This is a genomic window from Asanoa sp. NPDC049573, assembly GCF_040676615.1.
In the GTDB taxonomy this organism is placed as follows: domain Bacteria; phylum Actinomycetota; class Actinomycetes; order Mycobacteriales; family Micromonosporaceae; genus Asanoa.
The window spans coordinates 1-44278 of record NZ_JBFAPI010000034.1; the positions used below are offsets into that span (position 1 = coordinate 1).

A 44278-nucleotide genomic window follows, 5' to 3' on the forward strand; every position below is an offset into this window, starting at 1 on the left:
TGCTGCGGGTGGACCGGCCCGTGGTCGTCGGCGAAGTCGAGTGAAACCTCGTTGGCGACCTGTACGACCAGGAACGGGCCGAACGGCTTGGGCTCAGCCAGCCCCAGGATCTCGGCGACGAACGTCGCCGACTGCCGCTTGTCGCGGACCCGCACGATGGTGTGATTCAGCTGGACAACCATCCCTCAAGTCTGGCGCAGTTGTGCGATCGCGGGGGGCCGCGCCTAACGCGCACGATGCTCCAGTGTGTCCTTCAGGACCTCGATCCCCCGGTCCATCATCTGGCCAACCGGTGTGGCCGCCTCGTGCGGCAATACGTCGGCGATCCAAACGAACCGCGTGGCGCCGCCTGCTTCGGTGAACACCTGCGCAGAGGCGTTGTGATGGGTGAGCCCGAGTGCGCTTTCGGTAACCGACCAGACCAACCGGCGCTGCTGTTCGTCATGGTCGACGAACGCCTCCCGCGCCACCGCACCGTTGAAGAACGTGACGATACGATCGTCGCCGTCGAGGCGGCACTCGACCACGAACCCGGGGACCAGTCGCCGGTGCGGGGCGCCGAAGTCGGCGACGGCCGCCCAGACGTCCTCAGGCCTGGCCTCGATCAGGATCTCTCTACGTACGGATGCCATCCACCCAGCCTGGCAGGCGCCCGACACAACGTCTTGAAGATCCTTGCGGATCCGATCGAACCCCTCGGGGTAACGTCCGCAGCATGCTCACCGCAGTCAGCCTCGTCCGCCAGCCGGCGTTCGCGATCTCGGCGGTAACCTGCCACGACGACCACACCGGCTGGTCCAAGGCCGAACTACGTGACCGGCACGGAGTCGTTCTCGTCCGCAGCGGCCGGTTTCGTCGACTCACCCGCGGAGCGGTCACCGAGATTGACCCCACCGTGGGGTACACCACCACACCCGGCGCGGAGGAGCAGTTCGCCCATCCGTGCGGCGGCGACGAAAGCACCTGGCTGACCCTGACCCCACAACTGTGGAGCGGTATCACCACGTCGACCTTCTATGTCGATGCGCGGCTGGATCTGGCGCACCGCCAGGTGCTCACCGCGACCCGTGCCGCCGACATGGACTACGCCCTGGTCGAGCGACTGCTCGTCCTGCTGGCCAACGCGTTCGGACCGCCCGTCGGGACAGCGACGGTCGATCGGGAGTACGTGGCGGCGGCTCGGGAGGCGATCACAGCCGGCCACCCCGCCGCCACCGGACTGGTACCGCTGGCCCACCACCTGGGCGTGTCTCCGTACCGGCTCAGCCGGGCCTTCCCGCGGGAGCTGGGCGTATCGCTGACCCGGTTTCGCAACCGAGTCAGAGTAGGACACGCGATGCAACGCATCGAAGCGGGCGATCCCCACCTGGGCCGTCTGGCCGCCGACCTGGGCTTCGCCGACCAGGCTCACCTCACCCGAACCGTCCACGCCCACCTCGGCCACACCCCCACCGCCTTGCGCGTAGCCCTCAAGGAACCAGCCTTGTCCGCCCGGGAGTTGCAATCGGGTTGTCCCCGGACGGCGGACTAGCCAGCGGTTACCCGAGGCTGCGTTCACTCGTCCGGGTAGCTCGCGCCGGCAACCTGTGCGGGAGAAGAATTCGGTCATTGCCGGCGGGTGGAGAGCGACGGTGGGTCGCGCCAAGCATGGGAACGGGATTCGATCACCGCGGACCTGGTGATCGTGACCGCGTCATGGCGCTTGCCCAGCGAGCCGCGCCAGCTCACACCCCTCGGGCCGTGGTAGGTCCGAGGGCCCCTTGTTGGCTACTCGCGGGATGGTGCTGTGACCTGGGACATATTCCTGACCCCCGCTGTTGGTTGCAGAGTTGTCGACTTCTTCAATTGCGAATATGCAGCCGCCTCTTTACGAACGGAAGGCCGAGTTCTTCAGGATTCTCGGGCATCCGGTCCGCATCCGCGTTCTCGAGCTTCTCGGCGATGGACCGCGCCAGGTGCGGGAGCTGCTCGATGAGATCGCTGTTGAGCCGTCGAACCTGTCCCATCAGCTCGGTGTACTCCGTCGGGCGGGCATCGTCGTATCGACCCGGGACGGAACGGCTGTCGTGTACGCCCTCGCAGGACCCGACGTGGCTGATTTGATGCGAGCGGCCCGCCGAATTCTGACTGAGATGATCAAGGGACAGTCTTCGCTGCTCGACGCGTTGCGCCAGCCGACCGGTGACGAGCCCGTCGCCGTATGACGTCAGCATTGGCCTTGCTCCGCCGTACGCGAGCCGCCGTTCGCGGCGTCCATCCACGTTGGACGGACTTGACGGCGATGGGACGCGACAAGGGAGCCAACCTGACCGCCGGTCTTACCGTCGCGGTCGTCGCATTGCCGCTGGCTCTCGGGTTCGGGGTGGCGTCGGGGCTTGGCGCGTCGGCCGGGCTTGTGACCGCGGTCGTCGCCGGCGCCTTGGCGGCCGTGTTCGGCGGGTCGAACCTGCAGGTCAGCGGACCGACTGGGGCGATGACTGTCGTGCTGGTGCCGATTGTTGCCCAGTACGGGACTTCTGGCGTCCTGACCGTCGGGCTGCTGGCCGGAGTCTTGCTCATTGTCCTGGCCCTCGCCCGCGCCGGACAGTACGCGCGGTTGGTGCCGGTGCCGGTCGTCGAGGGGTTCACCGTCGGCATCGCAGCGGTGATCTTCATCCAGCAGGTTCCTGGCGCGCTCGGAATCACCGCTCATGGGGACGGAGTTGTGCCGACCGCGATGAGCGCGGTGCGACAGTTCGCGTCAACTCCACATTGGACCGAAATGCTAGTAGCCGGCGGGGTCGCGGTAATGGTCCTGGTCGGGTTGGCTTGGCGCCCTAGGGTCCCGTTCTCGCTTGTCGCCGTAGCCGTCACGACGCTGTTCGCGTCGCTGCTGCACCTGCCCATCGATCGGATCGGTGCGCTCCCGGCGGGGTTGCCCGCGCCCACGTTGGCATTCCTCGATGTCGGCGCGATACGCCATCTGGCGACGGCGGCCATCGCCGTGGCCGCGTTAGCGGCGTTGGAGTCGTTGTTGTGTGCCAGCATCGCGGACTCGATGCGCGCCGCTGCACATCCTGCCGCCGTCGAGCGACACGACCCGGACAAAGAGCTGTTCGGCCAGGGCATCGCGAACCTGGTGGCACCGTTGTTCGGCGGGCTGCCAGCAACGGCGGCGATCGCCCGTACCGCTGTCTCTGTCAAGGCGGGGGCAACCACCCGACTGGCCGCGCTCAGCCACGCGGTCATCCTGGCGGCCATCGTCCTCGCGATCGCGCCGCTCGTATCGCTCATCCCGATCGCCGCACTCGCCGGTGTCCTGTTCGCCACTGCGGTCCGCATGGTTCACCTGGCCGTGCTGTCCCGGTTGTTCCGAGCCAGCCGGTCCGATGCTGCGGTGCTCGTGTTGACGGCCTCGGCGACTCTCGCGTTCGACTTGGTCACCGCCGTACTCGCCGGTCTCGGTGTGGCGGTGATCTTGACACTGAGAAAGGTCATCAAGGCAGTGCACGTTGAAAGGATGGCCGAGGCCGGACCAGAGGGGCTCGTGGTGTTGCGACCGGTCGGGCCGCTCTTCTGGGCGGGCGCACACAGCCTGGAGAAGCAGCTAAGCGCCGTGGACGAAGCGGGCAGTGTCCTGATCCGCATGTCACGTGTCAGCGCGATCGACGCCTCCGGGGCGCAGATCCTGCGCGAGGCGATTGCAGGGCTCCATCGCCGCGGCATCACGGTGTACCTATCCGGTCTGGACGTGACCCACCACCGGCCCCTCGATGCTCTTGGCGTCCTCGACCAACTCGCCGGTCACATTTACGAAGACGCCGCTGAGGCGTTGAAAGCCGCGCGCCAACGGCACACAGCCCAGCTCAAGCCCGCGGCGGCATGACACGGCAGCGAAACAGAACGTCTGGCAGCGTTGAGGATGTCGGCGGTACCTCAGGATGGGCTGGATCCAACTCGTCCGCTCTACCGACAACCGCAGCCACGGTGAGCAGTTCGAAATGGATCCCCCCGAGATCGTTCGTTAGGTACAGGTTGCGCGACGAGCGCACCTTTCCTGAGGGCCGTTGAGGAACAGAGCCGACCGGGCCGGCATCCTTACGAAGCTGCTACGTCCGCGGCCGACCGTTCGTCTTAGCCGGACGCCCTGCGTACCGTTGCGGTATGGACGGCGTCCTCTCGGGTCGGCCCGACCCCTCCATCGAAATGCCCGCTGACGGTGTGCGGATCGAGCCGTACAACGGTTCCCGGGAGAACCTGCGGCCATTGTTCGAGCTGGCCGAGGATTCGCCTGCCCAGCTCGGCTCGTACCTGGACGCCGGTTGCGTCCTGGTCGCCGTGCTGGGCGACGAGGTGATCGGTCATCTCCAGATGGTCGACGGCGACCGCCCTGGGGTGGTGGAGATCAAGAACATGGCGGTGCGGGAAAGTTGGCAAGGCCGCCGCGTCGGCGCGCGGTTGGTGCGGGCGGCCATCGATCTGCTCAGCGACGACGGGGGCTCGACGCTAGAGGTCGCTACCGCCAGCGCCGATATCGGGAATCTTCGTTTCTATCAGAGGCAGGGCTTTCGGATGCGCTCGGTCGAACGGCACGCCTTCACCGCAGCGACTGGCTATCCAGCGGGACTGACCATCGACGGCATCGCGCTGCGTGACCGGGTCTGGTTGGACTATCAGGTCGACACATCGCAGCGGCCTGGCCGATGAAGAACGATCGGCTCCCGCTGTTCTGCGATATCGCGCTGGCCGAGCGCATCGAACGGGCCGAGGCGCAACTGATCGCCGGGGCCAGCCAAGCCGCCGGGACTCGCGAGGCGGGTCGGGGCTTCGTGATCCCTTTCGCCGGCGGAGTGGCCAGCTATGCCGAACAGGACTCGCCGTTCAACAAGGTCGCCGGGCTGGGCTTCACCGGCGTGCCGAGTGCGGACGCCCTCGACGAGGTGGAACGCGCGTTCGCCGCCCACAACGCCCCGGTACAAGTCGAGCTGGCCAACCTCGCCGATCCCGCGATCGGTGTCCTGCTGACCGAACGGGACTACCGGCTCGTCTCGTTCGAGAACGTGCTCGGCCGCACCCTGACCGGTGAACCCGAGCGGGACATGCCACCCGGGGTGCAGGTACGACATATCGGCGACGACGAGCTCGACACCTGGCTTGCCGTCGTGGTGGAAGCCGTCATGCACCCGGATGCCGAGGGACTGCCCCAACATGAACAGTTCCCGCGCGGGGCTCTCGAGCAGGCCGAACGTGATCTTGTGTCCGTGCCTGGCGCCATCTGCTATCTCGCACTGCTCGACGGTGCCGTCGCCGGGGCCGCCAGCATGCGCATGGCCGAGGGTGTCGCACAGTTCGGTGCGGCGACCCTACCCGCATACCGCCGCCGGGGAATCCAAACCGCGCTGCTGTCGGCGCGGGTCGCCGACGCAGCGGCAGCCGGCTGCGACATCGCCGTGGTCACCACCCAGCCCGGCTCCACCTCTCAGCACAACGTGCAGCGCCGCGGCTTCGACCTGCTGTACACCCGCGCCGTTCTGGTCAAGCAACCCTGAACCCAGCAGACCGACCGCGACGTCGTACGCCGCTCCGCCCATCAGGCAACTGGCGGTCGGCAGGTCGAGGATCACGGTATTGGCCGACGTGCCCTGGTTCAGGCCCTCACTCTCCAACGCAAAAGTTCGAGGCTTCGAATGGCAACGCGTACGCGTGGGGCGGCCTAGCGGACAGCCTGCGGCTCGGGTGCCGGCTGCGACTATTTCAGGCCTGACGCCGCATCCGATAGTGCAGCCGAACCGCGGGGATGTTCCAGAACTTGAGGCTGTGGTCGGCCCGCACGTCACCGTCCTCGTCGACGTACAGATGGAAGTGTTCGTTCAGCGGGAGATGTCGTGCGCTGAGCGTGTCGTCATACCGCTCCAGCACGAGATATGCGCCGTTGCCGCCGAACTCTTCGATCGGGGAGTGTAGATGGAAACTGCCGTCCGGGCCCGCGGAGGGTTCGAGGAAGACCTGCAACGAGCCCAGCGGGAGGGGAAACACGACGCGGACGCTGGGCTGCCTGCGACCGGGAAGGGTCCTGACGCCATAAAGCCCGCTGTAGGTCACGTGGCCGGTCTTGCGCATGTTGCGAAGCCAAGCCGCGCCGACGACCTCGCCGTGCGCGTCATGGACGTGAACCACCTTGCTGGTCATCCCAAACGACGCATCGAGCGGCCGCATCGGCAAACAGGCCTGCTGCAGCCGTTCGCTGAGCAGGGCCGTGACAATCCGGCCGAATGGCCAAGCAGCGGTGGACCACTCCGACCATAGATCCAGGTGCCACCGGGAGGCGCGCTCGTAGAAGTCCGCGATCCGCGGGTCTACGTCGGCGGGATCGAAACCCTCGCCGGCGAGCGCGGCGAATGAGGTCAGCAGTCCGTGATCGGGACCCGTGCTCAGCGAGCCGCCGAGATCGGTGGCCGTTCGTTCCACCCACTCGTGCCCGACGATGTCGCGCCCGGCGCTCGGGCCGATCAGCCAGCTGACCGAGTCTCGCGGGAAGCGCCGGCTGGAGACACGCATCAGAGCGCGGCCGAGGAGGTCGATCGGATGCCGGCGCGACACAGGATGAGTCAGCGGCGGCTGCGTCTCCTGAAGGGCGCTCACGAGCAGAAGGTACACGGCAGCCACGAATCGCCCTCACGCCCGGACACGGCGGCGCGCCAAGATCGAATGCTCAGTTCTCAGAAGGAAGGGACGCGCGTGACTTGAGGCCCGCACATCAGAACCCGGCCTGGAGAGCAGACGGTCACGGCGCGGGCCGTGGACACCGCCGGCAACCGCTCGGCGCCGAGCAACGCCAACGTGGTCACCGCGTACGGCTGTCGAGCGAGCTCAGGCGGTGTCTCGACGAAGCCCCAGCCGTGGCACCAGCAGGACCACGGTCCCACCACGGCCCTCGACGTCACCATCCAGCTACGCGAGAGCCTCGCGGCCGCTGGTGGACCACGGGGGCCGTGCGGTGCGGGTGGAACGGCATCTCACCTGCGCTTTTGTCCGGCTAGATCATCGCCTGGTCTAGTCGAATTCCGTTCATGGTCTAGCCCAGCGGCGTCCGGCGGCACTAGCGTCCCACCCACGCGAACAGAGATCGGCTCGCGAAAATGCGACCGGCGTCGGTGTGGGAGGTGAGCGCGATGGTGCTGGACGGCTCCGACCGTGCGTCCGAAGCCCGGGCCCGCCTGCTGCACCTGATCGACTCGCTTTCGGTCGGGGCGCGGATACCCGCCGAGCGCGAGCTCGCGCAGCGCTGGTCGGTGGCGCGGATGACCCTCCGCAAGGCGATCGACGGGCTGGTGCTCGACGGTCTGCTGGAGCGTCATGAACGCCAGGGCACCTACACGAGCCGGCCGCGGGTGCCACGGCACCTGACGATCGCGTCGTTCACCGAGGAGATGACCCGCCGCGGCGTCAAGGCCAGCAGCCGGACGCTGGACATCCGCCGGATGCGGGCGACCACCCAGGTCGCACGCCAGTTGCGGATACCCGAGGGCGACCCGGTGATCCGGTTCATCCGGCTACGGTTCGGCGACGATGAACCGATAGCCGTCGAGACCAACATCGTCCCGGCCCGGTTGTTCCCGGACCTGGGCGCCGAAGACCTCGACGGCTCCTGGTACGCGCTGATGGAAGAGCGCTACGGCATCGACATCATCTCCGGCACCGCGCAGGTGGAGCCGGCGCTGCCGGACGCCCGTACCGCCGAACTGCTCTGCATCTCCGACACGCAGCCGTGCTTCCGCATCCGGACGCTGGTCCGGGACCGGCACGGCCGGATCGTCGAGTGCGGCGAGTCCGTCTATCGCGGCGACTACTACACGATCACCGTCGAGCTGAAGCCGACGAAAGCAAACCGACCTCTCGAACCCCAGCGGTAGCGCACCCTTTCATGGAGGCACCACGGTGAGAACGCGCATGCATAGAAGACGTTTTATGGCGATTGTGGCGGCATTCGCCGTCGTGGCGACCGGCTCGGTCGGTTGTGGCGGGGGCGACGACGGCGCCGGCGACGGGAACGTGACGCTCACGTTCTGGACGCACACGCACCCGCCGATGATCGAGCTGAACAAGAAGCTGATCGCCGAGTACGAGAGCAAGAACCCGAACGTCAAGATCGAGTATCAGACGATCCCCAACACCGAGTTCAACACCAAGATGCTGACCTCGTTGTCGACCGGCGCCGGGCCCGACGTCATCAACATGGACGACAACGCTCTGCGCGGCGAGTACCTGCCCAAGCGGCTGCTTGCCGAGATCGACCCGAAGGCGTTCGGCAAGTCGTCGGTCGACGAGGTCGAGGCCGACTATGTGCCGGGCACGCTCGACGGCGCCAAGGACGCCGAGGGCAAGCTGTACGGCGTGCCTAGCGAGTTCAACGGCACCGCGTTCGCCATCAACACCGCCCACTTCAAGGACGCCGGCCTCGACCCGGCGAAGCCGCCGAAGACCTGGCAGGAGGTCATCGACTACGGCAAGAAGCTCAACGCCGCCGGTCACAAGCAGGCCTTCAACTTCCTCTACCTGCACTCCGGCTGGTACAGCCAGTGGTTCCAGACGCTGACCAACCAGACGGGCGGCTCGATCGTCTCCGCCGACGGCAAGACGGCGACGCTGGAGTCCGAAGGCACCAAGGAGGCGCTGCGCCTGTGGGTCGAGTTGGCCCGCACCTCGGGGATCTCCGACCCGAAGACCTCCTCGCGCGACGCGACCGTGCCGTACCAGGACCTGGCCAGCGGCACCCAGTCGATGGCGATCGTCTACCCGTGGTCGATGGACCAGATCAAGGAGTCGAACCCCGACACCTACAAGAACCTGGCCGTCGTGCCGCTCCCCCAGCCCACCGCGACCTCGACACCGGTCAACCGTGTCTACGGATACTTCTGGGCGGTCAACAACGCCAGCAAGCAGAAGACCGAGGCGTGGAAGTTCATCTCCTACCTCGCCAGCCAGAAGGAGCGGTGGCTGACCGACGTCAGCTTCGTCCAGCCGGTCAAGGGCTGGGAGACCAGCGCGCCGGCCAAGGCCCTGCCGTTCATCGACGTGATCGCGCAGTCCTACAGCACCGGCAAGTACGACCAGGTCGGGCCGCACTGGGCCGAGGTGCAGGACACCATCCGCAGCGCGGTCGACGCGGCGGTCTTCGACGGCAAGCCGGTCGACGAGGCGCTGCGTGAGGCGAACGAGGCCGTACAGCGGAGCATCGGTTAGCCGTGACCGCCCCCTCCCAAGCATCCCCACCCGCGACCACAGGTTCCCCCGCCGGTGAGCGCCCCTCCGGCGCCGGCCACCGCCGGCGCCGGAGGGTCCACGGCCGCGACCTGCTCGGCGCGCTGCTCTCGGTGCCCGCGCTGGTGCTGTTCGCGCTGTTCGCCATCTATCCCGGGCTGCGGGTGTTCTACCTGAGCCTGTTCGACTACAGCCTCACCTCGCCGCCGGAGTTCGTCGGGCTGGACAACTTCCGGTTCCTGGCCACCGACCCGCGATTCCGCGAGACGGTGCTGAACTCGATCTTCTACACGGTCGGCACGTACGTGCCCGCGCTCGTCCTAGCGCTGCTGCTCGCGATCGTGCTGCGCCGCATGACCGCCGGCCTCGGTTGGGTGCGGTTGCTCTACTTCCTGCCGGTCGCGACCAGTTGGGTGGCGATCTCCGTGGTCTGGCGGCTTGTCCTGCACCCCGACGGCCTGCTCAACCAGACGCTCGGGCTCGACGTGACCTGGCTGAGCAGCTCGTCGAGCGCCCGGTGGGCGCTGGTCATCATGGGCGTCTGGAAGGAGACCGGCTTCTTCCTGATCCTCTTCCTGGCCGGGCTCGCCCGGCTGCCGGCCGAGGTCCACGAGGCCGCGCTGGTCGACGGCGCCAACGCCTGGCAACGCTTCTGGCGCGTCACGTTCCCGCTCCTCAAGCCCATCACCGCGATCTGCACGATCATCGCGGTCATCCGCGGCTTCCAGTCGTTCAGCCCGCAGGTCGTGCTCACCAACGGTGCGTTCGGCACCGAGGTGGTCAACCAGTTCGTCTACAAGACCGCGTTCGAGAGTGCCCGCATGGGCCGCGCCAGCGCGGTCGCCGTCCTCATGTTCGCGCTGCTGATCGCCGTGACCATGGTGCAGCTGCGGGTGTTCCGCCGGGAGGACTCATGAAGACCACACCGGTGCGCCGCACCGCCCGCGTCGGCGTCCAGCTGGTCGTCGCGGCCGGCGGCGTCATGTTCGCGGCGGTGCTCGCGTACGCCTTCCTCTCCGCGCTCAAGCCCGGCGGTGAGGTGCTCGCGGTGCCGCTGCACTGGTGGCCGAGCAGCTTCGAGTGGCACAACTTCGCACGGCCGTTCACGAAGGCCGCGTTCAGCCGCTACTACCTCAACAGCGTGGTCGTCGGCGTCACGGTCACGCTGCTCAACATCGTCACCTGCACGCTGGCCGGGTACAGCTTCTCGAAGTTCTCGTACCCCGGCCGCAACGCCGCGTTCGTGATCGTGCTCGCGACGCTGATGGTGCCACTCGAGGTCATCTACGTCCCGCTGTACGCGCTCGTATTCGACCTCGGCTGGGTCAACAGCTTCGCCGGCCTGATCATCCCGGCCGGCACGAGCGCCTTCGGCATCTTCCTGATGCGCCAGAGCATCGACTCCGTCCCCGACGAACTGCTCGAGGCCGCGCGGCTGGACGGCGCCGGCGTCGTGCGCACTCTCGTCACCATCATCGGCCCGCTGGTCCGCGGTCCGATCGCGGCGCTGGCGCTGTTCATCTTCCTGATGAACTGGGACAGTCACCTCTGGCCGCTGCTGGTCGCCTCCGACGACGAGCACCGGACGCTGCCGGTCGGCCTCGCCGCGATGCAGGCCAACAACCTCGGCGCGAGCAGCGTGCCGATGATGATGGCCGCCGCGGTGCTCGCGCTGCTGCCGACGATCGCGCTGTTCCTGAGCCTGCAGAAGCGGTTCGTCGAGGGCGTGGCGATGAGCGCGGGGCTGCGATGAGCGGCCTGCGCGTCGGTGTCGACGGTGGACAGTCGCGGCTGCGACTCGCCATCGTCGGCGACGACCGGGTGCACGAGGCGTCCGGATTCAGCTACCACGCAGGTGACCCGATCACCGCCACCATCGACGCGGTCGAGCAGGCGTGGGGGTCCGCGGGCGCGGCCGGCCGCGTCGAACGGGTCGTGCTCGGGCTGACCGGACTGCCGACCAGCGCCAACCGGCGCGACGCGCTCTCGGCCGGCGTCGCGCGCGTGCTGCGAGCGCGGGAGGTCGTGCTCGGCGCGGACAACGTGACCGCGCACGCGGGCGCGCTGCCCGAGGCGTACGGCGTCGCGCTGACCGTCGGCACCGGCGTCGGCTGCCTGGCCGTCGACCCGGCCGCCCGGACGATCCGCCGGCTCGACGGCTGGGGCCACCTGCTCGGCGACGACGGCAGCGCGTTCGCGATCGGCCGCGCCGGCGTCGCGGCCGTGCTGCGGGCGCACGACGGGCGGGGCCCGGCAACCGCGCTCGACGCGGTCGCACAGGCCCGCTACGGTCCCGTCCGACAGCTGACCGAACGGATCTACACCTCGCCGCGGATGGTCGACGACATCGCCCGGTTCGCGCCGGACGTGGTCGCGACCGCCGCCGCCGGCGACCCCGTATCGGTCCACATCGTCCGGTCGGCGGCCGGCGAGCTCGCGCACACCGCGGCGAGCGCCGTCGCCTTCGTCGCCGGGACAAACAGGGTGCCGGTGGCACTCGTCGGCCGGTTGGTTGCCGCCGGAGGCCCGCTCGTCGACGCGTTCCACGAGGCGCTGGCCGCCGGATGCCCGCGCGCCCTGCCCGTACCGCCGGCCGGCGGCGCCCTCGACGGGGCGCGCCGCCTCGCACGGCTCGACCACTGTGGCCCGTACCAGGACCACCTGCACGTCTACCGAGGATCCTGATGCACATTCCGTTCCCGTCCCGCGCATTGATCGTGTCCTGCCAGGCACAACCCGACAGCGCCCTGCACGGCCCCGACGCCATGGCCCGGATGGCCCGGGAGGCGCTGCGCGGCGGCGCACAGGGCATCCGCGCCAACGGCGTCGCCGACGTCGCCGCCATCCGCGCCGTCGTCGACGTACCCATCATCGGCATCAACAAGCTCGGCGACCGCGACGGCGTGTTCATCACGCCCTCCGCAGCCGCCGCCGGCGCGGTGATCGACGCCGGCGCCGACCTCGTCGCCATCGACGGCACGCGCCGGGCCCGGCCCGACGGCACATCGCTGTCCGCGCAGATCGACGCCATCCACCAGCGGTACGGCGTGCCGGTGATGGCGGACGTGGACGACTACGAGGCTGGGCTGGCCGCGGCGGACGCGGGTGCCGACCTGGTCGCGACCACGCTGTCCGGCTACACGGGCCAGGCCGTGCCGAACGGCCCCGACCTCGAGCTGGTCGCCCGGCTCGCGGCCGCGATCGCCGTGCCGATCGTCGCCGAAGGCCGGATCTGGACGCCGGACGAGGCCCGCGCGGCGTTCGACGCCGGCGCGCACGCGGTGGTGGTGGGCACCGCGATCACCAACCCGTCGGCGATCACCGCTCGTTTCCGGCGGGCCGCGGCATGAAGGCTGGTCACGCGGCCGTGCCGCTGGACGTCCCGGTCGGCACACCGCTCGGCGGGTACGCGGGCCGTGCCGGCCCGTCGACGGGCACGCTCGACGCGCTCACGGTCGCCGCGGTGTCGATCGAGAGCGGCGGTACCCGGTTCGTCTGGGTCGTCGCCGACCTGCCGTACGTCCACGAGGATCTCGCGACCGAGGTCGCCGCGACCATGCCGGATGCCGTCGTCTGGGTGTCGGCGTCGCACACGCACGCCGGTCCCGAGACCAGTTGCCTGCCGTCAGCTCCCATCACGCCGGCGCCATGGCGCAAGGCGGTCACGGAAGCCGCCACGCGTGCGATGGCGGCCGCCGTCTCGGCCGAACGTGACGCGCTGCTGGAACTGCGGCGGTGCCGGCTGACCGGCGTCGGCGGGCAGCGGTCGGGCGCCCGACCGCGGCGCACCGTGCCCGTCGACACGCTCAGCTTCACCGACCGGTCGGGGGCGTTGCTCGGGGCCGTCGTCGTGCTGCCCGTCCACCCGACCGTGCTCGGCGCCGACAACCTGTGTGTGAGTGCCGACCTGACCGGCGCTACCCGGCGTGCGTGGAGCGACATCGAGCCGGGCGCCTGGGTGGTCGTCGCCACCGGCGCGGCCGGCGACGTCAGCACGCGGGCGCACCGGCTCGCGCAGACGCCGGCGGAGTGCGATCGGCTCGGCACGATCGTGGCCGAGACCGTCGTCCGCGGCCTGCGGCGACCTGCCCGGGCGCTGGTGACCGCGCAGGCCGCCATCGGCGAGCGCAGGCTGCGAGTCCCGCTCGAGGCCAAGCCGCCGCCGGCGTCGCCGGCGCTGATCGGCGAGTTGGAGTCCCGGCTCGCACGCGCGGCCGGTCCGGTCGCCCGGCGCACCGCGTGGACGGCGCTGCAGGCGGCACGGCTGGCAGCGGAGTCGCCGGCCCCTGCCGTCGATCCGGCCTGTGTCGTGTCGGCGGTCCGGATCGGCCCGGTCTCGCTGGTCGCGCTCGGTGCGGAGCCCTACCTCGCGCTCGGCGAACGCCTCGACCGGGCGGCCGACCACCCGACCGTCCTCATCGGATACACCAACGGCTACCTCGGGTACCTGCCCATCCATGCGGCCTACCGGCGCGCGGATTACGAGGTGCTGCGCTCACCGGTCGTCGCCGGCAGCGCCGAAATTGTGCTCGACCAGGCGGCAGCGCTCGCCCTGGCCAATCGGAAGGATCGTCCGTGACCAACCCAACCGCCCTCGGTGCCCTGCAGGAGGCGATGAACCGCGTGGTCGCCACCCAAGGGCCGGCGATCAGCAAGGCCGCGCTGCTGTGTACCGAGGCGCTCGCCGGCGACGGCATCGTCCAGGTCTTCGGCACCGGCCACTCACGCTCGTTCGTCATGGAGGTCGCCGGTCGCGCCGGCGGCCTCGTGGCCGCCAACGCACTGTCCATCAAGGACCTTGTGATGTACGGCGGTGTGGACCCGGTCGAGATCCTAGACCCGCACTGCGAACGCGATCCCGCGCTCGCGCACCGGGTCTGGGCGCTGCACGACGTACGCCCGCAGGACGTGCTGTTCATCGCGTCGAACTCGGGCATCAACGGCGCCGTGGTCGAGATGGCCACTGTCGCCCGCGCCAACGGCAACCCGGTGGTCGCGGTCACCTCCGTCGCGCACAGTTCCTCGATGGCCTCCCGGCACCCGTCGGGCGCCCGCCTGTTCGAGGTCGCCGACGTCGTGATCGACAACTGCGGCGTACCCGGCGACGCCGCCCTCGAACTGCCCGGCGGCGCGCGGATCGTGCCGACGTCGACGATGACCAGCGTGCTGGTCGCGCAGCTGCTGACCGCGGAGATCTGTCAGGCGCTGATCGCGCGTGGCATCGACCCGCCGGTCTACCTGTCGGCCAACATCGAGGGTGGCGACGCGCACAACGACGCGCTGCTGGCCCGCTACGCCGGCCGTCTGAAGGTCCACGAACCGTAAATCGGCACCGATCGACGCTCACGCGGCGGGACTTCCGGCGGCCGAACCGCTGGGAGTCCCGCGTCCCGTAGAACCGTGGTCGGATGGAGCCCGGCGCCGCGCGATGTGATTGTCTTTGTCCGTGGATCACGTCGAGCGGTTCGAGCTGGCCAGGCCCCGGTTGCAGGCCATCGCGTACCGGCTGCTCGGCTCCGTTGACGAGGCTCAGGACGTCGTGCAGGAGACGTTCCTGCGCTGGCACGCCGCCGACGTCGACCGCATCGAGGTGCCCGAGGCCTGGCTGACCAAGGTCCTCACCAACCTGTGCCTCAACCAGCTGACCTCCGCCCGGGCGCGGCGCGAGACCTACGTGGGCCAGTGGCTGCCCGAGCCGCTGCTCGGCGGCGACCCGATGCTCGGCCCGGCCGACACCGTCGAACAGCGTGAAGCCGTCTCGTACGCCGTCCTCACGCTCATGGAGCGCCTGTCGCCCGACGAACGGGCGGTTTACGTGCTGCGGGAGGCCTTCGACTACCCGCACCGGGAGATCGCCGAGATCCTCGAGATCAGCGAGGCCGCCAGCCAACAGGTCTTCCACCGGGCCAAGAAGCACCTCGCGTACGCGCAGGCCCGTCCCGCCGTCGACCAGGCGGCCGCCCGGCGGATCGTCGAGGAGTTCCTCGCGGCGGCCGCCAGCGGCCAGACCGACGAGCTCGTGCGCCTGCTCACCAAGGACGCCGTCGCCCTCGGTGACGGCGGAGGGAAGGTGCCGGCGCGCACCAGGCCGTTCGAGGGCGCCCTGGCGGTCGCCAAGTTCGTCGCGGCCATGTTCACGCCCGCCGAGGGAAAGCGCGCCGCCGTCGGCGGGCCGCCCGAGATCTACGCCTGGAGCGCGAACGGCGAACCCGCCGTCGTGGCCGTCGTAGCCGGCCGCGTCGTCGCCGTCATGTGCCTGGAGGTCACCGCCGAGGGCATCACCGCCTGCCGCACCCAGGCGAACCCCGACAAGCTCGAACGCGCGACCGCGCAATGGGCCCGTGCCGACCACGGAGCGCCCCTGCTCGTGATGTGACGCGGCCCACCCACGACCCCTGTCAGGGATCGGCCGGCCATCCGGTTCAGGAAGCGACACCAAACCGGAGAGCAAGGGAGCCGACAATGCGAGTGCTGGTAGCAGGAGCGACCGGAGCGCTGGGCACGGAACTGGTGCCGCGGCTGGTCGAGGCGGGCCATGAGGTGTTCGCCATGATCCGCAGCGAAGCCAAGAGGGACACGGTGGCCCGGCTGGGCGCGGTCCCGGTCGTCGCGGACGCGCTGGACCGGGCCCAGGTCGAGGCCGCGGTACGCGAGGCGGCACCCGAGGTGGTCGTGCACCAGCTGACCGCCATCGCGCACATCGACACCCGCAATTTCGAACGCAGCTTCGCCGCCACGGATCGGCTGCGGATCGAGGGCACCGACAACCTGCTCGCGGCCGCCCGCGCCGCGGGAGTGCGGCGGTTCGTCGCGCAGAGCAACGGCGCTTTCACGTACGCCCGCACCGGCGGGCCGGTCAAGGACGAACAGGATCCCCTGGACCCCGCGCCGGTACGCCAGATGGGCTCGATGATCGCCGCGGTCCGGCACCTGGAGACGGCCGTGCTCGGGGCCGCCTGGACCGAAGGGATCGTCTTGCGCTACGGCGCCTTCTACGGGCCCGGCACCTCCATGGCGCCCGGCTCGGCGCAGTTCGAGATGATCCGCAAAGGTCGGTTCCCGATCGTCGGCGCCGGCGGCGGGGTGTGGTCGTTCGTCCACATCGCCGACGCCGCGCAGGCCACCGTCGCCGCCGTGGAGGCTGGCGGCCGCGGCGTCTACAACATCGTCGACGACGATCCGGCACCAGTCGCCGAATGGCTCCCGGAACTCGCGGCGATGCTCGGCGCCAAGAAGCCGATGCGGGTGCCGCGGTTCGTCGGCCGGCTGGCCGCCGGAGAGGCCGGCGTGGTGCTGATGACCGAGCTACGGGGCGCGTCCAACGCCAAGGCCAAGCGCGAACTGGGGTGGCGCCCGACCCACCCCACCTGGCGCCAGGGTGCGATGGTCAGCGCGGCCGGCGCGGCTCGCAGGTCGGAGAGTCGCTGAGCTCCTGGAAGCGCAGGGGCGCGGCGCCGGCACCGCGGGACCTCGACTAGCGAACGCCGGCGGGTTGGCGTCGCGTTCTGGACAACACAGGCGACAACGCTGTTGTGAAATCTCAGGCTAGGACGACGAGAACCTGACCTTTCGCGACGGCACGAGGCGGTGGGCATGAGCGATGACATTCACGTGCGGGGCGGCAAGCACACACTGGTCGCCTCCGGGAACACGATGACGATTGACGGCGACGACACCTACGACCTCACGGCATTGAAGGCGGTCAGCTACGACGCGGTACGGCGTCACCTCAACGGCGCCTACCAAGGGACCGACTTCAAGATCCAATTTAAGCAGGACAAACGCACGCGGATGTTCATCTTGACCACCAACCACCGGGACGAGAACCTCGAGGCGTACCGGCAGTCGTGGCTCCAACTCGTCGACCGCATCGAAACCATTGCGATCCCGCACCTCGGCGACAGCATCGTGGCGGCTGTCCGGGCCAACGAGACGGTGTCGATCGGTCCCGCCGGTGGCAAGGTGATACTGAGCCCCCAGGGCGTGAAGAAGGGCGGCCTGTTCGGCAAGCAGGTGCCATGGGCCCAGGTGACCGGCACCGACGTCAACGACGGCGTGATCCGCGTGTTGGGCAGCAAGGCACCCGGGGCCGCGGAGACCGTCATCGGCGGGGTCCCTGTCACGGAGTGGAACAGTCGCGTCCTGCCATATGTGGTCAGCCTTTTGAAGGGGTGACCGAGCCCGTGGTACGCCACGGGGGCACGCCGCAGCCGGACCATTTGCTGGAGGTCACCGGCGGCAACGTCGCAGACGCCCGTGCCATCTGGGGCTTCGCACACGGCCTTCCCGGCCGACGCCGACCTCGACGCCGCGTGGGAACACGGGATCAGCGCGTTCGCCGTCCATTGCGCACCACGACACCCCGAACGCGGGCGATGACGTGCGACTACGCGAGCCCGTGGATGGCACCCAGTGCTGCTGCCGTATCGGTCGGCGCCGAATACAAGATCAGGATCGTGCCCACCACGAGCGTGATGATGCCCGCGGTCCAACCGATGAGCAGACCCAGGCCGAGGCTGCGATCACCATGGAAGACCAGCCAACCACCCGTCAGGACACAACCGGCGAACAGCGCCAGTTGAAGGAGGACGACGAGATAGCCAACCATGAATAGTGAGTCTGGACTCGCGTGGTAGATGAACATGTAGAAGGAAAAGAGCCACAGGCCAGTTGCGGGTACGTGGCAGGCAAGGGCGACGACGAGCCCGGCGGCGAGTCGCCCGCGCCGCATTGGCGTCGAGCCGGTCGGCGGTTCGGGCGTCAATGGTGGCGTTTTGGGCAACGCTCCTGCCCGCCGTGGACCAGCTGACGATGGGGGCGGTGCGGCCATCAGCAGGACCCTACCCTCCCGCTTCGCAACCAGCAGGCCGCCGATGTGGTCCTAGTGCGGAGCGCCGGCCGCGGTCGCGGTCGCGGGGAAGCTGTAGCTAATGGCCGGTCAACACCCCGTTCGCCAAGTGGTACAGGTGGCTGGTGAACCAGTCCCTGGCCGCATGCGCGGCGGCGGTGAGGGTGCCGGGCTCTTCGAAGAGATGCGTGGCGCCCGGTACGACGACGATGTCGTTGACGCCTCCCAACTGGGCTTGTGCGGCCCGGTTGAGAGCGAGGACCTGCGTGTCCAAGGCACCAACGATGAGCAGGGTGGGCACCGAGACGTCAACCAACCGTGGCCCTGCCAGGTCGGGACGGCCGCCCCGGGAGACGATGGCGGCCACGTCGGCGTGGGGCTCGGTCGCCGCCAGCAGCGCGGCCCCGGCTCCGGTACTCGCGCCGAAGTAGCCGATGCTCAGGTCACGGCCCCAGGGCTGATCGCGGACCCAGGCGGTGACGCCGGTGAGCCGACCGGCGAGCAGCGGGATGTCGAACACGTTGGCCCGTGTGTTGGCCTCCTCGGGAGTGAGCAGGTCGAACAGCAGGGTTCCCAGGCCCGCGTCGTCGAGGATCGAAGCGACGTACCGGTTGCGTGGACTGCGGCGGCTGCTGCCGCTGCCGTGGACGAACACCACGAGGCCGGCCGCTCCCCCGGGCAGCGTCAGATGCCCGGGCAGTTCCACTGTGGAGAGCTGAACCGTCACCTCCTCGTCGCGGCCGGCAGGGGAGTTGGCCGAAGCCCACCGCTCGGTAGGCGTCCGTTCGGCGGCGCGGAGCAGAAGATCACGGACCTCGTCGTCCGCTGTGGGAGAGAAGTCTTGATACCACTGGCCGACGGAGGACACGACGTCCGGCGCACGGACGCAGACCACGTCGTCGGCGTCGCGGCTCAGCTCCACGACGACATCGGCCGCTGCCACCGGGACAGCGAGGATGACCCGACCGGCGCCGCGGGCGCGGGCGACCTTGCAGGCGGCCCGCGCGGTAGCGCCGGTCGCGATCCCGTCATCGACGATGATGGCGGTACGTCCGGTCAGGCCCACAGCGGGCCGTTCCCCGCGGAGCTGGTGCGCCCGCCTCGCCAGGGCCGCGCGCTCAGCCACTTCGACCTTCGTCATTTCTTCGGTGTCGACGCGCGCATGGCGGATCACATCCGGGTTGAGGACGCGTACCCCACCTTCGCCGATCGCACCCATGGCCAGTTCCGGCTGCGTGGGAACGCCCAGCTTCCGGACGACGATCACGTCCAGCGGCGCGCGCAGCAGTTCGGCGATCCGAAAAGCCACCGGCACACCCCCACGCGGGAGGCCCAACACCACGACGTCACGGCCAAACAGATAGGACAGCCTCGAAGCGAGCTGCCTGCCGGCGTCTGCCCGGTCTTCGAAGACTTGAGGTCCGAACATCACGGAGTCCTCCTCTCAGGGCACTGGCTGAGCCGAGCAGAGTCAAGTTGAGCGGCTGCACCGGCGCCCTGTCCTTCAAGCAAAGCTCGCCGGCCGCTAGGCCATGTAGGGCCGATCGGCCGTAGTGGCCGCCGTTGACCCAGGCAGCATCGGGGCGGAACCACAGCGACGGGGCACGTGGGGTTGTGGAGCAATGAAGCGGTCACTGAGCCAAGCAGCCGTCCACTGAGCCGCGGATGATCACGACCCTTCTCCCAAGCTCCTGCCGCGCCGGGCCGCGCCGCGGACACCGCGCTGTGCGTCGTCCAGACGATTCAGTCGGGGGTACGGATCGCGGTCGCCGCACGGACCCGCCAGCGTGGACCGGCCGGCGCGGCCGCCCCGGTCAGTTCGGGAACGGTGACCGCGACCGAAGCCCGTACGCACATTACCGAGGGCACGCCGGTCACGGTCGACACCGGAAGGCAATCGAAGGGCCACCCCCAACGCGCTCGACGCAGTCAGAAGGCCGGCCCTAGGTCGGGGGCGGGTGAGCCTTGGCGGGCATGAGGCTGAACGCGTTCTCTTCTTCTTGCGCGTTGTGCAGGCGCAGGATCGCGTACAGGCCGTAGAGCGCGCCGCGCAGGTCGGTGATCTCGTCCGGATCGGGTTGCTCGCCGAGATCATCGCAGGCGCGGCGTATGCGGCGTACCTGGTGCTCGATCTCGGCATGGGTGCGGCTCAGGGATGCGATCGGGTCCGGACCCAAGGCGCGTTCGAGGATCGGCAACAGTTGCTGCTCTTCGGACTGCTCATGAGGCAGCAGATCGGATTCCAGTTGATCTGTCAGAGCTCGCGCGGATGCCACGTCGGCCCGCGGGCCGCCGAGGTCGTCGGCGACCACGCGGACCTGCTCGACCAGCGGCCGGATCGCCAGATGCTGCGCGTACAGCTGCCGGGTCTGGCTCAGATCGGCCTGCGGCAGCGTCACGGTGAGCGTGCGGCTGGGCAGCAGAGCCGTCAGCGCGATCGCGATCGCCGCGACATCGATGCCCTCCTGGAGGATGGCGCCGGCGGTCGGCGACAGCAGTCCTGCGGCTGCCAGGATCATGGCCGCCAAGGACATCGCCATGCCGACGGCTGCGGCTCGGCGGGCGATGTGGTGGCTGCGGCGGGCGATGAGGATCGCGTCGGCGAGCCCGTCGACCCGGTCGGCGGTGAGCACCACGTCGGCTGCTTCGGTCGACGCGGTAGATCCGCGGGCGCCCAATGCCACTCCGGCGCCGGCGGCCGCGAGTGCTGGGGCGTCGTTGATGCCGTCACCCACCATGATCGTCGGGCTGGTCCGTTGTTCGGCGCGCACAATGGCCAGCTTCTCGGCCGGGTCCCGGTCTGCGTAGACGGCATCGACGCCTACGATCCGACCGATGGTCTCGGCGATGTCGCCGCGGTCGCCGGTGACCAGCGCCGCACGGCGGATGCCGGCCTGGCGCAAGGCCCGCAACATGCGGGGCGCATCCGGTCGAAGCGGATCGGTCAGCAAAATCACCCCAGCGGGTTGGCCGTCGATGGCGACGAACACCGTCAGAGAGCCATCGAGGGCGGCGCGGCGGCGGGCGCGACGCACCCAGCCGGGAGTAGGTCCGTCGACGATCCACGCGGCCTTGCCCAGCCGAACCGCGTGGCCGTCGGCGAATCCCTCGATGCCGTAGCCGTGCCGTTCTCGCACCTCCATTGGCGTGTCGAGGTCAAGGTGACGCTCGCGGGCGGCTGTGACGATGGTTGCCGCGAGCACGTGCGCCGACACCTGATCGATGCAGGCGGCGAGCCGAAGGACATCGTCCGCTGCCAGCCTGCCGGCGGTGACGATGCCGGTGAGGGCGGGGCGACCGCTCGTCAGGGTTCCGGTCTTGTCGAACAGCAGGACCCGGCCCGCCGCAAGGCGTTCGAGGGCGGCGCCGCCTTTGAGGATGACGCCGTGCCGGGCAGCCCGGGACAGGCCGGACATAATCGCGATGGGGGCGGCCAACAGCAGGGGGCACGGCGTGGCGACCACGAGGACCGCGACGGCCCGGACGGGGTCGCCGGTGACCGCCCACGCCAGCCCGGCCACCACCAGGGTCAGCGGCACGAACCCGAGGGCAAACCGGTCAGCCAACCGCACGAACGGCGCGCTGTCGGCCTGAGCCTGCTCGACCAGTCGCACGACGCCGGCATAAGTCGACTTCGCGGCGCTCTGGATCGCGATCATTGTTACGGACGAGCCGGCATTGACAACGCCGCTGCGCACATCATCGCCGGCCACCCGGTCGACTGGGTTGGCCTCGCCGGACAACGCTGACTCGTCGAACACCCCAGCGTCGATCAGGCGCCCATCAACCGGCACGATCTCCCCCGCACCCACCAGCAGCCGGTCACCGACCGCCACCTGATCGACCGGGACTTCCCGCATGCCCTCTGGACCTTGGCGGCGGGCAGTGCGGGGCGCGCGAGCGGCCAGCAAACTCAACTCGCGGCGGGCTCGTGCCGACGCACGGGCCTCAAGCACACCACCGGTGAACAACATGACCGCGATCACCGCACCGGCCACGGGCTCCCCGACCAGCAGCGCGCCCAGCAGCGCCAGCCAAGCGATCACGTCCACCGACGGCTGCCGACGGCGCACCGCCGCGCCGATCGACACAGTGGAGTACGCCAGTCCGATGACCGTCGCCGTGGTCCACAGAGCGGTGCCAGGCCCAGGCGCACCGAGGAAGAACACCGCGACACCAGCAAGCAGAAGCAGAACCGACAGGCCGAACAACAGGCTGGCGCGCGCGACCCGGACCCGCGCGGGCCATCGCTGCGCTGGTGCCGACGGCGCTGCGACCCGGTCAGGCAATTCTGGTCACTCCCCTCCGCGCTGAGGACCCCGCACCCAACGCTGTCCCGCGGCTGTGGATGACCGCGACCGGACTGTGGGCGCAGTGCACCAGGGCCTGGCTCACTGAGCCGAGCAGGAGCCCGCTCAGTTCGCCGCGGCCACGGGATCCAACGACAACCAGGGCCGCGTGGCGAGAGGCGTCGACAAAGACGCTCTCGGCGTTATCGGCTGGGCCGAGGCGGAATCTAAGTGCCGTGTCCTCGAGGAACAGCACGGGCCGGACCTCTCGGCGAACCTTCGCCTGAGGGTACTCAGCTAGCCATGGCGCAAGTGCGGCGTCAAGAAACGCCTCGGCGGCCAGTGAACCCTCACCGGTGTCGGGGTAGACGTGGAGGGCCTCCAACGCGACGTGCTGCCCGGCAGCTTCGTCAAATGCGAACGCCATCGCAGCCGCGGACTCCGGCGAGCCGTCCACCCCGACGACGATCGGCGCGTCCGGGGCAGTCGTTTCACCGGGCCGGAACACGACCACCGGGCAATGGGCGTACGCGACAACTTGGGCACTTACCGATCCGAGCAGCAACTCTGGGAAGCCGCCGAGGCCGCGATGTCCGACCACGACCGCGTCGGCCGTGCGCGACAGCTCGATCAACGCCATCTGGCCGCTCTGCGCGACCTGCACGGTGTCGATATCGAGGTCCGGGTAGTCCGCCCGGAGGGCGGCGACCGTCGCGTCCAGCAATGCTTGGGCGTCGTCCCTCGATTCGGTTGGCAGCGCCGGCGCGAAGGCCGCGAAGCCTAGCGATCCATACCCCGCCGAATACAGCAGGCCGTGCGTGAGGGTGAGCGACGCTCGGCGGCGTTGCGCCATCGCACCGGCGTAGCGCGCGGCACCCAAGCTTTCCTCGGAGCCGTCGACACCGACGGCAATGGTGTGTCGCATCAGATCACCCCCGTGAACACGGCCGGCGGTGGGCGCTCGGACAACTTCCAGCCAACGTCAGCGCATCCCACCCTGGGTAGGGCCGATCGGCCCCACCCGCAGCCGCAAGGTCACCATCGTCCACGGCGCCCCCACGCGGCCCGGCCGTCAGGTTCAGCTGCGCCCGGCTGGGCTGCTCGCGGTGGGCGCCGGCACGGCGTGCGCCGGGTCGAGACCATCGCCCGCGCCGACAGCATTCCCGCGGACCGCCCGGGGGACCGTTGTCGACCTCGTCGAGGAACACGGAGGTCAGGTCCGACGGCAGAGTCGCGAGCGAGCCTACGAGATCGCAGAAGACTCCACCGCTGCCTCGTACGCGGCCTGCAGTTCGGCGAAGACCGACGGCGTGCCCGGCGGCCGCGCGATGCCCAGGTGCTGCTCGCGCAGCTCGTCCATGAACCGGTCCCACAGTTCGGGGCCACCCCGCTCCAGCAGCTCGGCGCGCACCGAGAGTTCGTGGCTCGCCGGCATGTGCCGCCGCCCCCAGGTGCCAAGCGCCGCCATCACCGGCACGAGTTGGACCCCTGCCTCCGTCAGGCTGTAGCGGATCTTCTGCCGGTGGCTCGCGTCGTCCGTCCGCCACAGCAGGCCGCGAGCCACCAGCCGCCGCAGCCGGTCGGCGAGGATGTTGGAGGCGATCCCCTCCTGCGAGCCGGTCAGCAGCTCCCGGAAGTAGTGCCGGTTGCCGAACATCACGTCCCGCAACACGACGAGCGACCACCGGTCGCCCAGCACCTCGACCGCGAGGTTGATCGGGCAGCCGGATCGGTGCGCCGGGTCGCGTACATCAGCCATCAGAGACTGATGGTACTTCGCAATCGGTCATGCTAACGTCAGCCTGTCCAGTTGCGTTTTGCAATCGGTTTCGGGGGCCAGATGCGACCAGTGCACGAGCGAATCGACCGGCGCTACAGCGAAGCGAGCGCGGAGGCGGTCCCGTGGACCGATTCCGAGGCGAGGCTGGCCGCGGCCGAGGTCGCCTGGCTGGTGACCGTGCGGCCCGACGGGCGTCCGCACGCGACGCCGGTGACCCCGGTGACGCACGACGGCCGGGTCTACTTCCACACCGGCACCGCCGAGGTGAAGTACACCAACCTCCAGGCCAACCCCCATGTGCTCGTGTTGGCCGGCGACACCGAGTGGGACCGCGGGCTCGACGCGGCCGTCGAGGGAACCGCCCGACCCGTGACCGACGACGCGTCCCTGCGCCGGGTCGCCGAGCTCTACCGCGACCGCTGGGACGGCCGCTGGCAACTCGACATCGACAACGGGACAGTCACACCGCGGGCACACGACCACGAGGTCGTCGTCTTCGAGGTGACACCGACCAGCGCGTACGGCCACAGCAAGGGCGAGCCGTTCGGGCAGACCACCTACCGCTTCTGACCGGAAGGGCACCATGAAGCTGCTCCTGACCTCCGCCGGCGTCAACAACCCCAGCATCCACGCCGCGCTGGTCGGCCTGCTCGACAAGCCGATCGCCGAATCCACCGCGCTGTGCATCCCGACCGCGGGCTACGGCAGCTCGTACGGCAGCCCCGCCGGGATCTGGCGTTTCGTCAGCGGGCAGTCCGCCCAACCGATGTGCGAGCTGGGCTGGAAGTCCGTGGGCGTGCTGGAGCTGACCGCCCTGCCCAGCATCGACAAGGAGCGGTGGACCTCCTGGGTGCGGGAGGCGGACGTCCTGCTGGTCAACGGCGGCGACGCCCTGTTCCTGTCCTACTGGATGCGGCAGTCCGGGCTCGCCGACCTGTTGCCGTCGCTGCGTGAGACGGTCTGGGTCGGGTTCAGCGCCGGCAGCATGGTGCTGACTCCCCGGATCGGCGCGGACTTCGTCGACTGGAAGCCGCCCACCGGCGACGACCAGACCCTGGGCGTCGTCGACTTCTCGATCTTCCCGCACGTCGACCATGTCGACCTGCCGGAGAACACCATGGCCGAAGCGGAGCGGTGGGCGGCCGAACTGCCGAACGCGGCCTACGCGATCGACGACGACACGGCCATCAAGGTGACCGACGGCGAGGGCGTCGAGGTCGTCACCGAGGGCCACTGGAAGTTGTTCACCCCGACGACCTGATTGGGCTCGACCCGCTGGGCAAGCCGATCGCCGACTCCACCGCATTGTTCATCCCGATCGTGCCGCACGCCCATAAGCGCGGCGCCGCAGACGCCTGATGGTCGAGGGCGGCGACCCTAGGTACCTCGCCAATAGGATGCGGGAGTCCGGCCTGGCGGACCTGTTTCGCACGCTAACAGGCACCGTCCAAGTAGGACTCGATGCCGGCAGCATGGTGATGACCACATCGCGGGGTTCTCCAGCCATGGCGTGTCCGGCCGTCTGGGTGAAGCATGATGGCATGGCGCCGTTGGGCTCATCGACCCACCGATCAGGGGCCGCCGCGGGGCCGGTGGGGGGTCCGGGGCGCCCGACGGTGTGGCTTGCGGCCACCGCGGTCGCGTATTCAGTGCTTCATCACGTCGGCAGCGGGCTCGCATGGCTCGGTCCGGTCGGGTCCGGTCCGACCCGCTGGGCCGACTGGATCGACCTGGCGACGCCTTACGCGTTCCTCCTGCCGGCCGCCATGACCCTTTGGCGCGCGGGAGAAATCCCCGCGGCGGCGTGGCTCGCTTATCTGGTCGGCGCCGTCACCTACGTCGAAGGACACGGCGTCCACCTATCCGCCAATTCGATCAGCAACGCTAGGCCGACCGAGGCGGCCCACCTTTGGGACGAGGTGGTCGGCCACTACCTGTGGTTCATCGGCTCGATGCTGGTCTGGGCCGCTCTCGCCACGACCCTCTCCCGGCGTCGCCCGGTGAGAGGGCCGCTCCCGGCCCTGCTCGCGCTGGCCGTCGGGGTGACCGCCTCGACAAACGCGCTTGAGGGCGGCACCGCTCTTCTCGGCCTGGCCGCCGCCGGCGGGTTCGCCGCATGGGCCTGGCTCACCCGGGCCGGGTCCGGCCGCCTCATGCTGATCGGTTCCGTGCCCGCAATCCTGATCATCGCCGGGTGGGGCATGTGGAATGCCGGCTTCCCGCAGCCCTCAGAAGTCGGCTGGGGATAGCTGCCACACCCACAGGGGCTATCGCGAGAGCGCGTCAGAGTCATTGACGTTCGTGTCTGTGTTGACTAGCCTCTGCGGTTAACACGCATCTACTGTCGACGATCCCTACGGGGGGTGATCGGTCGAAGGAGACAGACGTTTCCCGCGCCCGTGCCGCGCATTTCCGGCTCTCGATTAAGCGGCTGTGGGCTGCCCATTCGCTGAGCACAGGTCCGTAGCTACGGTGAAAGGAATCAGCGTGCCCAGAATCAGGATAGTGGCAGGGGTAGCGGCCTTGGCCGGTGCCGCGCTCCTCCTCATGCCGGTCAGCGCCGTGACCGGCAAACCACCGCCGGCGCCGCAGTTGGCGAAGTCGATCTCGCAGGACGCCCTCGAGCGGGTGGCACCGCCGAAGTCCCGCGAGGAAGCCGCCGCGCGGCGGCCGATAGCCCGGCCCCTGTCGGTCGGGGTTTCCGCGGAGCTCAAGCTCACGACAGATCGGCACATGGCGGCCGATCCCGCGCTGCGCGCGTTGCTGCGGGGCACCGCGTACAAGGTGGTCAAGGAAGGCACCTGGAGCCGGGCGGTGAGCACCGAACGGATCGGCGTGGTGCGGGAGATCCAGCTCGCCAAGCCGGTCGACATGCCGATGCGTGAGTGGCCGGTCATGGTCTGGGACGACGCCCGCGACACCTACCAGCAATACCCCTACAACGCCTCCTGGTCGAACGTCAGCCGGGTGACCGTCTATGTCGACGACACCGCCGGCGTCGTCGGGCTGACCCCGGACGAGAACGCGGTCCCGACGCAGGGCCCGGGCAACGAATGGATCGCGAAGCTGCCGAAGGGGACGCCGAAATGAGTGAAGCTTTTGGTGGCCTCCGCACCCGGCTGGCCCTGCTCGCGGCCGTGCTGATCGCCGTGACGGCAGTGCTCGTCGGTTTGCCTTCCGGCGACCCCGCGAGCGCCGCGACATCGCGCACCCAATGCTACTACTTCGATTTCGACGGCGTACGTTTCCACAACTACGACTATCTCGAAAAGGTCGACAACTGCAATGCGGTCGACTGGGCCACCAGCGTCTTGTTTTACGACTGGGCCGACATCGATTTCGTCAAGAGCACGCTCGACAACTTCGGCTTCGAAGACTCGAGCTGGCAGGACATGTATATGCCGGTCCGCACGGGCAACGGCGGGGCGGTGTGGGACGACGACGGCGGTAAGAAGGAGATCGCCTGCCCGGCGGTCGGCCTGGAGACGAGGCACTACCGCATCTACGCACCGCCGTCGACCGACTACATGTACCACCCCAACCTCGGCTACTTCGTCGTCGGTTCGACTCACTGGGACGCCAACGAGTGCCCGCCGATCGGCAAGCACCATTACGGCAGCGAGGAGGCCGAGCAGACGATCGCCAACCGGATGGAGGACGGCGGCTACTTCGTCTCTCGCGAGTGGTCGGACTACGACAACTGGGAGCCCTACCGCGTCGAAGGCGACCACACGTGGGAAAACAGCGGCTACGCCACCTACATCGCCACGCCCTACCCCGGGTGAGGTCGAGATGACGTGGAGCCGACACCGGCTCGCCCGGTTCGCTCTCGTCGCCCTGTTCGTCGTGCCCTCCGGCGTCGCAATCGCCGGAGGGCCGGCGTCCGCCGACTCAACACGGTGGACTGTCGGCGCGATGGCGACGAGGGAACGCACCCTGACCGGCGACCGACCCCAGTTCTCGAGGCGCTGGACCGTGACCGCGGCAGATGTCGCACCCTGGTTCACGACGCGACTGAAGATGCGAATCACCTTCGCCAACGACGCACCGGCTGACGGCAACGCCCGCGTGATCGCCGCGATCAACGACAACCCCGCCGCCCTGATCACGCTGCGGACACAGCTCGACGGCACCCGGGTCTTCTACGATGGTTACCTGTCAGGGCCGGTCACCACCGTCACGAAGGACGATTCCATCACGGTCGACTACGAAAACTATCCTCGCGAGGGCTCCGTGCGTCCCGGGATCAACGCCTTCAAGGTCGCACTGCAAGACAACGACGGGCTGGTGGAACGAGTGGAGATCGACCCCGCCAGCGGGTTCGCCGCGACCACCATCGCACCCGACCAGCTCAGCATCGCGCTGCCCAAGGAGCTCACCGCGGAGGTTGGCGAGCAGTTCATCCTGCCCTACGAGGTCTCGAGCCGGGCCGAACGCGCGGACCGGCCGTTGAGCGTCCTGGTCGAGAAGGCCGGCGGACCGCTGGAACTCGACCGTGACCACGACGAATTCTCGACCACCGGCGCCAAGCGCAGCGGTCAATTCACCGGAACCGCCGCCGAACCAGGCCGGTACGAGCTGCGGGTCGCCGCCAACGGCGGATACAACCCGGCAGCCGGAACCGTTGTCATCGACGTCAAACCCGCGAGCCGGCGCGGTCCGGGCCTGGCGGCCGTGGTCGGCGCCATCGCCCTGGTCGCCGTGGCCGTCCTGCTGTTCACCGGCGGGCGCCGCCGCGCCGAACGGCGAAGGACGTGAACCCATGAAATCAGCGAGCTGGCCATTGATCGGGCTGGTCATCGGCGCGGCCGGCGGATGGCTCTGGGGCTGGTCCGCGAGCGACTACGAGGCGATCGACTCGGCCGCAGGCACCGCCTTCCTCGGCGCTTTGGCCGGCCTGCTCATCGGGGCGGTCGCCTACTCGCTCGCCCGGCGTCGCAACCGCGGCGAGCACTGACCGCGGGAGAAGAGGCGCAACGCGTCAGGGCGCGTCGGTGCCAGGTGCCCTGGCCGCCGTCTCCGCGACCGAGCGCGACGCCATCGCCTGGGCCTCATAGTGCTCAACCGTCTCGTCGAAGGAAAGCAGCGCCGCGCGTGCGGCGGGTTCGACGACGGCGGCCCGCGGTGTGTCACCGGCGAAGCGGGTGATGGCGGCCATCGACTCCCAGAGCGTCAAGACGTGGATCCGGACCGTGTCATCGTCGTCGCGGCGCATCAGGTAGGCGATGTGAAACCCATGCAGGGCGCGGAGTGCCGGTAGGACAGTGACGCGGAAGTGGTCTTCATAACGACGTGCACCGTCCACGGTGGCGACGGCTCGCCAGCTACGCGCGATCACCGCAGTTCCAGCGTCCATGTCTGGCCGACGAGATCATGGCCAAAGCTGTGGTGGGGCTTTTCGTCGGTGAGCGTGAAGCCGACGGCCTGGTAGATCCGGCGAGCGGAGACCAGCACGTCGTTGGTCCAGAGCGCCACCCGCCGGTAGCCGGCACTCCGGGCGAACGCGAGGCACTCGTCGACCAGCCGGCGGCCGATGCCCAGACCCCGGGCCGCCGGCGTGACCAGCAGGATGCGCAACTTGGCGGTTTCGGGTTCGTCGCCGGCGACCAGGAAGACGCAGCCGGCGCGGACGCCGTCGATTTCGGCGATCCAGGCCGCCTCGCGGGCCGGGTCGCGGCCGCCGGCGTAATCGGCGACGATCCGCGCGACCAGCGCCTCGAACTCGGTGTCCCAACCGAACTGCTGGTCGTAGACCTCGCCATGGGCCATCACCACCCAGCCCAGGTCGCCGGGACGGTCCGCGTGCCGCACGGCGATGCCGATTTGTTGCGTCATGAAGCCTCCTTCGGTCACTGAAACGACTGTTTCAGTGAGATGTAGACTACGCCGGTGACCGAGGAAGCGACAATCCCGTCCGCGCGCAAGACCGAGCTACTCGAGGCCGCATACCGGTATGCGCTCGAACACGGCCTCGCGCAGTTGTCGTTGCGCCCGCTGGCCACCGCGATCGGGTCGAGCCCGCGCGTGCTCGTCTTCCTCTTCGGAAACAAAGACGGTTTGGTACGGGCAGTCCTGGCCCGTGCCCGCGCCGACGAACTCGCGATCCTCGACCAGGTGGGCCCGCCGCCCGTGGGACTCGCCGACGCCGTCGACCGGCTGTGGCGCTGGTTGGCCGCCCCGGAACACCGGCAACTGCTCACCCTGTGGGCCGAAACCTACGCCCGCTCGCTGGTCGAACCCGACGGCGTCTGGGGCGGCTTCGCAGCGGCGACGGTGCACGACTGGCTGGCCGTGCTGGCCACCTGCCAACCGCCACGCGAGCGAAATGGCAGGCGCGGCGCCGCCCGCCGTACCCTCGCCCTCGCTGTGCTCAGAGGCGCCATGCTCGACCTGCTGGCAACCTCGGACCAGGACCGCGTGACCGCTGCGGTCCACCAGCAGCTCGACCTGCTCCGGTGACCCGGTCCCAGACGAGCTCGGACACCGCTGGACACCCTGGACCAGATCCACGACCCGCGGCAGCCGACCATGGAGGTCGCGTCTGGCCGCCGGCTCATGCTGGTCGCCTGGCAGGATAGCCGGGTGGGCGAGGCAGTTGACCCGTGGCGTCACGTCGGTCGGGTATACACGAACGGCCAGCAGTTCCTCGTGCTGGACGTGCGCCTTCTCCGGGCCTGGCGCGCCACGGACGAACAGGTCGATGAGCTCGTTGAGCTTGGTCAGCAAGTTACGACCCTGCCCGTCGGTGGTGGCGTGGCCGGGATCGTGGCAGTCGACGGCAGCGTCACGGACGAGGGGTGGTTAGAGGTCTTCCAGCGAGGGCCGGACCGCATCGCCGTCGTTCAGGGTAGCGGCCGGCCATACCGTGACGTCATGGTCGGTGCGTTGTCGCATTCGATTACGCCCTCGCAGGCCGATGACGCGGTCATTGAGATCGGCAGCGGCGAGTTGGCGCTGTGGGATTCCGCCCTGGATGGCGCGGAGGATTCCGACACCGGCCTGCACCGCGCCGTGGCGGGCAAACTCCCTTCCGATCACCGGCCGCTGCACGCCGGCTCCCCGCTCCCTCCGGCCGGTCTTTGCATTCCCGTACGTCCCGGCTCCTACCAACTCATGGTGTGCTGGAGGACCGAACTCGGCGATGACGCCTGCTTCGCCCGCTGGCTGCTGATGCGTCGGAACGAATAGGCGATCACGAGCGCTGGTCCGGTTGGTGACGGTGGCGAGCCGGAACGGCATCGATCGGCCGGCAGGCGCCCGGTTGTGCAGGTCCGGAAGTTGTGGGTGCCCGCGGCGCGGGCACCCACAACCATTAGCCCGTGACGTCGACCGTGTCGCAGCCGTAGAAGCTCGTCTGCACGGACGGGCTGCTGGTGAACTTCCCGAAAACGCAGCCGGTGGTGTCGGCCGGCACGAACGAATCCGTGCGGGGTCCGAAGTGGAGGACCGCGTCGAGGTCGCCATCGCGTGTCCGCTCGTCACGTTCCAGCGAATCCTCCGGGTGGATCCTGTTGTGGGACTCCGATGCGCCGAGGCCGCGCAGCAGGACTGCCGGTGAGGCGAACCGCGTCGAGGTGGCGACGATGGTCGTCGCGTTGAACGCGATGGGGTTGCCGTACTCGCCGGCGCGGGTGGTGAGCACCGCGACGGGCAAGACCCCGCCGTTCAGGTTGACCGGGTTCCGCGCGCTGCCGGGTTGCACGTTGATGGTCACCGGAACCGCGCAGTCGAGCGTCAGCCGTGTGGTCCGCCGGTTGTTGTCAGCCTTCGCATCCACGACAGTCGCCCGCCTGGGGGTCACGATCGTCGTGAAATCGAGCGTACGGGGTCCCGGCTGGGCACAGGTCACGGTGTAGCTCTTCTCGAGCCGCTGGGGCGTCCCGACCGCGAGCGTGGCCAGCGTCGTCGCGGGTGCGTCGGGGATGGCGGTGATGCCGGACCCGGCGACGACCTCGCGCTCGACCTTGGCCTCGGTCGGTCCGTCGGGCCCGGCGTTGGCGATCGTGCTGGTCACGGTGATGATCACGGGTCTGCCGATCGCGCCGAACAGCGGCGCCGATGCCTCGACGGCGTCGACCGACAGGTCACTCTCGCGGCAGTCCGGGTCGTCAGGGTTCGCGACACAGTAGTCGCGGACAGCCTGGGTCGTGTCGATCGTGGCGACCGTGGCACCGGCCTCGTTGGCCAGCTTGATCTCCTCGACCCGACTGTCGTACGGCACGAGCACCTGACCGCGTCCCGGTTGGCCGAGGAAGCCCGCCCCCTCGGCGTACGCGAGAGCCGGGTTGGGCATTGTGGTGGACCGCAGCACCGCACCGTCGGCGATGCTGGACACCGTCAGGTCCGGCTTCAGGAACGCGGTCCCCGGTGTCGCCACGTTCGCCACGACGACGCCGGCGGCCGTACCGGATTCCGCGGATTGGAAATCGATCTCGGCGACGAAGCTGCGGGCGTCGTCGACATATTCAGGTTGGGGAATCGGGTCGCTGAGCGGGTCCGCAGCGCTGGGGACCGCCTGGATCGCGCCGATCGCCAGGGCGATGACAGCGACGATGAGCCCGGCTACGCGAGCGCGGCGCAGCGAGCGCGAGGACGTGAAGTTCGGCATCGTGAGACCCCTCAGCATCTTGTCTCGTCGCATTGACCGAACACGAAGGTTATGCGGCGTCGGTCGGCCCGCCGGGCGAAGGTGTTGTCATTCATGAGGTCGTTTGACGGTGGGTCGGAGACCCAGAAATCCGGGTTGGTGTCGGTGTCGTAGACCGAGTCCATGCCGCGGCAGTCGGCGACGACCCCGCCGAGGCTGCCGACGTCAGCGGTGCACGCGTCGCGGCTCAGGTAGACGTCCGGAGCGTCGGGCGTCTGGAAGTAGCCACCGTCGCAGCAGTATTCGTCGGCGAGCCCGAAACCGCTGTGTCCGGTCTCGTGAATGAACACTCCGGTCTCACCGGCCTCGGCGCTGAGCACCCCGTTGCGGGCGCATTCCCGCAGGGTGGCCGTGTTGCCGGGCGCGGGCGTCGCGGGATGGAGAATCGCGCGGACATTGGCGAATCCGTAGGCGGTGCCGAGGTTGCCCGGTGGCTGATGCTGGCAGGTGTCGACGATGCCGTCCCCGCCCCGCAGGTCCCGGAGGCCGCCCGTTGCGGCTGGGTCGAGGGCTATCCAGACATTGATGGAACGCTGATTGTCCAGCACGAGTTGCTCGCGCATCAGCTCGGCGACGGCCGTGCGGGCGTGGGCCAGGAAGTTGGAATCCCTCGGGCCGCTGTAGACCGGGAAATTCAGCAGGCTGGTGTCTGACGGGTTGTTCGGGTCACGCCGGACGTTGGTAGTCGCCGGGAACAGGACGACGTCCAGCGCCCTCTCGCGGGGGGCTGACAGCAGCACGGGTACAGCGCGCCCTTGCGGCGGATCGCCGACCTGGACCGTATGCCACCCGGTCTCGGCACTGCCGGGGGCATCGATCCCCACGCAGCTGTAGGCGAAGGTCGAGCCGGCCGCGCCGGCCGTGCGGGTTGCGGTCAACGTCGTCTGGCGGCCAGAACCGGCGATCTTCTGTCGAGTGTGGCCCCCATCGAAAGAGAAGAAGATGTCCAATTGGTTAGCGATCACCGGCGGCAGCCCGGTGCCGTCGGGTTGGTCGCCGAAAGCCTCGGCCGTGATGGTGACCGTCTGGCCGGGCTGCGGCCACAATGGGGAATGGAGACACCGGACGTGGACTCCGGGGGCCTGCGGTGGCTCATTGACCTCGACGATGAGGGCCAGGCCACCGACGTCCCCGTCGTCGGCGTTGCCGTGGCTCGAGACCTCTGCCCCGCAGGGTCCGCTGACATCACCGTCGAAATAGCATCTGTGATCTTCCGGGTGCAGGTCGATCGTGAAGTTCACCGCGCGGTCGGCATCGTTGTCGGTGAGATCGATCTGGTTGTCGACGAAATTCAGGCCATCGTCCTCGTCGAAGATCTCGATCCTCACGTCGATCGTGGCCTCGGTGTGGTCGACATCTGCGGTCGCTTTCCAGTTCGGCTCGATAAGCGATTGATCGGTCATCTCGCCAAAGTTGGTCGGCTCATTATCGCCAATGAACGTTCGGCCGTAGAAGTCCGCGTCCGATGTCAGGTCGATGGGGCCACCAGGACAGCATTCCCCCACCCTGACAATCGTGACCGTCACAGTCAAAGGCAGGGCCTGAGCAGGCGCCGCCCAGGCCACCACACATGTCGCCGCGACGGCGATCGCCACGGTCGCCGCACGTATTCGCCGAAGGACGAGCCGTCTCAGAACGGAGCGGGTTCGGTTTTCTGTTGAGATCATCTGAGTCCGCCTCCGCCGCCCGCTAATTCATGACTCAAAGCATCGAGAACGTTTCGGTAAGATGGTTGCCCACACCACGATGAAGCCGTCGACAGTGAGTGCGGCGGCGTCCAGATCAGATCATGGACTCCCGCAGCGCAACGGCATCAATTCGACTCAACGGCTTCACCCGAAAGTGTTGCAATGCCCTAATCCGGCACCATCCCGGGCCGGCAGGTGCGCGTTCTCCGATCGCCCCTCGCCGACCCGCGGGCCCCTGATCGTGCCTGCGAAGCCGGACGGTCTGCTCGGAGTCAGACGTGTCGCGTCCGCTCCCCCGTCCAGGCCGCTTCGAGGATCGCGGTCAGGCTGGCGGTGTCGGTCGGGCCTGGGTGGTTCTGGATCAGGCGGGTGACGCCACTGGCCATCTCCGCGAAGCGCGGGAGGTCGGCGCGTGCCACGCCGATGTCCGCCAAGGTGGGAGGGATGCCGATGTCGGCGAGGAGCCCGTCTAGCCAGGTGATGAACGTACCCGCGGCCTCGGCGTCCGAGGCGCCGGTCACGTCGAGCCCGCACACCCCGGCGAGGATGGCCAACCGGTCGCCGATGGCCTCCTTAGCCGCGTCCAGCGCGTAGGGCAGGAGCAGCCCGACGCCCAGGCCGTGCGGCGTGTGCGTGGCTGCGCCGATGGGGTACTGGAGAGCGTGCGGGGCCGCGTTGCCGGCGTGAGAAAAGGCGAGCCCGGCGAGCATGGACCCATAGGACATGTCCGCGCGGGCGTCGGTGTCGCCTCCGTCCCTGACGGCACGGCGCAAGCTACGGGCGATCCGCTCCGCGGCCAGGAGCGCGTAGTGGTCGGTGATCGGGTTGCGGCCGAGGAAGACCTGCTCCACCGGATCGCGCGGTCCGTGGGCCCGGGGTCGCGCGGTGTAGCTCTCGACCGCGTGACAAAACGCGTCGATGCCGGAGTGGGCGGTGACGGTCGCCGGGCAGGTGTAGGTGAGTTCGGGGTCGACGATGGCGAAGTCGGGCACGATGTGGACGCTGGAAACGCCCACCTTCAGCTCGCGGTCCGGGTCGGTCAACACCGAGACGGGGGTGAGCTCGGAGCCGGTGCCCGACGTCGTCGGGACCGCGACGAGAGGAATCGTCGGGCCCGGCACCTTCGACTCGCCGTAGAAGTCGCGCGGCGTGCCACCGTGACACCGGATGACGCCGACGATTTTGGCGAGGTCGATCACCGTGCCACCCCCGATCGCGAGGATCACGTCGGCGTCGACCGCCGCGGCGACCGAGACCGCCAGGGCGACATCGGCGAGGGGTACGTCTGGAGTCGCGTCGGAGAACACCTCGACGACCTCGACCTTCTCCCGTACGGCGGCCACGATCTCGGCCACGCCCGGCTGTGCCAGAAGAACCTGGTCGGTCACGATGAGGACGCGCGAGCCACACTCGGCCACCACTCGTGGGATGTTCTGCGCGACCCCTTCACCCACTATCAGCTGGCGTGGTCCGCGGACGGTCTCAAGCATGTCAGTGCCTCTCCGGAACGTCGGCGGTTACGGTAGGTCGATTGCCGCGTAGGTGAGGTCGAGGTACTCGAGGATGCCCTCGTGCGAGCCCTCTTTGCCGATCCCGGACTGTTTCACGCCTCCGAACGGAGCCGACGGGTCCGATATCAGGCCACGGTTGATGCCGACCATCCCCGTGTCCAGCCCCTCGGTGAAGCGGAGCGCCCGCTGGAGGTCGCGAGTGAAGACGTATCCGACCAGGCCGTGCTCGGTGTCGTTGGCCTTCGCCAGCACCTCGTCGTCGGACGTGAACGAGATGATCGGCGCCACCGGGCCGAAGATCTCCGCCGCCAGCATCCGTGCATCGTCGGGCACGTCGACGAGGACCGTGGGCGGGTAGAAGTGGCCCGGCCCATCCGGACGCTCGCCGCCAACCAAGACCCGGGCGCCACGATCGACCGCGTCGGCGACGAGCTCGTCGATCTTGACGACCGAGGCCTCGTCGATCAGCGCACCGACGTCCACGCCGTCGTCGAGACCATGGCCCACCGAAAGCGCGCCCATCCGCTCGGCGAAGCGCGCCGTGAACTCCTCGCGCACCGGCTCCTCGACGTAGATCCGGTTGGCCGCGACGCAGGACTCCCCGATGTTGCGCATCTTGGCCACCATGGCGCCGTCGAGCGCGACGTCCAGGTCAGCGTCGGCACACACGATCAGGGCCGCGTTGCCGCCCAGTTCCATGGAGGTACGCAGCACGTTGTCCGCAGCCTGTCGTAGCAGCACGCGCCCGACCTCGGTCGACCCGGTGAACGAGAGCTTGCGGGTCCGACCGTCGGCCAGCAGTGCCGAGACCACGTCGCCGGCACGTTTGGTGGTCACCACGTTGACGACTCCGGGCGGAACGCCGACCTCCTCCATGATGCGGGCCAGGAACAGCATGGTCAGCGGCGTCTGTGCTGCTGGCTTGGTGATCGTCGTGCAGCCCGCAGCCAGCGCAGGAGCGATCTTGCGGGCACCCATGGCCAACGGAAAGTTCCAGGGCGTCACGAAGACGCACGGTCCGACTGGCTTCGGCACGGTGAGGATGCGATATCCACCTGCGGGAGCGATGCTGTAGCGCCCCTCGACGCGCACCGCCTCCTCGGCGAACCAGCGGAAGAACTCGGCGCCGTACGCCACCTCTGCCCGAGCCTCGGCGAGCGGCTTGCCCATCTCGAGCGTTATCAGCCGGGCGACCTCCTCGGATCGCTCGGTCAGGGCCCGGTACGTCGCGGTCAACAACTCCGACCGCTTCCGCGGCGGGGTCGCCGCCCACTCCCCCATCGCCTTGCTCGCCGCGTCCAGAGCGGCGAGACCGTCAACGACGCCGGCGTCCGCCACCTCGGCGATGGTCTGGCCGGTGGCCGGGTCCTCGACGGCAAAGGTCGCTCCGCTCGCGGCGTCGCGCCAGGCGTCGCCGATCCGGAGCCGCCGGTGCTCGGGGGCCAGGACGTTCATCGGGTCAATCATCGCGTCGGCTCCTGTGATGTTCTTGGTATCGCGTTCTCGGGCACGGCCGTTTCAGCGTCGTCATGCCGTGCTCATTGGTGACGGCCCGCCGACGTGTGGGTGCATGTTGTTGTCGCCGCCCGGGTGCGGTTACCGCCCCGCCTCGGACAGCGACAACCCCGTGCCCGCATCGAACAGGTGCGCACGGTCCAGGTCGACCGTGACAAGCAGCCGCTCGCCCGGCGTACCGGTGACGGTGGGTCGTGCCTTGACCTTGAGGATCGCCGTACCCACTCGGACGTCGACCACCGTCCGGTCACCGAGCGGCTCGAGCCCGTAGAGCTCCCCCGGCAGCGACGCGTTCCCTCGCTGCTCGACGGACAGGTTCTCCGCGCGCAGGCCCAGCAGCAGTGGACGACCGTCCTGCGCCGTGGTCCAGCGGGGCCGCGGCAGCGTCCAGCCTTCGGCACCGACCAGACGATCTCCCTCGGCGTGGCAGGCGAGCAGGCTGATCGGCGGGCTCCCGACGAATCCTGCGACCCACTGGTTGGCCGGACGCTCGTACACCTCGGTCGGCGTTCCGACCTGTTGCACCTTCCCCTCCTTGAGGACCGCGACCTGGTCGGCCATGGACAGGGCCTCGACCTGGTCGTTGGTCACGTAGACGAAGGTTGCTCCGAGGCTGCGGTGGATGCGGGTGAGCTCGGTGCGCATCTCGACGCGGAGCTTGAGGTCGAGGTTCGTCAGCGGCTCGTCCATGAGAAACGCGCGTGGGCTACGGACCAGCGCCCGGGCCAGGGCGACACGCTGCATCTCACCGCCCGACAACTGCGCGGGACGACGCTGCAGCAGGCGTTCGATGTGCAGCAGGCTCGACATCCGCTCGACGGCGGCGGCGATCTCGCTCGAAGAGCAGCGGCGTGCCCGCAGCGGAGAGGCGATGTTCTCGTACACCGTGTGTCGTGGGTAGAGGGCGTAGCTCTGGAAGACCATGGCCAGGTCGCGTGCGGCCGGGGTGTCACCGGTCGCGTCCCTGCCGTCCAGATGCACCGACCCGGCGTCGAGCTTCTCGAGGCCGGCGATCGCTCGCAGGGTCGTCGTCTTGCCTGCCCCGGAGGGCCCGAGCACGACGAAGAACGAGCCGTCCGGCACGTCCAGCGTCACCCCGTCCAGGGCCTGGACCTTGCCGAAGGACTTGCGCAGCCCGTGCGCCGCCACGGTTCCCATCAGGCCACCAGCTCTTCCGTGCTCACGTCGTAGACCGCCGGGGTCCCGCCGGTGTGCCGCAGCCCGACCGGTGCGTCAGCGGCGAAACGGCCGGTCGGTGGCATCCGAACCCGCACGTCGCCGCCGCCGTGGTCGACCACGTAGATGATTTCGTCGCCCAGCCACTCCGCCGAGACCACGCGGGCCGGGACCGAACGTTCGGCTCCTGGTGCTGTTACTTCCAGCGCCTCCGGCCGGACGCCGGCGACCAGGCGACGGTCGCGCTGCAGGCCCGGTGGTGGCGTGAGTTCCAGTCCGCCCTGGCTGCGCAGCTTCCCGTCGGACACCTCGACCTCGATCAGGTTCATCGGCGGGGAGCCGATGAACGCGGCGCAGAAAAGACTCGCCGGACGCTCGTAGACCTCCAGCGGCGTGCCGATCTGCTCGACGCGGCCCTTGTTGAGGATGGCGATCCGGTGACCGAGCGACATCGCCTCGACCTGATCGTGGGTGACGTAGACCATCGTCGTCCCCAGTTCGCCCTGCAGGTGCTTGATCTCCGTGCGCATGTCCGCCCTCAGCTCCGCGTCCAGATTGGTGAGAGGCTCGTCCATGAGGAATGCGCGCGGTCGGCGCACCAGGGCGCGGGCAAGCGCGACGCGCTGCTGCTCCCCGCCGGACAGCCGGCGCGGTCGCCGGTCCAGCAGCGGACCGAGCCGCATCAGCCGGGCCGCCTCGTCGACCCGCTCGCGCACCTCCGCCTTGGGCAGTCCCTCGGCCCGCAGCGGGAACGCCAGGTTGTCGCGGGTTCTCAGGTGCGGGTAGAGAGCGTAGAACTGGAACACCATGGCGATGTCGCGCTCGGCCGGCGGCAGGTCGTTGACCAGCGTGTTGCCGATGCGGATGTCGCCCGTCGTCTGCCTCTCCAGACCGGCGATGGCCCGCAGCGTGGTCGTCTTGCCGCAACCCGAAGGCCCGAGCATCACGAACAGCTCGCCGTCCTTGATGGACAGGTCGACGTGGTCAACTGCGACCGTCCCGTCCGGGTAGCGCTTGTGCAGGGCGGTGACCTCGATGCCGGCCATCAGCGTCGCACCGCCCCGAGCGTGACACCGGCGACGAGGTGCTTGCGCACCAGGTAGGCGAAGACGAGCACCGGTAGGGCGAACACGACAGAGGAGGCGGCCACGAGACCCCAGTCCACCGTGGTGCCACCGATGAGGCCGGCGATGGCGGGTGGGGCCGTCCGCACGTCGTCGCTGGAGGTAAGGAAGATGGCGAACACGAACTCGTTCCAGGAGAAGATGAGTGCGAAGACCGCCGTCGCGGCGATGCCGGGCACGAGCAGCGGAAGGGTGAAGCGCCGGAATGCCTGCAGGCGGGTGTAGCCGTCGAGCATGGCGGCATCCTCGTACTCCGCGGGCACCTCGTCGACGAACCCCTTCATCATCCAGATCGTGAACGGGAGGTTGTACGCGGCGTAGATGAGGATCAGGCCGAGCTCGGTGTCGATGAGTCCGACCTGGCGGTACATGAGGAAGATCGGGATCACGACCACCACGGGCGGCATGAAACGGGTGGACAGGATGAAGAACAGCTGGTCCTTCTTGGCCTTCACGGCGAAGCGTGAGTAGGCCCAGGCCGCCGGAACCCCGAGCACGGTGGCCAGCACCGTGGAGACACCGGCGACGATGACGGAGTTGAGAAACGAGACGGACAAGGCAGAGCGACCGCCGCCAGAGGCGACGAACACGTCCTTGAAATGGTCCATGGTGAACTGGAAATTGAGGAACTTGGCGGGGATGGCGTAGACGTCCCGGTTCTCCTTGATGGACGTCTCGACCATCCACAGCACGGGAAAGAGCATCACGACGGCCAGTACGGCCAGCAGCGCGACCTCCAGCACGGAGCGCCCACGGCCGCCGAAGCGCCGCGCCGGGGGCCGGTGATCCTGTACAGGATCCGTGGACACGGCCTCGTTGACGGAGACGCCCATCAGTCCTCCTTGAGCTTATTCAAGTAACGCAGGTAGAGCTGCGTGAGGACGATGACGACCAGGACCATGAGGATGCCGTACGCCGAGGCGGTTCCGGTGTTGAAGCCCAGGAACGCGACCTTGTAGACGTGGAACGACAACGTCTCGGTGGAGATCCCCGGGCCTCCGTTGGTGAGGATGTAGACGAGGTCGAACAGCCGGAAAGCCTCGATGGCCCTGAACAACACGGCGATGAGCAGCAGCGGCCACACCAGCGGGAGAGTGATGGTGCGGAACCGGAACCACTCGGACGCCCGGTCGATCGAGGCGGCCTCGTAGAGGTATTTGGGGACCGCGGTCAGGCCCGCGAGCGCGATGAGCATGATGAACGGCGTCCATTGCCAGGTGTCGACCACGATCAGGGAAATCAATGCCGTTCGCTGCTTGGTGAGCCACTCCACCTGCCCCAGACCGAGCGAGCCGAGCATGCTGTTGACCACGCCGAATTGCGCGTCGAGCATGAATCGCCAGAACAGCCCGACCACGACCGGCGACAGCATCATCGGAACCAGGAACACGGTCGTCAGCAGTCCTCGCCCGTGCCGGCGCCGGGAGATCAGGTAGGCGATGGCGAAACCGAGCACGGTCTGCAGGCCGACCGCGCCGACCACGTAGATCAACGTCGTCAGCGCCCTTTGGTGGACCTGCGCCGACGCCAGGATGGCCGTGTAGTTCCCGAACCCGACCCAACGGGCGGGCCCGCCGCGGGTGGCCGAGTAGTCGGTGAAAGACAGGTACAACGCCCACAGCAACGGGAACACCGACATTGCCAGCAACAGCAACAGCGCCGGGGAGATGAAGGTAACGGCGAGCCCGCGGTCGCTCAGCCGGCGGGACCGCCCCGGTGCGGGCGGCGTCGCGGACGCCGCCTGCACCGGGTGATCGGTCGTCGAAGGGACGGGACCACTCACAGTCCGCCGCCGCCCTTGCTGCCGGAGTCGAGCACGCCCTGCTGCTCCTTGGCGATGGTGTCGAGCGCCTCCTTCGGGCTCTTCGCGCCGTTGAGAGCCGCGTTCACGTTGGTGTTCTCGATGTCGACGAGGCGCGCGTACTCGGGCACGTTCCACATGTCCCGCATCCGTGGCACCGAGTCGGCGTACACCTGGTTGAACGGACCGGCATTGAGGAACTCGGGCGACGCCAGGGCGTCCGTACGCGATGGCACGCCACCGGCCGCGGCCCACTTCTTCTGGACGTCAGCCTGCTCGAACCACTTCATGAAGTTCAGGGCCTCCGCCTGGTTCGCCGCGGAGGAGTAGGCCGACACGTGCATCCCCATACCGCCGAGAGGCACCAGGTTCGTCTTCTGGGCCGGCAGGGTGGCAAAACCCAGCTTGTCGAGAATCTGCTCCCGCGTGGTGCCGAGCGTCGACTGCTTCGGGTCGAGCAGGCCGCCGCTCGCGGCGATCCAGTTGAACGCGATGCAGGCCTTGCCCTGGGCGACCGCGGCGTTCACCTCGTCGATGAACCAGTTGCCGGAGCCCTTGGCCGTCAGCGGCTTCATCTTGTTGACCAGGACATCCATCGCCTCCTGGCCCGCGGCGTCGTTGAGGACGCCGTCGATCTTGCGCGTCTTGGCGTCCCAGAGGTTGCCGCCATAGACGCCGTTGACCGTGTTGTAGGTGACGGCCGCGGCGTCGGAGCCGTTGGCCTGGTGGAAAGCCAGCCCGCTGACGCCAGGGTGGTCCGCCTGGCACTTCTCGGCGGTTGAGATCATCTCGTCCCAGGTCTGAGGTGGCTTGTCGCCGATCAGGTCCTTGCGGTAGATCATCGTCCAGGTGTCGCCGAGCAGCGGCAGCCCGTACAGGCTGGCGCTTTCGTCGCGCTTGCCGGTCTCCGCCTGGGGGAACTGGCCGTAGGCCGCCAGCAGGTAGGGGTTGTAGGCCTTGGTATCGATGTTGTTCTTGACGAAGTCGGTGATGTCGAGGATGTTGCCGTTCGTCACGGCCTCGCCGATGTGTTGCGAGTCCAGGATCGCGATGTCGAAGTCGGTCTTGCGCGCGGCGAACTGGGTGAACATCGCGTCGTGCCAGTTCGCGTTCGGGACGGTGTTGACCTTGATGGTGACGTTCGGCCGCTGCTTCTTGTACTCCGCGTTCGCGAAGGCTTCCAGCGCCTGCGCGGGGGGCCACTCGAACCAGATGAAGCTGAGGGTCAGCGGGTCCTTGGTGAGCTCCGGGATGGTCGCCGGCGCCTTGGGGGCGCTCGCCTTCGCGCCGTCGCCCTCGCCATCGCCGCAAGCCGCCATGGTCGTGGCCACCAGCAGCATGGCCGCCGTCGCCAGCCGCGCCTTTCGACCGGGAACGGACGGTCGTCCTATTCGCTTGGGATGCCGCATCTTCTTCCCTGCTTTCTGGGTGGGGACTCCTAGAGCCTCGCTATGCGCTTCGCCGAGCAGTTGCTGGGTTGTTCAGGCGTGTTGCCGGGGCCGACCCGCGGACCGGCGTCACGGGTACGCGCGATGTACTGGGTCTCCATGCCGTCGAAAAGCCGTCCCAGGTGATCGAGGTAGAGCGATGGAGGGCGGTTCCGCGATGGTGCCGGATGGCGAGCATCCGTGACTTTTCCTATACGATCGCCTGGGGGCGTCAGCATGCCGCAGCGCTGTGACTGATGTCAACAGGCTCGCAAGGCGCAAGAAAGGACCTCACGTCACGATGGACGACGAAGCGATGATCGCGCAGGGCCGTAGGGCCGTGACGGGCGGAATGGCGCCAGCAAGATCTGCCGGCCGGCTTGCCGACGAGGTGTACGACACGCTGCTCGGACAGCTGATGTCGCTACGGATCGAGCCCGGCTCCCGCGTCACCATCGACGTCCTGGCGCGCGAGCTGGGTGTCTCGCAGACGCCGATCCGAGACGCCCTGAACCGCATGGAGGCCGAGGGCCTGGTCGTGCGTGTGCCCCATGCCGGCTACCGCATTCCTCCCCAGATCACTCGTCACCGATTCGAGGACATGCTCGAGGTCCGTCTGCTGCTCGAGCCGGCAGCGGCGCGCAGATCCGCCGAACGCGCATCCTTGGAGCAGGTCGCCGGCCTGCGACGAATGCTGGAGGAGATGGCGGAACTGGAGGGCGGCAGCGGGCCCATGGCCTACGGCGCCTTCGGGCTTCGCGACGCCGCTTTTCACGATCTCGTCGCCCTGAGCGCGGAGAACCAGGTCATCCGGGAAGCGCTCGCTCGCCTGCACAGCCACGTGCACCTCTTCCGGCTTCACCACGACACCCAGGTCACCTACCTGGCCATGGCCGAGCACGAGGAAGTGGTGGCCGCGATCGCCGCGCGTGACCCCGACGCCGCCGCCTACGCGATGCGTCGGCACATCCTGCGGTCCGGCGAGCGTTTCCGACGAATCTTCGACGAGGTCAAGGGCGTGGACGGAATAGCGGTCGAGGCTTGACGGCCGGGCGGGGCGCAGGAATGCTAACTCAATCAGATCGGATTGGATCCCACCTCACCCGTCCCCCCATATGCGAGGAGAAGCAGGTGCCCAGAGCGCTGCTCCTGACCGGTGATGCCGCCGAGGAACTCGACACCATGTATCCCTACTACCGCGTCCAGGAGGGCGGCTGGGACGTCGACGTCTC

The 44278-nt window shown here is 68.7% G+C and carries 45 protein-coding genes and 2 pseudogenes; 26 read left to right on the forward strand and 21 right to left on the reverse strand.

Annotated elements, in window-relative coordinates:
- Both AB0J74_RS37130 and AB0J74_RS37135 read right to left on the reverse strand, forming a co-directional pair.
- Positions 1-182: pseudogene (locus AB0J74_RS37130) on the reverse strand (VOC family protein); the annotation flags it as partial.
- 42 nt (positions 183-224) lie between these two features.
- Positions 225-632, reverse strand: coding sequence for an SRPBCC family protein (locus AB0J74_RS37135; protein WP_363457407.1), 408 nt, complete (start codon positions 630-632; stop codon positions 225-227).
- A gap of 83 nt (positions 633-715) precedes the next feature.
- On the opposite strand from AB0J74_RS37135, the gene AB0J74_RS37140 reads away from it, so the two are divergent.
- The 5 genes from AB0J74_RS37140 to AB0J74_RS37160 all read left to right on the forward strand — a co-directional run bounded on the left by AB0J74_RS37140 (position 716) and on the right by AB0J74_RS37160 (position 5528).
- The gene (locus AB0J74_RS37140; protein ID WP_363457410.1) at positions 716-1531 is read left to right on the forward strand and encodes an AraC family transcriptional regulator; all 816 of its coding nucleotides are present in this window, start codon (positions 716-718) and stop codon (positions 1529-1531) included.
- A 322-nt stretch (positions 1532-1853) separates the two neighbouring features.
- On the forward strand, positions 1854-2204 hold the full coding sequence (locus AB0J74_RS37145; RefSeq protein WP_363457413.1) for a metalloregulator ArsR/SmtB family transcription factor: 351 nt from the start codon (positions 1854-1856) through the stop codon (positions 2202-2204).
- Positions 2205-2281: 77 nt separating this feature from the next.
- The gene (locus AB0J74_RS37150; protein ID WP_363457416.1) at positions 2282-3865 is read left to right on the forward strand and encodes a SulP family inorganic anion transporter; all 1584 of its coding nucleotides are present in this window, start codon (positions 2282-2284) and stop codon (positions 3863-3865) included.
- A 278-nt stretch (positions 3866-4143) separates the two neighbouring features.
- On the forward strand, positions 4144-4686 hold the full coding sequence (locus AB0J74_RS37155; RefSeq protein ID WP_363457418.1) for a GNAT family N-acetyltransferase: 543 nt from the start codon (positions 4144-4146) through the stop codon (positions 4684-4686).
- Positions 4683-5528, forward strand: coding sequence for a GNAT family N-acetyltransferase (locus AB0J74_RS37160; RefSeq protein ID WP_363457421.1), 846 nt, complete (start codon positions 4683-4685; stop codon positions 5526-5528). The genes AB0J74_RS37155 and AB0J74_RS37160 overlap by 4 nt, the downstream gene beginning before the upstream one ends.
- Before the next feature lie 205 nt (positions 5529-5733).
- Here the strand turns inward: AB0J74_RS37160 and AB0J74_RS37165 are convergent, their stop codons facing one another.
- Positions 5734-6621, reverse strand: a complete 888-nt coding sequence (locus AB0J74_RS37165) for a hypothetical protein (RefSeq protein WP_363457424.1) — start codon at positions 6619-6621, stop codon at positions 5734-5736.
- Positions 6622-7118: 497 nt separating this feature from the next.
- On the opposite strand from AB0J74_RS37165, the gene AB0J74_RS37170 reads away from it, so the two are divergent.
- The 11 genes from AB0J74_RS37170 (at position 7119) to AB0J74_RS37220 (ending at position 17415) form a co-directional block, all read left to right on the forward strand.
- A complete protein-coding gene (locus AB0J74_RS37170) occupies positions 7119-7892 on the forward strand; it encodes a GntR family transcriptional regulator (RefSeq protein ID WP_363457426.1) in 774 nt (257 codons plus the stop codon).
- A gap of 55 nt (positions 7893-7947) precedes the next feature.
- Complete coding sequence (locus AB0J74_RS37175) at positions 7948-9222, forward strand: extracellular solute-binding protein (RefSeq protein WP_363457429.1); 1275 nt, start codon at positions 7948-7950, stop codon at positions 9220-9222.
- Between the two features lie 2 nt (positions 9223-9224).
- Entirely contained in the window at positions 9225-10157 is a 933-nt protein-coding gene (locus AB0J74_RS37180) for a sugar ABC transporter permease (RefSeq protein ID WP_363457432.1), read from the forward strand.
- Positions 10154-10993 carry a carbohydrate ABC transporter permease gene (locus AB0J74_RS37185; protein WP_363457435.1) on the forward strand — a complete coding sequence of 280 codons (840 nt, stop codon included), beginning with the start codon at positions 10154-10156 and terminating at the stop codon, positions 10991-10993. Before AB0J74_RS37180 ends, AB0J74_RS37185 begins: the two co-directional genes overlap by 4 nt.
- The gene (locus AB0J74_RS37190; RefSeq protein WP_363457438.1) at positions 10990-11925 is read left to right on the forward strand and encodes a BadF/BadG/BcrA/BcrD ATPase family protein; all 936 of its coding nucleotides are present in this window, start codon (positions 10990-10992) and stop codon (positions 11923-11925) included. The genes AB0J74_RS37185 and AB0J74_RS37190 overlap by 4 nt, the downstream gene beginning before the upstream one ends.
- Entirely contained in the window at positions 11925-12590 is a 666-nt protein-coding gene (locus AB0J74_RS37195) for a putative N-acetylmannosamine-6-phosphate 2-epimerase (protein ID WP_363457441.1), read from the forward strand. Before AB0J74_RS37190 ends, AB0J74_RS37195 begins: the two co-directional genes overlap by 1 nt.
- Positions 12587-13819, forward strand: a complete 1233-nt coding sequence (locus AB0J74_RS37200) for a hypothetical protein (protein WP_363457444.1) — start codon at positions 12587-12589, stop codon at positions 13817-13819. Before AB0J74_RS37195 ends, AB0J74_RS37200 begins: the two co-directional genes overlap by 4 nt.
- The gene (locus AB0J74_RS37205) at positions 13816-14565 is read left to right on the forward strand and encodes an SIS domain-containing protein (protein WP_363457447.1); all 750 of its coding nucleotides are present in this window, start codon (positions 13816-13818) and stop codon (positions 14563-14565) included. The genes AB0J74_RS37200 and AB0J74_RS37205 overlap by 4 nt, the downstream gene beginning before the upstream one ends.
- Positions 14566-14680: 115 nt before the next feature.
- A complete protein-coding gene (locus AB0J74_RS37210; RefSeq protein WP_363457450.1) occupies positions 14681-15616 on the forward strand; it encodes an RNA polymerase sigma-70 factor in 936 nt (311 codons plus the stop codon).
- 86 nt (positions 15617-15702) lie between these two features.
- Positions 15703-16668, forward strand: a complete 966-nt coding sequence (locus AB0J74_RS37215) for an NAD(P)-dependent oxidoreductase (RefSeq protein ID WP_363457452.1) — start codon at positions 15703-15705, stop codon at positions 16666-16668.
- Between the two features lie 159 nt (positions 16669-16827).
- Positions 16828-17415 (forward strand): hypothetical protein, encoded by a 588-nt coding sequence (locus tag AB0J74_RS37220; RefSeq protein WP_363457455.1) that lies wholly within the window; start codon positions 16828-16830, stop codon positions 17413-17415.
- Positions 17416-17626: 211 nt separating this feature from the next.
- Here AB0J74_RS37220 and AB0J74_RS37225 read toward each other — a convergent pair whose 3' ends face one another.
- From AB0J74_RS37225 to AB0J74_RS37255, 7 genes and pseudogenes are all read right to left on the reverse strand, one after another.
- The gene (locus tag AB0J74_RS37225; protein ID WP_363457458.1) at positions 17627-18070 is read right to left on the reverse strand and encodes a hypothetical protein; all 444 of its coding nucleotides are present in this window, start codon (positions 18068-18070) and stop codon (positions 17627-17629) included.
- 829 nt (positions 18071-18899) lie between these two features.
- Positions 18900-19517: pseudogene (locus AB0J74_RS37230) on the reverse strand (phosphoribosyltransferase family protein); the annotation flags it as partial.
- Complete coding sequence (locus AB0J74_RS37235; protein WP_363457461.1) at positions 19517-19807, reverse strand: universal stress protein; 291 nt, start codon at positions 19805-19807, stop codon at positions 19517-19519. The gene AB0J74_RS37235 and the pseudogene AB0J74_RS37230, both read right to left, overlap by 1 nt.
- Before the next feature lie 24 nt (positions 19808-19831).
- The gene (locus tag AB0J74_RS37240; RefSeq protein WP_363457464.1) at positions 19832-19957 is read right to left on the reverse strand and encodes a hypothetical protein; all 126 of its coding nucleotides are present in this window, start codon (positions 19955-19957) and stop codon (positions 19832-19834) included.
- Positions 19958-20031: 74 nt separating this feature from the next.
- Positions 20032-22377: a heavy metal translocating P-type ATPase gene (locus AB0J74_RS37245; RefSeq protein WP_363457466.1), complete on the reverse strand. Its 2346-nt coding sequence runs from the start codon at positions 22375-22377 to the stop codon at positions 20032-20034.
- Entirely contained in the window at positions 22370-23302 is a 933-nt protein-coding gene (locus AB0J74_RS37250) for a universal stress protein (RefSeq protein WP_363457469.1), read from the reverse strand. Before AB0J74_RS37250 ends, AB0J74_RS37245 begins: the two co-directional genes overlap by 8 nt.
- A gap of 318 nt (positions 23303-23620) precedes the next feature.
- Positions 23621-24136, reverse strand: coding sequence for a helix-turn-helix domain-containing protein (locus tag AB0J74_RS37255; RefSeq protein ID WP_363457472.1), 516 nt, complete (start codon positions 24134-24136; stop codon positions 23621-23623).
- A 90-nt stretch (positions 24137-24226) separates the two neighbouring features.
- Here AB0J74_RS37255 and AB0J74_RS37260 point away from each other — a divergent pair, with 90 nt between their 5' ends.
- The 7 genes from AB0J74_RS37260 (at position 24227) to AB0J74_RS37290 (ending at position 29114) form a co-directional block, all read left to right on the forward strand.
- A complete protein-coding gene (locus AB0J74_RS37260; protein ID WP_363457474.1) occupies positions 24227-24727 on the forward strand; it encodes a pyridoxamine 5'-phosphate oxidase family protein in 501 nt (166 codons plus the stop codon).
- Positions 24728-24740: 13 nt separating this feature from the next.
- On the forward strand, positions 24741-25418 hold the full coding sequence (locus AB0J74_RS37265; RefSeq protein ID WP_363457476.1) for a Type 1 glutamine amidotransferase-like domain-containing protein: 678 nt from the start codon (positions 24741-24743) through the stop codon (positions 25416-25418).
- Between the two features lie 388 nt (positions 25419-25806).
- Positions 25807-26406: a hypothetical protein gene (locus AB0J74_RS37270; RefSeq protein WP_363457479.1), complete on the forward strand. Its 600-nt coding sequence runs from the start codon at positions 25807-25809 to the stop codon at positions 26404-26406.
- A gap of 256 nt (positions 26407-26662) precedes the next feature.
- Positions 26663-27247 (forward strand): hypothetical protein, encoded by a 585-nt coding sequence (locus tag AB0J74_RS37275; RefSeq protein ID WP_363457482.1) that lies wholly within the window; start codon positions 26663-26665, stop codon positions 27245-27247.
- Positions 27244-27942, forward strand: coding sequence for a hypothetical protein (locus tag AB0J74_RS37280; RefSeq protein ID WP_363457485.1), 699 nt, complete (start codon positions 27244-27246; stop codon positions 27940-27942). Before AB0J74_RS37275 ends, AB0J74_RS37280 begins: the two co-directional genes overlap by 4 nt.
- A 130-nt stretch (positions 27943-28072) precedes the next feature.
- A complete protein-coding gene (locus AB0J74_RS37285) occupies positions 28073-28915 on the forward strand; it encodes a hypothetical protein (RefSeq protein WP_363457488.1) in 843 nt (280 codons plus the stop codon).
- A gap of 4 nt (positions 28916-28919) precedes the next feature.
- Entirely contained in the window at positions 28920-29114 is a 195-nt protein-coding gene (locus AB0J74_RS37290; protein ID WP_363457491.1) for a hypothetical protein, read from the forward strand.
- A gap of 24 nt (positions 29115-29138) precedes the next feature.
- Here AB0J74_RS37290 and AB0J74_RS37295 read toward each other — a convergent pair whose 3' ends face one another.
- Positions 29139-29513, reverse strand: a complete 375-nt coding sequence (locus AB0J74_RS37295) for an antibiotic biosynthesis monooxygenase (RefSeq protein WP_363457494.1) — start codon at positions 29511-29513, stop codon at positions 29139-29141.
- Complete coding sequence (locus AB0J74_RS37300) at positions 29492-29992, reverse strand: GNAT family N-acetyltransferase (protein WP_363457497.1); 501 nt, start codon at positions 29990-29992, stop codon at positions 29492-29494. Before AB0J74_RS37300 ends, AB0J74_RS37295 begins: the two co-directional genes overlap by 22 nt.
- Positions 29993-30046: 54 nt before the next feature.
- On the opposite strand from AB0J74_RS37300, the gene AB0J74_RS37305 reads away from it, so the two are divergent.
- Entirely contained in the window at positions 30047-30616 is a 570-nt protein-coding gene (locus tag AB0J74_RS37305; RefSeq protein ID WP_363457500.1) for a TetR/AcrR family transcriptional regulator, read from the forward strand.
- A gap of 69 nt (positions 30617-30685) precedes the next feature.
- Entirely contained in the window at positions 30686-31345 is a 660-nt protein-coding gene (locus AB0J74_RS37310; protein WP_363457502.1) for a hypothetical protein, read from the forward strand.
- 124 nt (positions 31346-31469) lie between these two features.
- On the opposite strand, the gene AB0J74_RS37315 is transcribed toward AB0J74_RS37310, so the two are convergent.
- The 9 genes from AB0J74_RS37315 to AB0J74_RS37355 all read right to left on the reverse strand — a co-directional run bounded on the left by AB0J74_RS37315 (position 31470) and on the right by AB0J74_RS37355 (position 42959).
- A complete protein-coding gene (locus tag AB0J74_RS37315; RefSeq protein ID WP_363457505.1) occupies positions 31470-32783 on the reverse strand; it encodes a hypothetical protein in 1314 nt (437 codons plus the stop codon).
- Positions 32777-34399, reverse strand: a complete 1623-nt coding sequence (locus tag AB0J74_RS37320) for a hypothetical protein (protein ID WP_363457507.1) — start codon at positions 34397-34399, stop codon at positions 32777-32779. The genes AB0J74_RS37315 and AB0J74_RS37320 overlap by 7 nt, the downstream gene beginning before the upstream one ends.
- Before the next feature lie 365 nt (positions 34400-34764).
- Positions 34765-35982, reverse strand: a complete 1218-nt coding sequence (locus tag AB0J74_RS37325; protein WP_363457510.1) for an iron-containing alcohol dehydrogenase — start codon at positions 35980-35982, stop codon at positions 34765-34767.
- A 27-nt stretch (positions 35983-36009) separates the two neighbouring features.
- Positions 36010-37470: an NAD-dependent succinate-semialdehyde dehydrogenase gene (locus AB0J74_RS37330; protein ID WP_363457512.1), complete on the reverse strand. Its 1461-nt coding sequence runs from the start codon at positions 37468-37470 to the stop codon at positions 36010-36012.
- Between the two features lie 129 nt (positions 37471-37599).
- The gene (locus AB0J74_RS37335) at positions 37600-38676 is read right to left on the reverse strand and encodes an ABC transporter ATP-binding protein (RefSeq protein ID WP_363457515.1); all 1077 of its coding nucleotides are present in this window, start codon (positions 38674-38676) and stop codon (positions 37600-37602) included.
- The gene (locus AB0J74_RS37340) at positions 38676-39740 is read right to left on the reverse strand and encodes an ATP-binding cassette domain-containing protein (RefSeq protein ID WP_363457517.1); all 1065 of its coding nucleotides are present in this window, start codon (positions 39738-39740) and stop codon (positions 38676-38678) included. Before AB0J74_RS37340 ends, AB0J74_RS37335 begins: the two co-directional genes overlap by 1 nt.
- A complete protein-coding gene (locus tag AB0J74_RS37345) occupies positions 39740-40651 on the reverse strand; it encodes a carbohydrate ABC transporter permease (RefSeq protein WP_363457520.1) in 912 nt (303 codons plus the stop codon). The genes AB0J74_RS37340 and AB0J74_RS37345 overlap by 1 nt, the downstream gene beginning before the upstream one ends.
- Positions 40651-41565 (reverse strand): sugar ABC transporter permease, encoded by a 915-nt coding sequence (locus AB0J74_RS37350; RefSeq protein ID WP_363457523.1) that lies wholly within the window; start codon positions 41563-41565, stop codon positions 40651-40653. Before AB0J74_RS37350 ends, AB0J74_RS37345 begins: the two co-directional genes overlap by 1 nt.
- 32 nt (positions 41566-41597) lie before the next feature.
- Positions 41598-42959, reverse strand: a complete 1362-nt coding sequence (locus AB0J74_RS37355; protein ID WP_363457525.1) for an extracellular solute-binding protein — start codon at positions 42957-42959, stop codon at positions 41598-41600.
- A 388-nt stretch (positions 42960-43347) separates the two neighbouring features.
- Here AB0J74_RS37355 and AB0J74_RS37360 point away from each other — a divergent pair, with 388 nt between their 5' ends.
- Entirely contained in the window at positions 43348-44091 is a 744-nt protein-coding gene (locus AB0J74_RS37360; RefSeq protein WP_363457528.1) for a GntR family transcriptional regulator, read from the forward strand.
- Positions 44092-44278: the final 187 nt, after the last annotated feature.

Coding starts and splice junctions, on each gene's coding strand:
- AB0J74_RS37300 (WP_363457497.1), bottom strand. CDS start 29,992: ATGACGCAACAAATCGGCATCGCCGTGCGGCACGCGGACCGTCCCGGC.
- AB0J74_RS37190 (WP_363457438.1), top strand. CDS start 10,990: ATGAGCGGCCTGCGCGTCGGTGTCGACGGTGGACAGTCGCGGCTGCGA.
- AB0J74_RS37215 (WP_363457452.1), top strand. CDS start 15,703: ATGCGAGTGCTGGTAGCAGGAGCGACCGGAGCGCTGGGCACGGAACTG.
- AB0J74_RS37355 (WP_363457525.1), bottom strand. CDS start 42,959: ATGCTGCTGGTGGCCACGACCATGGCGGCTTGCGGCGATGGCGAGGGC.
- AB0J74_RS37160 (WP_363457421.1), top strand. CDS start 4,683: ATGAAGAACGATCGGCTCCCGCTGTTCTGCGATATCGCGCTGGCCGAG.
- AB0J74_RS37175 (WP_363457429.1), top strand. CDS start 7,948: ATGGCGATTGTGGCGGCATTCGCCGTCGTGGCGACCGGCTCGGTCGGT.
- AB0J74_RS37285 (WP_363457488.1), top strand. CDS start 28,073: ATGGCGACGAGGGAACGCACCCTGACCGGCGACCGACCCCAGTTCTCG.
- AB0J74_RS37135 (WP_363457407.1), bottom strand. CDS start 632: ATGGCATCCGTACGTAGAGAGATCCTGATCGAGGCCAGGCCTGAGGAC.
- AB0J74_RS37225 (WP_363457458.1), bottom strand. CDS start 18,070: ATGGCCGCACCGCCCCCATCGTCAGCTGGTCCACGGCGGGCAGGAGCG.
- AB0J74_RS37195 (WP_363457441.1), top strand. CDS start 11,925: ATGCACATTCCGTTCCCGTCCCGCGCATTGATCGTGTCCTGCCAGGCA.
- AB0J74_RS37185 (WP_363457435.1), top strand. CDS start 10,154: ATGAAGACCACACCGGTGCGCCGCACCGCCCGCGTCGGCGTCCAGCTG.
- AB0J74_RS37315 (WP_363457505.1), bottom strand. CDS start 32,783: ATGCTGAGGGGTCTCACGATGCCGAACTTCACGTCCTCGCGCTCGCTG.
- AB0J74_RS37150 (WP_363457416.1), top strand. CDS start 2,282: ATGGGACGCGACAAGGGAGCCAACCTGACCGCCGGTCTTACCGTCGCG.
- AB0J74_RS37360 (WP_363457528.1), top strand. CDS start 43,348: ATGGACGACGAAGCGATGATCGCGCAGGGCCGTAGGGCCGTGACGGGC.
- AB0J74_RS37340 (WP_363457517.1), bottom strand. CDS start 39,740: ATGGCCGGCATCGAGGTCACCGCCCTGCACAAGCGCTACCCGGACGGG.
- AB0J74_RS37280 (WP_363457485.1), top strand. CDS start 27,244: ATGAGTGAAGCTTTTGGTGGCCTCCGCACCCGGCTGGCCCTGCTCGCG.
- AB0J74_RS37295 (WP_363457494.1), bottom strand. CDS start 29,513: ATGGACGCTGGAACTGCGGTGATCGCGCGTAGCTGGCGAGCCGTCGCC.
- AB0J74_RS37140 (WP_363457410.1), top strand. CDS start 716: ATGCTCACCGCAGTCAGCCTCGTCCGCCAGCCGGCGTTCGCGATCTCG.
- AB0J74_RS37255 (WP_363457472.1), bottom strand. CDS start 24,136: ATGGCTGATGTACGCGACCCGGCGCACCGATCCGGCTGCCCGATCAAC.
- AB0J74_RS37155 (WP_363457418.1), top strand. CDS start 4,144: ATGGACGGCGTCCTCTCGGGTCGGCCCGACCCCTCCATCGAAATGCCC.
- AB0J74_RS37250 (WP_363457469.1), bottom strand. CDS start 23,302: ATGCGACACACCATTGCCGTCGGTGTCGACGGCTCCGAGGAAAGCTTG.
- AB0J74_RS37325 (WP_363457510.1), bottom strand. CDS start 35,982: ATGCTTGAGACCGTCCGCGGACCACGCCAGCTGATAGTGGGTGAAGGG.
- AB0J74_RS37310 (WP_363457502.1), top strand. CDS start 30,686: ATGGAGGTCGCGTCTGGCCGCCGGCTCATGCTGGTCGCCTGGCAGGAT.
- AB0J74_RS37265 (WP_363457476.1), top strand. CDS start 24,741: ATGAAGCTGCTCCTGACCTCCGCCGGCGTCAACAACCCCAGCATCCAC.
- AB0J74_RS37290 (WP_363457491.1), top strand. CDS start 28,920: ATGAAATCAGCGAGCTGGCCATTGATCGGGCTGGTCATCGGCGCGGCC.
- AB0J74_RS37200 (WP_363457444.1), top strand. CDS start 12,587: ATGAAGGCTGGTCACGCGGCCGTGCCGCTGGACGTCCCGGTCGGCACA.
- AB0J74_RS37145 (WP_363457413.1), top strand. CDS start 1,854: ATGCAGCCGCCTCTTTACGAACGGAAGGCCGAGTTCTTCAGGATTCTC.
- AB0J74_RS37170 (WP_363457426.1), top strand. CDS start 7,119: ATGCGACCGGCGTCGGTGTGGGAGGTGAGCGCGATGGTGCTGGACGGC.
- AB0J74_RS37345 (WP_363457520.1), bottom strand. CDS start 40,651: ATGGGCGTCTCCGTCAACGAGGCCGTGTCCACGGATCCTGTACAGGAT.
- AB0J74_RS37330 (WP_363457512.1), bottom strand. CDS start 37,470: ATGATTGACCCGATGAACGTCCTGGCCCCCGAGCACCGGCGGCTCCGG.
- AB0J74_RS37335 (WP_363457515.1), bottom strand. CDS start 38,676: ATGGGAACCGTGGCGGCGCACGGGCTGCGCAAGTCCTTCGGCAAGGTC.